This is a genomic window from Amycolatopsis sp. NPDC000009 (assembly GCF_055563465.1).
Window position 1 is genome coordinate 726347 of sequence record NZ_JBVHDI010000003.1, and the last position, 56629, is coordinate 782975.

Here is a 56629-nt window from a genome sequence, read left to right on the forward strand (position 1 = left end):
CCCACACCGCGTTCGGCGACTACTCCCCCTTTGTTCATGCAAACTATGACCTTTAGGGCGGATAGGGGGGTGTTCCGTTGCTCCCGGCCCTCGGCGCGGGCCACCACGGCACGGGCGGGGTTACGGTCCCGTGTGGTGCATCGTGCCGATGAATCCACACAGGATCTTGTCGCTGTCGGTCACGACGTCGATCGCGAGGATGAACCGGCACCGGTCGGGGCGCAGGCGCTCGGCCCGGTTGTAGTGACTCGCCAGTTCGAACACGCTCCGGATCGTGTCCCGGATGACGTCGTGATCGACCGCGATGGACTCCGACGGCATCGTCAGCCCGGACACGATGACGCGCAGGACGCCGACCGGGCCGGATTCGTCGGCCCGGACCTCGAACACGGCCTCGCGGGCGATCATGCCGTCGCCCTGAACATCGACCACGTCCCGGCTCAGCAACGCGGCTACGTCGGCGAGCGACCGGTCGGCGGTGGTGTCGTAGTTGTCGCCGATCAGGTATTCGACATCCGGTACGTCGGTTGCGGGCGGGGTTTCTGTGTGCGCCATGGTTGCGGTTTCCTTTCATTGGTGGATGTGTGGCCGTTCGGCCGGTCACCCGGCGGCGGCCACCCCGCCGTTCGCGGGGTCCACATCAACGCTCGACTCGTGCCGGAATGTCAAGTCCCCCAACGGAAACACGGCACCAACAAAAAGACGTGCGTCTTGTTTGGACACATTGGTTGACTTCGCCGGGCGATCGAGGGTTGATGGACGTCGTAGCCCGCACTACCCGGTAGCGCACCGGAGGGCTACCGCCCCCGGGGGCATGACCATCCACCAACCCGACAACCACGGGAGTGACTGTCATGCCACGCACAACCAAGACCACCACGACGAAAACCACCGCGGCCCCGACGAAGGCGAAGGCCGCCACGAACGGCACCAACGGCCCCTCGTCCGCGGACAAGCTGCGTACCGCGCTGCGCCGCCACCCCGAATCCACCGCCCGCGAACTCGCTGAGTTTGCCGGCATCGGCGCCTCGACCGCGACCAAAATCCTCGCCGCCTGGGCCGACAGCGGCGACGCGGTGCGGCTGCCCGGTGAAGACACCGGCGGCGGCAAGCCCGCGGCCCGCTGGGCGCCGCCGGAACCGGCCGAGCCCGCCCCGGCGGCCCCCAAACGTGCCAAGGGCGCACCCCGGCGCACTAAGGCCACCACCGCCAACACCACGGCGACCACCGCGACCGTCACGCCGCCGAACGGTCGGCTGCCCAAGGGTGCGCTGCACGGCCTGGTCGAGGACTTCCTGTCCGAGCCGGACCGGCGCGGCAATGCCTACACCGCAGGCGAAATCGGCCGCAAGCTGGTCCGTTCCGCCGGAGCGGTACGCAACGCGCTCGACAAGCTCACCGACCAGGGCGCGGTCGTGCTGACCCAGGAAGAGCCGCGCCGCTACCAGCTCACCGACGACTGACCCACGCAACCGGGCCGGGGCGCCGTCGCAATGTCGACGGCGCCCCGGCCCGGTCCCACAATCACGACCACCACCGCAGAAGGACCGTTTCCCCTGTCGTTCACCCCGCCGTATCCACTGTGCCTGCTGCGCGCGGCCCCATCGGGGCGCCGCCCGCGGTGACGTCCTCACCGCGGCCGCCACGGTTCCCACACCCCACCGCGCCGCCGACATTCCGCCGCAGGTGTGCGGACCGGTCGCCGGAACCGGGTCGCGCATCACCGTGCACAACCGCGACACCGGCCGTCTGGTCGAAGACATCCGCGACACGTGGGTCACCCGCGCCACCGTCGAGTTGAGGTGGTACCCGACTCGGGTGACACCTCCTTGAAATGGGCTGTGGGCGCCCGTTACGACCACCGCAAGCTGCCCGCAGCCGCGTGGGGTGCGACCAGCCCCGGGACCGTCGCCATCACCCCAACCGAGGACGGCGACTGGCCCGCCAGCTTCACCTGGACCGCGCAATCGGCCGCACCGCTACCTCGACGGCCGACTCACACAGCATGCGCGGCTATATCTGGAGTCCACCATCCATTGTGGACTCCAGATATAGCCGCGTTGACCGGTACGAGGCCATGGCGCGTCAGCCTCCGAGCACGAGGCGCCGTGGCGAAGGAGTCGGCCAGCTCACCGATCAGCGACTTGTTCTATCGAACGTCTTCAAGACCAAGGATGCCGCACGGGCTCAGCTCTTCCGCATGCCCGTCCTTGCAGACGCGAACCCGGCCGTAGCCGGGCGGGGCCACCTGGGCAACCACGGTGGGGCGTGCGCACTGTCGGCACGTCGGGCCGTCGTACCGGAGGCGCGCATGGTCCTCGGAACCAGCGCGGAAGGTCAGTTCCGGATCGAGGGTGCGCGCCGGTTCCCACGGGTCGGCGCGGGTGCGGCGGGTCCATACCCGGCCGTCGTCGAAGGCGTACGCGAGGTTAGCCAGCTCGCCGTAGGCGGTCGAGTCGGACTCATCGGGCACGTAAGCGTGGTCGACCCACTCCTCCCACACCCGCAGGAACGCCGCGACCGCGGCACGGTAGGCGGCCTCGGTGGTGGCGTCGAGGGGCTGGTGCCCGGCCTCCGCGGCGGCCAGCCCGCCGGGCACCCCGGCGCCCCGCACGGTGCCGATCCACTCGGCGTTCGCGCCCCGGCCGACGTAGAAGGCGGCATAGTTCCTCATGACACATAGCTCCTTAAGTCCACTATGGACATACATGGAGTCACAGAGGCTCACCTGCTCGGCGCCGCGCGGTGCGGTGCGCTAGCGACAGCTTCTTCGCCGAGCAGGGCGCACAGCCTGGGTGACGGCATTGGCAGTGTCGGTCGCCGGTCACAGGTGCGCCGCCGGTTTCCGTGGTAGTCATCAGCGCCACCCTTTCGATGTGTCCACAATGGCCCCCTTGTCTAGTTGTCGCCGTCGACGTCGCAGCAGGGGCACGAATCCGTGAGGTAGTAGCCGTGCCCGCAATCGGTCCGGCTGGCAATGTCACGACCCGGCCCCCAGATGAAGTAGACGTCGTACTGCTGGACGTCGCGCCGGGTGATCGGGCGGGCGAGCACATCATCCGGGGGCACGGGTGCCCGTTCGACCTCGCGGGCCATGTGCTCGCGGAGCGCTTTCATACCGGCCTTGAACACCTCGTTCATAGTCACTACACCTCATTTCGTCCACTGTGGACCTACATGTTCAGATGCCGTGAGCTGAAATCTGTCCGGTTGGGCCCGCGGGCGGACTGGGGCGCGAACCCGGGTACTTACGGTCGGCAATTCGTGTCAGCGCCGCCGCGATTTCTCGATTTCCCCAGTGCCGCCCGGGGCGCGCGGGTGCCGTCGCCGACTGTTGTCCACTGTGGACATAGGTGGCCAGCTCGGGTTCGGCCGCACGCACGGTGGCGTCGAGCACCTCGGCGGGCGCGCCCCTGATCAGGGTTGTCCAGCGGATCAGGCGGGCGCGGTCGCCGGTGAGGGCCGTCACGGTGAGCGAGCCTTCGGGGTCGGTGATAGTCACCGACACCAGGCCACCGGGGCTGCGGAATGTCTCGCCGTTGTCATCAGGCTCGAATTCGTAGCCCTCGAGCACGCGGAAGTAGTCAAACATGATCTTCGTCACGATGCCTCCTCATTGTCCACTGTGGACTCATTGGTACCGGGCGCGGCCTTGGCGTCGGGGTGGTCGACCACCGGCAGCCAGGTGTCGCCCCGTTGTTTCACCCAGACCTGCTTGTCGTAGTAGCTGTAGACGTAGTCGGGCAGGGGTGCCCTCGTGGACGTCAGGGACTCCGGCCGGGTGACAAGGCCGCCACTTTGGCGTTCGCAGGCCGAGAGGATGGCCTCGACGCCGTCGCGGTATTGGTCTGCATGAGTCGCGCCGAGGAGGGTGCGACCGCGTTCCGATTGGGCTAGTTCCGCCGGGGACCCGCCAGGCGCGGCGCCCAGCCATTCGACCCGGCTTCCGTCGATGAATTCACTTCGTGTCATGACATCTCTCCTATAGTCCATTGCGGACTCATGTGCGGCCGGACGGAGCCTTGACATCGGGGCCGACGGCCAGGCGTGATCGGGTCGCCGGTTCGGCGACCGGTTGGTCACCAGTCCCCGAAGGTGCAGACCGGGCCGCATGCGCCGGTGTCGTGCCGCCCTCCGGGCGCAAAGTGCGCCTGGGTCTCCGCGATACGCTGACGTTCGCGGTCGTGACGTCGTCGCGTGCCCGCCCATTCGATCGGAGCGGCACCGGCGAGCAGCTGGTCGCACCGGGGGCATCCGGGGGTCTTGCGCCCGAACACCGGACCGCCGCAGGTGTGTTTCGCTACGGTTTCCATAACGACACTCTCTTTGCGCAGAATGAATTGACGTGCGGGATTTGCCGGAACGTTGGGTTTCGCGGTTTCCGTTCCCGCTGACATTTCCACGCTAGCTCGATGCGATAGGGTGCGCAATAGCCGGGCGCGTTTTTTCGGGAATTTTCCCTAGTCACGGCGCGCGCGTGGCGTGCGCGAATGCGCGCCCGCGCGCGCGTGGGAACTGGCCGATAGCGGGAGTTGCGGCGTCGTTCCGCCGTTTCTCGGCGGAATTGTTTTGTGTCGCATTGTGCGACACAAAACAGCGGCGGAAGCCGTGGAGAGGTGAGCAGCATGTGAGGTAAGAGGCCCGTACGGAGTGGTTATCGTGACCAGTCCGGCTCGTCGGCCGCGTTGCGCAAGCCGCTCTGAGCTGCGGTGTTAAGGAGTGCAAGGGGGTCAGTGAGGGGTCATCCTTAAGACGACGTGGCTTCGACGCCCAGGACGACGTCCCGGATGACCCCCCACTGACACCGTCCGTCCTTGGCGGCCGCACTGCCCCCGAATGGGTTTCTGCCGGTGCGGCCGGTCGCCGGGAAACCCGCTCTGGTTGCGGCGAGATGGATCGCGAGGACGCGAGCTCTTTCTGTGCGCCGACGCGGTGTGATGTGGCTGCGCTGACAGAACGTGTGCTTACTCATTGCTGGGCCTGGTTGCCGGTGTTGGGTATTTCGTGATGGTCTGGAGCGGAGTGGAGCACACCTTTATGTAGAGCGGAAGCGGGATTTACCGCTGCGGGACGGGTGCTTTATCGAGCAGTGCAGTGGTGTCGGGGTCGGGTTCGAGGTCGATGTCGCGCAGGTTGATTTGCAGGCGCCGGTAGGTGGTGTGGGCGGCGTCAAGGCGGCCGAGGTCGCGTTGCAGCCCGATGGTGCGCCGGTAGAGGGCTTCGGTGTAGGGATCCCAGGTGATGGCGAGAGCGAGTGCGTCGAGTGCCTCGTCGGGGTTGTCGTCGCGAACTTCCTCGGCGAGGGCGACGAGCGCGTCGATGGCCTGGCTGCGCCAGTGCTCGGCCACCGGTTCGGCCCACGAGTACGGTGCGCCGTCCAGCGGCGGCCCGGCCCGGCACAGGCGGGCGAGCTGGCGCAGCGCGTCCAGGCGGACATCGGAGTCGCTGGTGGTGCGGGCACGGGTGAGGGTGTCGTCCAGTTCCCACACGTCGGTGGTGAGGGTGTCGGGGTCGAGGCGGTAGCGGCCAGACTCGGCGAGCACGAACGCCCCGTCGTTGTCGCCGGTGGCTGTGCGCAGCGCCGAGCGGGCGAAGGAGATCGCCTCGTGCAAGCGTGCGGCGGGCTGGTCGGGCAGGACTGCCTCGCGGAGCCTGTCCGCGGTGGTGCCGTGCTGGTGGGCGGCGAGGTAGGCCAGGACTTCGCGGGCGCGGGTGCGCAATCCGCGAACGTGGTCGCCCTGGGCGTGCACGCGCACTCCGCCGAGCAGCTGCACCACAACAGCCGGTTCTTCCTCGCCCGGCGAGCTGATCGACTGCTGGTCGTGCCGGACGCGGATGCTCGGGCCGCGGTTGTCGTGGGCGGCGGTATCGGCCTTCGACTGCGCGTCCACGGCGGCGTTGTCCTGGGGTTGGCGAGGCGCGGGGGCGCGGGCGGCGGCCAGCAGGTGCCAGATCTCGTCGGCGTCGGCCGGGCTGAGGGTTTCGGCGCGTGTTCCGGTCACGGAGTCAGTGCCGGGGCCGTGCGCTGTGGTGATGGTGCCGTCGGTGTCGAGGGTCAGCTGTGTGAAGTCGCCGGCCTCGTGAAGGTGGTCTTCGTCCAGGAGCAGGAGGTGGATGCCGACCGCGCGGCCTTGGGCGCCGATTGCGGCCCATTCCCGCCGGTACGGCGGTGACAAGCGGGCTGTCACCAGCAGCAGCGGCACCGGCTCGGCGACCTCGCCGGGCCGCTCGTCGGTGGCGTCTTCGGGGTGCAGGTCGGCGTCGAGCTGGTCGTCGTCGCGGAGTCGGATGCGTCGGGCGAGCTCGGTGTGTAGCCGCGCCAGCGCGGCGGTTTCCTCGTCGGTCACGTCGACCCCCGGAGCGTGCCGCAGCGCGAGGTCGTCGCCTCCGGCGACCAGCGCGGCTGTGGTGGGGTCGGCCAGCAGCGCCTGGGCCGGGTAGCGCGCGTCGACTGCCAGCACGGTGGCCAGCACGGCGCGGGCGGCGGATGCGGCACCGGGACCGGCCAGCGCGACCCCGACCGTGGTCGAGAGGTCCAGCTTGTGGGCGCTGGTGTCGGCGTGGACCGTCAGCACCGGCGCGGGAAGCGGCCAGCCCCGTCGCCGCCCGGCCACGAGGGAGCCGGGCCCGCCACCGTCTCCGGAAGCCTGCTCGTCCTCGCCCCATGAGTCATCGTCCATCGCGGACTCGTCAGGGCGGGTCACGCGCTGGGCGGCATGTGCGAGGGTGCCGATCACGGAGCCGGGTGGGGCGGGATCGGGCGGCCCGAGCCGTTCCTCGGCTGGGGCGAGCTGGCCGGTCGGGTTGCGGCGAGCGCGGCGCCGTCGTCGCGCCAGGACGAGCAGGACGGCGACGCTGAGCGCGAGTCCGAGCCCGACCAGTCCGCCGCCGGGAAGCTGCACCGGCGCCTCCTTGTCCGTCCGTGTGCCGTTTTCGTGGCCCGGGTTCGGGGTGGTGCTGGGCGGCGCGGGCGGATTGTTTGGCGGAGCAGGTGCTGCTGCGCCTGGACCGGGTTGCGGCATGGCAGGCGGTCCTGGCGCTGGGTGCGGGGTAACCGGTGGTGACGCGGCGGTGGTGGCGGGGAGGTGGAGCTGCCAGCCGGGCAGGAGCTGGTCGGGGTGGCGCAGGACGCGCCCGTCGGGTTGCGGAAGCCCGCGGTTGGCTCCGAAGAGGGCGGGCCAGGCGTGGGCGTCGCCGAGTTCGCGTTCGGCGATGGCGGTGAGAGTGTCGCCGGGTTCGACCCGCACGGTCCGCGTGCTGCCTCCGGTGGGCGGCGTGTCCGCGGGCAGGTTCACCGCGTCCGGCGGCAGCAGCAGCACATCGTGCGGATACAGCTCGTGCGGGTTCGGGATACGGTCGGCGTTGAGGCTGGCGATCTCGTGGTAGCGCCGTCCGTCGGCAAGGTGATACTCGGCCAGCGCCCAGACCGTGTCTCCCGTGCCGACCGTGATGCGGGGGCACTCGGGCCGCACGGAGGGATGCGCCCAGGTCCGGCTCGGCACTCGCTGCGCCGGCGACTCGGTCTCCTTCTTCGGCGTCGGCTCGACGGTGGCGTGCATCTGCTGTGGAAGCCGGTGCGGGGCGGTAGCCACGATGGGGCTGCCGGTGGTGGGAAGCGCGGTGGCGGTGCCGGAGGAGATCAGCACGAGGATCGCGGCGACGAGACCGGCGATCCACCGGCCACGGGGTATCCGGGCCAGTACACCGCGGGCGGCGCGGACGCCGTGGCGGGTCTGGCGGATCACTTCGGCAGCGATGGAGACGGTGAGCAGTAGCCAGCCCGCCCACGCCACGGCGACCATGAGAACGACGACAAGGTCGCCGGTCAGCCACGCCCACCGGAGGGTGCTCCAGATGCGTTCGGGCCACTGGCTGATCGGAGCCGCCTCCGGCCAGCGATCGGGAATCAGGCGGGCAGGATCGGCACCAAGTGCAAGGAGTCCGCAAGGTATCCCGACGACGAAGGCGAGCAGGGCCAGCGCGGCAAGCAGACCGCGCAGCCGCTGCACTGCGGGCGAGGTCATGGCAGGCCGCCGTCGCGGGTACCGACCCCGAGCTGGGCCAGCGCGGTGCCGGTCGCCTGCGCGCTGCCGCCGAGTAGTCCGATGGTGGGCTCGGTCACCGTGACAGTCACGCGCACCGCGCGGGGGCCGGTGATGGTGACCTGGCCGGGGTGCCCGGCGCGGGCGAGGTAGTCGGCGGCGGTGCGGACAGCGCTCGCGGTGTCGACCCCGACGTTCGGGCTGCGGGTGTCCACGGCGGTGTTGGCCGCCCGCGCTGCTTCGGCAGCCAGCGCGTCGGCGCGGGAGATCGCCCGCAACCGCGCGGAACCGTCGACCACCAACGCGAGCACCAGCAGCAGCGCGGGCACCAGGACCGCGACCATCACGCTCACCGACCCGGCATCCCGCGACGTGGTTCGGGACGTCGTTGCTCGGGCGATCATGGGATGCCTCGGTACGGGTCCGCGGGGCTGGCGAAGTCGCCAGTAATCGTGCGGGTGCCACCAGGGACCGGGAGCGCAAGATCACCGAGCGGAACGCGGCACGTCACAGTGACCCGGATCTGCCCAACGCGACCGACCGCGATCTGGCTGGCATCGACCCACACGCTGAACTCGCGGCAGGTGATGCCCTCACGCCCGAGCCGTTCGCGGGCGACCTGAGTCCCGGACAGTTGCGCTGCGGTGGGACTGCGGGCGATCGAGGCGGCCCTCGCTGCGGCGGTGGCAGCATTGTCGACCGCCTGCTGTGCCGAGCTGACGCGGGCACCGGCGACAATGAGCAGCCCGACGAAGATCACGGCAGGCACGAGCACGGCGGCTTCGACGCTGACGGAACCGGCGTCACTCCGGCGTGGTGCCCCGACGCGATGCGCGTGCGCTGTGCCGGTCACGAGCCACCTCCGGCTGTCTCAACACTGACGAGTTCCTCGCGGACAACGAAGCCCTGGTCGCGGCGTGGCGCAAGGAGCCGTGGGTTCGAGAGATCCCGAAGGAAAGTTGCCGGTTGGCCGGGATTTGTGAACTCGTAAGCAGCTGTTGTCCATCGTTCCTTGACTCCCTGCGCGGCCACCTCGACACGGATGTCCAGGCCAGGGATAGGCAACAGGCGGACGGCGGTGCCGGACACCGCGACATGGACAGTGTCCGCGGTGACGGTGGCACGGATTTCGGGACTGGTGAGTACGCCGCGGCCCGCGCGGTCGGCGAACGACCGTGCCGCGGCGGCCGCTGTGATGTGGGTGGCGCCGACCGGGCGTCCGGCGTCCACGCCGGTCTGGGCAGCTTGGGCGGCCACTGAGTGCGCGTGCCACCAGAGCCCGCCTTGCACGGCTGCGATGATCAGTAGCAGTACCAAGGGGAACAATACGGCCAGGCTGACTGACTCTGCTCCGCCGTCGTCGCGCATCCATCTCCGGCAGAACGCTCGACAACGTGTCCACGTAGGTCGTTGTTCCGCCCGACCGGGACGTGCGGGCGTCATCACGGCACCACCGCGGGCGTGTTCACGATGCCGCTGCGTGCGAGGGGAATGTCCTGCGACGGGGAGGGTGTCGGTTTCGCAGGCCCGTGGGGAGCTGCCGTCTTCTGGCCTTGGGTGTTCTTCATGTGTGTCGAGCCACCGGCTGGTTTCTTCCGCCTGGTGCGGCTGGGTTTCCCATTGTTGAGCCATAGGGTGAGTTCGGCGGCTGGTACGTCGGTGAACGCGGCGAGCTCGTCGATCTCGATGACGTCGCCGGATGCTGCAAGCACATCACCAAGTTCTCGTTCGACGTCACCGAGTTGCTCGGCGATCTCGGCGTGACGCGCCGCGAGCTCGCCGACTGATCGTGCCGCGGCAGACCTCTTCGCGCTCCGGGCGGCATCGACCTGGCCGACACGTTGTTCGATCTCCTCAGCTGTAGCCATCGTGTGCTGCCTCCTTTGCTGTTAAGGACTTCCGGGCGGCCGTGCAGGTCTACTTGATCTGGTTCTGATAGGACTGGACAGCGGCGCGAATCGCGAAGCCGAGCCCGATCGCCACGGCAAGGCCGATAGCGACGAGCACGGCCTTCTCCACGGACTCCGATCCGCGGTCACCCGACGCACGTGCTCGTTCCCAGCGCGTCTCGGCAGTGGTGACCAGGGCAAGTACCCACCTGGTCAGGATCAGGCCGATCCAGGCACAGTGTCGTCGGGCGGCAATGATGTAGCGGTCCAGGTTGCTGAGCATAGGTATCGAACTCCTTCACCTTGAGTCGAAAGTATTTGCTTGTATGAATCTTCGGTCTCTCCAGCTGGCAATTGATCATGATCGTCCCTGGTGGGGTGAAGGGTGAGGTGAGGCCATGCGGATGGCGACTGCTCCCACGGGAACGTCCCGGCCTGTGTGACGTCGCGGGCGGCCGTGACGTGGGCGAACACGTTCTGCGGCAACGCTTCCGAGTCCCGGGACAGGCCGTGGACGTGGTCCCGCCCGGGAAGCGAGGCCAGCGTGCGACTTGTCCGGACAGTGAGGTCTTGTCGTCGCAGCTTCTCCTCCCACGCGCGAAAGAGCACCAGACAACCGCGCATGTGCCGGGCCACCTCGTGCAGGCTGGTATCGACGTCGTCGACAGCCCGTCGCGTCGCGGCGGCCAGGTCGTCGCCGGCATCCAGCTCTGAGGTGAGCTCGTCGAGGAGAGCACGTGCGTCACGGCTGCGGTCCAGGCAGCACAAGGCTCGCCACACCACGCTGTGGATCTCACCCGGCAGAGCGGGATCGAGCCAGGCGCGCGCCGGACTGTGGTGCAGCTCCTGTACCCCTGTAAGTAACTCGGCTACCAGTTCACGGGAATCTGCACCAAGGTCATCGAAATCACGGCGCCGAAAGAACTCCCCTCGGCGAAGCCGCGGCCGCGGTGCTCCTTCGCGCTCGAACGGGTTCTCACCGGCTGGACGGCCAAGGACGCGCAATACACCCAGTACCAGGATTAGGGTGACCAGGCCGATGCCGAGTTTCTCGCCGAATCCGTGACCTGCGCCGGAAATCTGCACAGCTAGGCCAGCGGAGAAGAGTCCTTTGAGGATGGTCGAGGGGCGGACGAGACCGAGGGCTTGCCTGTGCCGCCGCTGACGCTTGGTAATCTCAGGATTGAGCAGCACGGTGTCGTAGCCGTCAGGGAACACGCAGTCGTGCACCGGCGATACCGTTGCAGGCCAATCATGGTTGCGCATCGGGCTTCTCCTTACACGGGGCCGGTTTCGCGGCCTGGGGCAGGGCCGTAATCGGGTGCTGGTCGGATCGGTTGAGCGCACGTCGCATCGGCTAGCCACCGCCCGTGGCAAGGCGAATCATCGCCGGGTACATCACCAGCAGGAGGAACGCAACCAGCAGTAGTGCCACTGGGAGCGCGAGCCGTTGGGAGCGAGCGTTGGCGTCGGCTTTGTCGGCGGCCAGCGCGGCGGCGCGCAGCGAGCTCGACTTGGCGATCAGGGTGGTGTAGATGGCAGCGCCGTCGGCCGCGGTGGCAAGGATGTCGGCCAGGTCGCCGAGTTCGACTACTCCCATGCGTTTTCCCAATCGGGACAAGGCTTCCCACGGAGTGTGTCCGGCACGGGTCGCGCGGCCGAGTGTGCGGCTGATCCGGGCGAACACCCACGAGTCCCCGACCGCGGCGGCCTCGCCCAGCGCCTGGCTCGGGGCTCGGCCGGTGGCGCGTTCCTGCGCGACGAGGTCGAGATACGGTGCGGTGGCACGACGGAATTCCTCCCGCGCCTGAGCAGCGTCCTCCCGCACCGCAAGGACCGGCACGACCGACCCGGCCGCCGCGCCGACGATCACGGCCAGCGCCACCACTGTGACGGAGAAGGTGATTCCGCCGAACCATCCCAGCCCGGCCACCGCGAGCACGACGCCAGCAGCGCCACCGGCCCAGACCAGACGGCGGGCAAGGTAGCGGTCGGCGGTCTGATCGAGCATGTCGAGATCGGCTGCGGGGATGCCCCACCAGCGGTTCGACGACCGCTCGGAGAACCCGGCCAGGCGTTCGACCCGGGTTGACCAGCGGCGGCGTGGCGGCGCCCCGTCTGCACGGCGGGCGAGACGGTCGTCCAGCTCGGCGACCGCGGCGGCCACGTTGACCGGCGCCGGGCGAACCAACGCCAGCAGCACGCAGACCAGAGCCAGCCCGCCCAGCACACCAAGGACGACAGCGGCGATCCCGGGGTTCATCGCGGCACCTCCACCTCGAGGCGGGCGGCAGCGATCAGGGTGCGCCCTTTCTTCGGTGTCCCAGGCTGAATCCTCGAGGACGCGCCGAGCAGGCGGGCAGGGCGACTGGTTCGGGTCAGCAGATGCATCCACCATCCGGCCGCGCCCAGCAGACCCCCGATCCCGGCCATCACGAGCTGACCGAGCAGGCTGTTGAACGGAACGAGGAACTCACCCGCGAAGACCACCAGTCCTGCCAGCAAGAGCGCGGTGATACCGAGGATGGCGCGCACGTCGGTGCGCGGTTTCGCGCGGTCAGCCTCAACATCGCGGCGGGCGACGACCTCACGTTCCAGGGCCATGGCCTTGCTGTCGAGAATGTCGACCAGCCCGCGTCCACCCGCGCGGGCGCGCAGGATCAACGCCAGCACAACTTCGTCGGCGGCTTCGTCACCCACATCCTCGGCGAAGGCGCGGAGCGCGGCCTCCAGACCGCGTGTCCGCAGACGGACCGCCAGGGTTTCAACCTCACTGGCCAACGCATCAGGCGCAGTCCGGGCTGAGCTGGCGATCGCCTGCTCCAGCCCACCCGCTCCGGACGCCAGCACATCGGCGAGACGCCGTACCCAACTCGCCAACGCGTCCAACCGCGCGATCACCCGCCGCGCGTCGTGTCCGCGGGCCAGGATCGGCACCGTAACTACCGCGGCAGCAGCCAAGCCCGCGGCCACCGGCCAGTCAGTCACCCACCACACCACCCCGCCCGCGGCGACCGCCACGGCAACTCGCCGCAGCGGAATCCGCGCTATGAGGTGGCGCCAGCCTTCTTCCCGCCGCAGTGTGGCTCCTCGAGCGGACCCGCCCACCGCTGGCGCCGTGAGCGGCAGGAATGCCGCGACCGCGCAAGCGATCGCCAGCACCGCAGCCACGCCGAGCACACCCGCCCACACGCCCGTCATCGCCTGCCTCCGTCCGGGAAGCCGGTGGATGGCCATGTGGCTACACCGGCGGTGTCGAGCTGGGTGTGGTCGAAGCCGTGGCGCTCCAGGCGCTCCAACAGGTCACGGCTCGGCGCGTACGCCGGGACGGCGCGGCCGTCTTCCGGGCGTGGGGCGAAGATCCTCGTGGTGTCCGGGCGGCCGGAATCGCCGACCGGGCCGACCTCGATGATCTCGGTGACGAACCGTTCCCGGCGGCGCCCGCCAGGTGTGTCGTGGTCGGCGCGGGCGACGTGCACGACGAGGTCGATCGCCGAGGCGGTCCACTGATGAGCGGCATCGATCGCCAGCGGCGGATCAGCGAGCTGTCCGAGCGCGCCGATCCGGTCGAACACCGCCGAGGCGCTCGTGGCGTGCAGGGTGCACATGCCTCCCATGGCGCCGTTCCCGAGAGCGCGCAGCATCGCGGTGACTTCCCCTGCCCGGACTTCCCCGACGATCACCCTGCTCGGCGAGTGCCGCAGCGTCTGCTTGAGGAGGTCGTCCAAGGAGATCTCGCCAACCCCCTCCGAGTTCGCCGGCCGCGCCTCCAACGGGGTGACCAAGGTCCGGGGACCGACGTGCAGACCGAGCTCGTATTCCTCCTCGACGGTGACCACATGCTCGAAGTCCGGGATTTCGGTGCACAAGGCGCGTAGCAGGGTGGTCTTCCCCGCGGCCGGACCACCGGAGACGATCAGGTTGCAGCCCGCACGCACCGCCGAGCGCAAGAACGAGGCGAGCAGCTGGTCGAGCGTGCCATTCGCCACGAGATCGTCCAGGCCGACGTCAACCAGGCGGTGGCGACGGATCGCCACTCGCGGCCGGTCGGAGACCTCCATCACCGCGGCCACCCGAGCACCCAGCGGGCCACCGGCAGGAATCCGCAAGTTCCCCAACGGGCGACCGGCATTGAACTCGCGCGAGGTCTGGCCCTGGCGGGCGAACATCGCCGCGAGCATCTCCACTAACTCGGCGTCAGTGTCGGCTACCGGGTGCGGCCACTGCTCGACCGAGCCGTCCGCCAGCTCCAGGAACACACGGTCGCAGCCGTGCACGTGGATGTTCTCCACATCCTCGCGCTCCAACAGTTCCTCCAGTGCGCCCAGCCCGGACAGTGCGGCCACCACAGCTCGCGTCAACCGGAATTCCTCCTCGGCCGGTAACGGCGCCCGTCCGGCGGTGGCGCGGCGCTGTACCCAGGCCGCGACCTCCTCGGCGACATAGGCACGCATCCGGGCCTGTTGCTCCTCGGCCGACAGCGGCGCGTCCAGATGTGTCTCTCCGGCGGAAACACGCTCCAGCCGGGCTGCGACCGATTCCCGGATCGCCTGGACCACCTGCGGATCGAGGCTTCCTCCCCGCGGGCCGCCCTGTGGCGGGCCTGATGCCCGCGGTGCCGCTGTGACGGCCGCGATCGCGGTGCTGTGCGGTGGCACGCTGGCCGGACGCGGGTAGTCAGTGGGTCCGCTGATAGCGCGGTATCCGTTGTGCGGGAACGTCATCGTGTACCTCCGGTGAGCAGGCGTGCCAACGCCGGTGGAGCCGGAGCGCGCAGCTCGGCGGGCGTGTAGTGGTGGTAGGTGCCGTGCAATCGGCGTGCAGCGCGGCGCGCAGTGCGCAGCAACGGCGACCGACGCGGCGAGGCGCCTCCGTCCACGCCGTCCGAGAGCACCGCCGCCGTTCGCGCGTCCGTGGGGATTTCGACGGCGACCTCCCGGCCCAGTGCCGCGCGGACTTCACGAGTGCCTGCAGGCGTCGAGGCACACACGGCCAACCCCAGCCGCTCCGGCACAATCCGCTCGGCGAGTTCGGCCAGCACCGGGCGCGCGGCCAGCACATGCCGCTGGGTCGGGCGCACCGCGACCAGCACCACATCCGCTGCCAGCAGCAACGGCCACGGAGTAGCTGCGTTGTAACGACCGACGTCGACCAGCGTGTCGGCCGGATAGCCGGTCGCGGTCTTGAACGCGGCCAACGCTGAGGTCAGACGCGTCCAGCCCGTAGTGCCGACGGCGGTGTGCTGGCCCGGCGCAGTCAGCCCGGCCAGCAATCCGACGTGCCGAGCCGGAGGCACCGACTGCACGTATTCGATCAGCGTGGCCGGGTCGCCTGCTGTCGCGTGCCGGGTCGCGGTGGCGTGCGACAACACCCCGACGTCGGTGCGGATCGTGCCGTCCACGGTCCATTGGCCCAGCCATCCCGGGGCCAAGTCGCCCCCGGCCGGATCGCAGTCAGCCAGCAGCACCGGGACCGGCCAGGCCACGGCCAGCGCTGCCAGCGTCGTGGTCGCGCCGGGCGCGCCCTTGCCAGAGACGATCGTGATCATTGCCAACACCCTCACCGCCTTTCCGGACAGCAGTTGCTCTTTATGCGCCTGGACCGAGCTGGACCATGACGACCTGGCCCGCTGCGGCGCTGGTGGCCGCTTGTGCGGCGTCCGCGCCGACGACGACATCGACCGTGACCGCGCCGGTCGAGTCCGGCAGGCCAACGCCCAGAACCCGCGCCCGAAACGGTCCGGCCGTGCTCGCCGGGACCTGTCCAGCGTCGGTTCCCGTGCCGCTCGCTACTGGGCTGACCTGCACCAGATCCCCGGCCGACAAGCCGCGTGCGGGCAGGTGCCCCGGCTTCACCGGCAGTCCGACCAGTCGCTCGCCCGGTCCGGGAACCGGCTGCGCGGACAGCTGTCCGGGCGCCAACACGGTTCCTGCGGGCAGCATCGAGCGCGCAACGTGGCCGACAACCCCTGCCCGGTCGCTAGCGGGGATGGCGGCCAGCGGCTGGTCAGGAACCGCTTTGGCGACCCCGAGATCGCCCTCGCCGATCGGCTGGCCCCAGCCCATGTCCCGGGTCAGCACCAGGACATCGACCCGTTCGTCCTGGCCCGCGATCAGGGCATAGTTGCCGAAGGCGACCACCGCGGCCAGCGCCACTGCGACGCCCAATAGCCACCACCTTCGTCGACGTGGCACGCGCGGACCATCACCGTCCTCGGGTTGCTCGGTGACGGCCGAGTTGCCGCTACGTGGTTGTGGCGGCCGGGAAAAAGACACAGCAGTACCCACAGGGGTAACTCCTCCCCATTCCAGAAATGCGGTTTTCTTATGTCCGCAGAATGCGAAAACTGCTGCGTCGCAGAATGCGGTATGTCAGTTCTAGTTCGCGCGCAGGGCCTGCACCTCGGCGACCGCGAACGTGGCCCTGGCCCGCGAGAGCATTTGCGGGAAATCGCCACCAACGTCGGCGGCTCCATCCGACCCGACCCAGCTCACCGACCACTGGATCGCCCACTCCGCGCTCGTCTGATCGTTCGGCTGCCCGACCGAACTGCGGGTGTAGACGAACCCACAATCCGGGCTGGCGGCATGCACTCCGTACGCACGGTCATACGGCGTGCCCGGCCCCGAACACGTCACCGAGCCGCCCGTGCCCGAGTTGAACACCATGCCGACAGGGGTCGCGGTCACCTCGGCCCACACCGGACCGACCTGCACCCGCTGCACCGCCGGACGCCACACACCGCGATCGGTCCATATCCAGGTGTTCTCGCCGACGATCGTCGCGTCCCGCCCATCGGGCAACCGGACATCCGGTGAATGCCGGGGCACGGGCAGTGGTAGGCGCAACTGCCCGAATGCCTGCGCCGCAAGCTCCGCCGGAGTCGGCAACTGCGGAGCGGGCACACCTGGTGGCTGCGGCGCGTTGTCCGCTGGCAGTGGCGGAAGGCACCGCAGCCCGAAGGCGCTGCCACCGGGACGACCAGCACCCGGGGCGCCACCAGCGCCGAACCCACCGAGGAAACAGCCGGGTGGAATCCCGCTCGGCGAATCCGTAGCGGCACTCGAACCGGCCGCGGCCCGACGGTCTTGACCAGTGCCGGCCGACTTCTTTCCCGGGCCGCCAGGCCGGACAGGCGCCTGGCCTCGCTGCTGCAGCGCCCGCATATCGATGTGCGGTGGGGCGATCAAGCCCGATAAGTCGCCTGGAACGACGATGACCTGACCGTCATCATTGCTTGGCGGCAAAGGGTCAGCCTGTGCCGGTGACGGTAAGCCCGCCACTGATACCCCGGCCAGGCAGAGACCACCTGTCAAAACGGCGTGTGCGATTCGTCTGCGGGCCATCAGCATGTCCCGCCGGAAAACGTGACCTGAGCGACCTTCCACTGGCCATCGGCGCCGTCGCGCTTGAGGTCCGCATTGACCGGGTTCCGCGGTACACCGACAGTCTTTCGGTCGCCGGTCTTGGCATCCGCTTGGCCTGCTCGCGAACCGTCCTGACAGTCGACTACCTTCGCGGAGGCACCGGCAATCTGAATCGACACAATGCGAGCGGTGACGTCGCCGTAGACCTTGATACCGGCCTGTTTCTGAGACTGCATCGCGTTCAGGGTGGTGGTGAGCTGGGGATCGACTGCTACCACGGCCAATTCATCATGCCAGGTACCTTCCGGCTTGTCGCTGGCGTGAAAGGAGCGGAGCCAAAACTGAGTGTAGGCGGCTTCGACCGCTGCCCGTTCGTCCTTGCCCGCCGAACTCGACGCCGGTGCCGGAGCCGACAAGTTCGGCGAGGACGCCGGAGCCGGATCGTTGCCTCCGCTGCACCCCGCCAGCAGCGCAGCCACCCCGCTCATCGAGACGACGAGCAGCGGCCAACGACGAGTACCGAAAGTCCTCACGAGGTCCTCCCCAGTGCTTCCAGTACCGATGGTGAGCGAAACGGCGCCAACACGGCCATCCACCTGTCTATGCCAAGAGGATGCTCACCAGCGCTCCGGCGAGCAGCGACGGTCCGGCAGGGAATCGCGAATTCATGCTCTTGGACGACACCGCTACCACGAGCGCGACTGCGGCGGTGAGCACGCTGGCGATCAGCAGCCCGCGCAGCAAGCCGTCCCACCCGAACCAACCCAGGTACAAGGCGAGTGCGCCTAGAAGCGCAGTATCGCCTCCGCCTGTATGTTCCGGTGCCCACACCTGAACCAGCGACGCAAGGCCGAACACGGCCACGGCCGCGGCGCAGGCGAAGCCGAACCGGGACCAGGTTCCGTCGAGCAGCGTCGCGCTGAGCAAAAGTACAGCACCGCCACTCGCCAGGGCCGCCACCAGTGGAAACGGGAGTCGCCGGCAACTCAAATCCGTGAGGATGAGACCGCATCCCAGCGCGCCCGCCCAGCACCACGCCAGCCAGACCGGAGTCGTGCCCAGGTGGAGCCATCCGGCCCAGCACAGCGCCGCCGTAGTCGCCGACACCGCCGCGGCAACTGCGAAGCGCGTCCGTGCCCTGGCTACCAACACCATGCCGGTCGTTCGCTCCGCTGCCGCAAGTAGCGCTGGTCCCGCGACGAGACTTCCCATTCCAACCGCGAGCATCAAGATCAAAACCACGAACGCCTCTCGAGTGAACATGAAGACGAAGGCGGTGACCGATTGGTGCGAGAACCGTGTCTTCGGTGTGGTCGGCCAGATCGTCCGGTAACCGCTCAGAGCGGTCTTTTCGCCCTCGCTGGCCTCCGCGGGTCTGGACCGTCCGAGTTTCAGGCTGCTCGGCGGCCGCTGAATGTGGCACAGCCGCCTCGCCGATGGTCATGATGAGACCTCGACTACGTCGACGTGCAGGTCGTCGGAGTCCAAACGCTCGATGACCTGGCATTCGGTCTGGCACCTGCCACACATGACCACTCCGGATACCTGCCGACGATCGACCTGCAGCATGTCGCTCGTCACCGGCAGAGACGCCACAGAACCACAGGCCAGAATGTAATCGGCCATTGTCGTGTTGTCCCTCGTGCTATCGGCGATCATTGATCTCCCCTCTCGCCGCCTGACTACCTGCGAAGTGAGGACCGTCCATACTGGCGCTCTTCGCACGCACCGCCACTGGCTGAAGCCGGGCAAGGGCGAACCATCTCCCGAGTCTGTTGAACGGCGGCCAACTGGACGAGCGAACCCCTGGTGCATTGCGCCCTTGGTGGGACTACCGCGCCAGTTGGCCGACCGCGCTCCTCTTGCGTCACCAGGCAATCCGTTTCCTGGCTGAGATCAACACGTACACCCACAGGGCCGACTGAGTGCAAGGTAAGTACCCAGGTGAGTGTGGGCTCAGTAGGTCACTTTTCACCCATTTGGGGGCCCGTGTATGGGCCTGGACCGGCTGGAGCGACGGTTCATGCACGCAGCCGCCAGATCGTGTTAGCTGACGGCTATGGGTGGGGAGAACGTTTCGTACCAGCAGAGGGTGAACGACGCCGTCAAGGTTCTCCGCGGGAAGTGGGTGATCTCCGTCCTTGCCGTGCTCGCGCTCGGAGACCTGCCGTACAAGGAGCTGTTGGCGGCGGTCAACACAGCCTTGCAACGCCCAGGAGGCCATCGGCGTGCCCCATTGTCTGATCGAGTCTTCACCGACACGTTGAAGCGAGCGCTGGAACATGGGTTGATGGCCAAGCGCTCGGATCCGCAATCGTCGTATGAGCTGACTCCCAAGGGACGAGCCCTCTTGCGGGCAGTCCGCCCTCTGGTCGAGTGGGCTCAGGAGTACGAGGATCAGGACGATTACGACCCCGTCCGGATCGATTGAACTCAGTGAGGATCGACCTGCGGGATCCGAGGCGAAGACGGCGACCCTTTGACCACACATACGCGGTCACGCCCTGACTGCTTGGCGGCGAACATCGCGTTATCGGCAGCGAGAAGAAGTTCTTCGAGGTCCTGTCCTATTTCGGGATACTGTGCGACACCGATCGAGACGCTGACTCGGAGATCGGCCAGCTGATCGCCCGCCTCGTCGAAGCCGAGCGCTCGAACAGCCGCGCAGATCCGTTTGGCGACACTGACGGCGTCGTCGACCGCCGCGTCCGGCACGAGAATCACGAACTCTTCCCCGCCGAAACGTCCGGTCAAATCGTAAGCTCGAACCTGGCGCCGGAGGGTGTCAGCAACAGCTTGAAGTACCCGGTCACCGACAAGGTGACCATAGGTGTCGTTGATCCGCTTGAAGTTGTCGAGATCGATCATCAGCACCGCTACCGATGTTTGATAACGCGTAGCCCTGGCGAACGCACGTTCAGAAAGGCTTCGCCAGCTGGTCGCGTTGAGCAGGCCAGTCTTTCGATCCGTGGTCGCTGCTTGCTCGAGGTGCTTGACGAGCACGCTGCGGTGCAGCACGTAGACGGTAGGCAGCACGAACGCGATCATCCATGGACGCCAGATCATCAAGGCCGCGGTCAGGACGCCGATGCATAGGGTGACGGTCTCCAAGGCGTTGTCACTCCAACTGCCCAGCACCCGCACACATGATCGTTCGCCGGTCTCGAGCGCGATCACTGCGCCGACGAGCAGGGAGTTCACTGTCCAGAATGTCGCGATGACCAGCAGCGGACCGAGCAGGCCCTCGGGTCGAACGATGTTCAGAACCTGGCTCTCGGGAAACACGTTGACTACGGCTGACGCGGCGTAAACGGACAAGATCATCACGCTGGTGTTGAACACTGCCCGGTACACCGGCACACCGGGCGTCCATCGCCACGTCCTGCACCACAAGTGCAGATACAGGAGTACGACTGTAGCCGCCCCGAGACCTGGACCAGCCAACATCGTGACCGCCAGGATCGATACAGAACTCATGTTGACGTGCGGCGTGTCCGAAAGCTGCCGGCGAAGTCGTTCGATATACCGCGTCGCCTCGGCGACCAGCAGCCCCGCGCCAAGCAGAACCCCGAACTCGATCAACGCCACCGAGGTGACGACGCTGTTCAAGGTCACAAAAGCGGTGAGACCGACGGTCACCAGCTCGACGCCGAGCACAAAAGCAACCACCCGGGATGATAAGGCGAACAGCCTTGAAGCAGTCGCTCTTCGGTTGCGCCCGAATACGCTGCGCACCCGGCCTCCCATCCTGTGATCCTCTGCCTTCATACTGGCTGCGCTTGCGTCCCTGGACGGCCTAGCCGCGGTTGGCGTTGCTCCCGCCTCCGCCGCTGCCCCGTCCGAGCAATCCGCTTCCTGGGAGGAGGTGCTCTTCGTGGCCGGAAAGGAATGGTGAGGTGAACCAGCACTCGACTCGGACCGGTTCCGGCGTCCGCGCCTGGAACCGGTCCATTTCCACACACCGAGAAGCATCAACGCCAGGACGACAGCCAGCAGTCCTGCGCCTGCCACTGCGCGGAATGAGCCGACCGACTCGGCGGCAAGACCACCGAGAACCACGGCGATGCCCTGCGAGCAGTACATACAGGTCGCCATTCGGCCCATCACGCGCCCGAGATGCCGGTCCGGGACAACAGCGACGACCATCGTCTGCGTCTGGATGAGGTAAGCGGCAGTGAGCGCGCCCGAAATCGCCCACAGCACTGCCGATACCGTGAGTCCTGGGCCAAACCCACAGAGCACGAGCGCGAGACCCGCCCCGGCCGCCAACAGGATGGCGGCGAACGGTGACGTCGGAATCTGTATGCGAGTCGTGAGCCATGCCCCGATCGCGCTCCCGACAGGATCGGCCGCCAGAAGCAGGCCGATACCCCAGGCGGCTACTCCCAGCTCGCTGGCGTACGGCACGGCAAGCCCCTCAGGCACGATGTACAGGCCGAGAATGCACACCAGCCCATACATGATGGCGAGCTTGCCGCGGTGACTAATTTCGCCTGAACGTCCTTCGCCGACAGTCGATTGACCTCGGACAGCCGGTCGTGCACGGACTCCAGTAAGCACCAGAACCGCGCTGCCCACGAAAGTCGCTGCGTTAATCAGCATGCCGACGTGCGGTTCAACGACGACCAGCAGCAAGCCGCCACCCGCGAAACCAGCAAGCTGAGCCGCTTGAGTTGTGAACTGCCGAAGTGCGACACCTGCCGCGTACTCGTCGTCGCGTTCGAGGATCTGCGGGAGAAGTGACATGTGGGCTGCCTTGAAGGGACCGGACGCGATACTCAGCAGACCGACGCACACCCACAACACAGGCAGCGACAATTGGGGAATCGCCATGAGCGCAGCCAGGATCGCGCGCACGATATCCGTCACGACAACCACTGTCCGCCGCGGAAAACGATCGGCCAGGCCGGAGAGGAGAAACCCTCCGAGTACGGACGGCACGAAAGTCAAGCCGTACGTCAACGCGGTCAAGACTGCGGAAGACGTCTGAGCGAACACCAACAGCGACAGTGCTACGCGAGCAACCTGATCGCCAGCGGTCGAAACCAGCTCGGCAACCCACAGCGAGCGAAACTCGCGAACGCGTAACGGCGCTGAAAAGCCAGCTCTGCCCTGAATAGCCATTCCCTCCCCGCAACCCTCATAGCAGCGGTTCCCCGTACCGCTGCCACAGCGAGTATCCCGACCGCTACGGTAGGTGCGAACTGAGAGGAGATCGCCCCTCGCAACCGATATTCACTCGGACGTAGTAATGTGCCTACTGATAGTTACATCGAATCGCTGACCAAGCACCCTTGCTGGAGATACTCGCGCATTGCGATTCCTCGAACCAGCGGACGGTACGGGCGGCGCCGACGCGAGAGCCACATCGGACAATGACCCGCGCTACTTCGGGGGCCGCCCCGTTGCGGCTGGGACGAGCCGTTCCCGGCCCGCGTCCGAGGCGGAGTGGATCACAGAGAAGACCCCCGGCTCGTGTTCCTGCGTCTCTTTGGTTGTCCACTGTTTGCTGTGTAGCGCGGCCAGCAGCCGATACGTTTGGCGCACGTCGACACCGGACTTTTCCGAGGCTTCGTGACAGCTCAGCCCGTTCACGTCGTCAGCGAGGACGGCGAGCATCTTGCGTTCATCGGCTGTGATCGGGGTACGGGCAGCCTGGACCTTCGCCGCCATCAGAGATCCCACTCCGTACGCGATTCAGTCAATTCGATCGTCCTTTCCTTTTGTACCAACGATCTTGTCTTCCGGCGTGTTCACAATGCGGTCTCGTCGAGCTCAACCAGGACGGGACAGTGGTCGGTGCACTGCTCGACGTCAGCCGGATCGACGACGCGAAATCCGGCGACGGCGGCCCGCGGGAAGTCGTGCGTGACGTAGATGCGGTCGATTCGACGGGGCTCGTTGGTGTCCGTCTCGTGGTGGCCGGTGGTTGCCTTCCACTTCGCGCCGGACAGCGTCGCGCAGTCGCGGAACCGGCCATGGCGTTCGAGCCGGACGGCGGCGTGCCGGTCGACTTTGCCGTGCAGGTCGTAGTGATAGGCGTGGGACATGTCCCACGGCTTCCCCTCGTAGGGATCCGGGTCGTAGGTTTCGTCAGCTCCGATTCCCTGCCAGTCACCGCCGACGATGCCGGGTATGCCGTCGTTGCGATTGAACGCCCGCATGACGCATCCGGCGTCCCGCCAGCCGCCGGAGAGGCCGGGATCATGATGGCTCAGGTGCGTCGATCCGACACGTAACTTCTTGCCGCCCAGGTCGAACAGGGCGACCGTCATCCCATGGGAGATGCCGTAGATGTGGCTGTCGTAGCGCACGAGTCCGCCGGGCACGACGTCGATGCCTTCGTGCCACAACAGGCCAGTGTGATGGCGGGTAGGGCTGGTTGACACTGCCGGAGTGAGGCCCGCAACTCCTGCCCGGCATTCCATCCCGAGATCGCTGGCCAGCGTGAGGAGCGCGGCCTCCGCCGACTTGCGTCTGGTGTGGTGCTCGTCGATGTTGGTGTCGGGTCCGGAGGAGATGAGTTCCTGTACGGCGAGGATGTCCGGGTTCAGGCCGCGCAGCAACGTAGCGAGCTGTTCGTACCGATCGGCGTGGAGAGGGTCCAGGCCGTCGTAGTTGAGCAAGTTGGCCGTGGCGATCGTGATGATGGTGATGCTCCTCCGCGCGATTGTGGCTTCGCTACAAGGGATTAGGTGGCACCGTCTCCGTACCTCTACGGGTAGCTGTCGGATGCCCGCCGGATTGCTTCTGCCGCCTTCAAAGCTCCATTCGCGACATGTTCGATTGCCGCATTCGTCTCTTGAACCCAGCCAGCGGCCGCGCCGACCTCCGCGGCATTGCTGGCCGCCGGGGTGATCCGCGACCACAGCAAGATGGCCTGCTCCGCGAACCCGTGCACGGTCATAAGCTGCTGGTAAACCTCCTCGTAAGCCTCCGCCGAAGCATTCAGATTTGCCTTCATCTCAAGCCATGCGCTCACTGACAAGACCTCACGTATTCGAACTGAGCATGCCTACCACCGCTCTCGCCGTCGTCGTCCGGCTTGCGTGGTGGGGGATTTCTTGTGTGTGCGGCCAATTGGGTGCCGACCGGCGACGGCCGCCCGACCCGGACCGCCGAGGAACGCCTGCCTGCTTGAACCAGTGGAATACGGTGCAGGGGTACACGTTGACCGCATCTCCGACCTCCCGCAGGCTCCAACCCCAGGAGTAGTACTCCACTGCCTCCCAAACCCTCAGGGAGTTCACGTGGCCACGCGGGATGTAGCCGCCGATTTCTTCACCGCGCAGAGCCTTCCCCAGCCAATCCACGTCAACCCGCTCTCCGCGCAGGGTAGCCAGCACGGCGGCCTCCTCGCCGACGGTCGGCCACAGGGCCGACACCAGGCGGCGATGTCGAACCTGGCTGCGCGGTCGTCGTTGCCATGCCACGACTACGGCACCCCGACCATGATCTGGCGCAACGCAATCCACGCCAGAACAACGAAACTGCAGCCGACCACCGCCAGGCCAAGCAAGATCCAGAGGTGGCCATAGCCGCATGGTCGCCTGCGCGTCATTGTCCGGCCCACGACTGGACGACCGGCACAGCGTCGAGCAGATCGAACACGGTGAGCACCTTGTCCCCGCTGCCCTTCGGGTAGAGCGTCGCCTCGGCGGCGTTGCGCAGGTGCACCACGCGTGCCCCGGCCCACAGGGCGCCGTACACGTCAGCAGCGAGCTGGTCGCCGATGTGGACCACGTTCTCGATGTCGGCGCCATGCTTTCCTGCGACGGCCTGCCACAGCCACGGCTCCGGCTTCGCACCACCGAGGGTGAAGCTCGTATACACCTCGGCCAGTACGCTGCTGTGCGCGCGCCTTACCGCGCTGACCCGCTGCGGCCCGCCGGTGACGGCCATGTTGGACAGTGCGACCACGGGCGCGATCTCGGCCAGTTCCTCCAGCGCGCGATGTGCGTGTGGGTAGGGCAGGTACCCGCGATCCCACCTTGTGGGGAACTCGCTGAACGGGATCAGCAGTCGCTGACATACTTGGCTGGCCAGGTCGCTGGTCAGTTCCGGTGCCCGGTGCAGCAGGCAGCGCACGGTCTCGGCGGTGCGTTCCGGCGCGATGTCGGCCAGTGGTGACAGTTCGTTCAGGCGGTCCTTTGTGGAACGTCCGGTGAACGTGCCAAGGGTTCGGCTGATGTCGACCGTGATCAGATCGATTGTGTTCGCCATCAGGAGTCCTTCTCCGAACCCAGCTCGTGCAGAACCTCCACCAGTTCAGGAATCTGTTCGGCGGGGAAATGTAAGTCGGCGATGGTCACGTCGAACCGCCCATCCTTGGTATGCGTGAGACGTGCCGTGGTCCGCCACGACTGCTCGCGCTCGTTGCCGGTCACCCGATCCCGCAAGGACGTCAGCGTCAGGGCGTCGAGCAGACCGCGCGCGTCGTCGACCGGCATCTTGATCCACGCGAGCCCTCGATGGTTCTCGATGTAGCCCGGTCCGAAGTAGGCTGGTGGTGATGACTGGTCCCGCTGCCATTCGAGGAACCGCCCGATGTCCTGGCAGCACATCCGGGTCTCATAGCCCAGACGCCAGATCCCCTCAATGACGGGCACCATGTCCTCGTCGATGTCGACTGCGTCGCCGTCGGGGGTGACGAGGGAAACGGACTGATGTATCTGTGGTGGAACGTAACCACTCAACGGCTTACTCCTGTTCGTGTACGGATATGTTTGCCAGTGGGGCGTCCTGGTCCACGATCGGAACTGGACAGTCGGCTCAGTCGCCGCCTCCCGCGGAACCGGATGGTCTCCGCGGACGGCCGGAACCAGTTGCTCATCGCCACCGGCTCCTTCTGTTCGGGGACGGGTCGACCTCGGCAATCCTGGGTCACTACAGCCACTGGAAGCCTGCCGGGAAACACGTGGCGCACCACGACATGTCGGCCCCTTCCGGGAGCGCCTGCCGCGGGAAACACATGACACCGCAGTCGCTCACTCCGATCCACATGCGACCCCAGCGCAGCAGTCGCATCAGCCGCTGCGGGACCCTGTGCATGACGACCTCGCGCCGGAGGAAGAACGGCACAAATGCTGGACACGGCTGAAAGTTCTGCGCGTGACGCCCCTCCTCGCCGGACATGTCAGGCCGCGCTCAGGATCTCGAGGAGCTGACGTCGGTCGAAGCCACACAACGCGGCCAGCGTGTCCTGGGCGTGGCGGGCAAGTGCCAGCAATCCGTTGGCAGACGCAGGAAGTTCCACCAGCCGCAGCTCCGCCCAACGGGCAAGGTTCGGGTGCTCGGACCTGGCCAGCTTGTCCAAGTCCACTGTGACCTCGGCGTCGTCCGGCGCACCGAAGACCTCCCCATACACCCGGTCGAACATCAGGCCAGGCCGTACGTCCAGCACCCGGCAGTACTCGGCGAACTGGCAGACCGACATCACCCTGGTCCCTAGCTCGTGCGTCCCGAGAGTCTGCAGTGTCCGATCGGTGCCCATCTCGTGCCGCATGTCCTTGCGGGTCCACCCGCGGCCGGTCCGCTCAGACCGGATCGCCTCACCGAGACTCTTCGCGAACCGCTCCAGGGTTTCCTCAGACACGTGCACGGCGGTCAGCTCCTCGGCCGGGGCTTCCTCAGGCGTGGCGATGGGATCAGGTACGAGTTGTTCTGACTTGGGTTCGGGGCTCGAGGTGAGAGCGCCGCCCCTGCGCAGAATCCGGCGGACACCGGCGAGGGGAAAGCCGAACCGCTCGGCGAGGGCCAGTTGCGACATCTTCGCGCGGAAGCGCTTCACCAGAAGTTGTTCAAGCAGCGGGCCGTAGATCGGGTGGTGCTCGATGTCGCGGAACTTGAGGTTCTCCAGCGCCCAGTCGAGATCGGGGAGTGCGTCAGCCACGGGGCCACTCCAGGACTTCCCGGATGACATCGACGATGCCACCCGGCTTCGCGTGGTCAACCGGCGGCAGGGGCACCTCACCGGATGCCTCCTCGAAGTTCCTGGAGTTGATGACCATCGGGTACCGGACCGCCATCGAGTAGGTGCCTTCGTCCAGTGCCAGGTAGACAAAGTCGGTGTGCTCGCCGAAAGACCGCGCATAGGTGAGCTGGTCCGGGGCGCTCTCGGGGCCGGAAGCGTGCACCATTTGGAAGCCCGCCTGGGCGAGGTCTTCCATGGCTTCGGCTTCGGCCGCGTAGTCCGGCGGGGCTGCGGCCTCCGCCGGCCTCGACTCGTCAGCGCTCATCGTGACGCCCTCCCTGCGTATTCGCTGCGGAGATGAAAGAGGGACCGACGGGGCGTGCGGGTCCGCCGATGCCGTGGTGCTCGTCCACGCTGGACGGGCACCTGCACGAGCTGCTGAACATTCCGCTGTTGGTCGCGGGACCGCCGAACGATCAGCAGACAGAGACGGCATGCAGAGCCGGGCGGGGTGGTGGCGGGCGACCACTGGACCTCATGGCCGCACACCGCGACCACGGGAACGCCTAGCTCGCGGGCGGCTTGAAGCGCCTCGTCGGTGACTTCGTGCTGGCGGCCGTCGTCGCCCCCATCGGTGTAGGGGGACGTCCACAAGCGATCGGCCTGATTGGTCATGTCGGACACCTCGCAGGGGTTGGACAGCGGCGGAGATGACTCGTCGGGGGAGGAAGCCATCTCCGCCGCCGCTTGGAGGCGGCGAGCGGGCGGGGGTGCCTGAGCGTGCATCTCAGGGAGGCGGGATGTGCACGCCGTCGGGCTCGACCCCGCCCGCCCGCCGCCAATGTCCCCGAAGGCGCTTCCGCGCCGCGCTTCGTACGCCCTCGGGGTGGCTGGATGATCAGGCGGGCTCGGGCGGCTTACTAGACGGCTGTTTGCTCGCACGAATCGCGTGCTGTATCAGCGCCTGTCCTGCCGCCTGGGCATCGTGGACAGTGAACTCCGCGGACTCTCCGGGCGGAGCGGTGAGTACAACCTTGCCGTGTTCGCTGTAAATCTTTACGGAACTGACCTTGCCTGCCACACTGCGGCACGTGATAGTCGTCGTGCCCTCGGGCAAAGCACCGGATAGGGCTTCGACCACGGGGGATCTCCCTTCAGACGGGCCAGCGCTGGTCAGCCCCGGCTTAGCGTCACCTACACAGAGCCCCAGGGGCGGTCTACTACCCTGTGTCCTCCGCGTTGATGCATTGCAGGGGTAAATATTTACATCTCGCATCCGTAAAGGGTAAGCTTCAGTAAATATTTCACTCAGACGGGTTAGTGACAGCCGTGTCGCCGCGCGCCGTTCGCTGGTCAGCGGCACAGGGAAGGTGGAGGTCCACGTTGGTCGACGAGAAGTCCGGAGCGAAGAAGGTCAACGTTCGCCAGCGCCGAGTCGCGCGCGAACTGCGGGGATGGCTGGACAACGCCAAGCCGAGAACCAGTCAGGCTGCGCTCGCCAAGCAGCTGGACTGGTCGGCGACCAAGCTCAACTTCTACCTCACGGCGGCGAAGCCCACGCCAATTGCCGAGATCATCGCGATCGCCACGATGCTGCACGTTGACGAGGTCGAACGAGACCGCGTGGTCACCTATGCCCGCAAAGGCGAGCAACAGGAAGCATGGTGGCGGTCATACAGCGGCGACGCACTTCGCGGCGACGTCGCCGATTTCGTTGAGACGGAGGCTGAAGCATCATCGCTTCGCAACGTCCAGATGAGCTTGATTCCGGACCTGTTGCAGACAGCGGACTACGCCACTGCACTGCTCCGGTCCTGGCTTGCTGAACCGAACGAGACCCTGGTCGAAGAACGCAGCAGGCTGCGCCAGCAACGTCAATCCCGGCTCACAGACAAGGCCAACCCGATCAAGCTGCACGCGCTGGTCCACGAGTCGGCATTCGAGCAGAACATCGGCGGAGTGGACACGATGCTCCAACAGCTCGATCACCTGGTGGCCGCCGCCGCGTTCCCCACGGTCACAGTCCAAGTCATCCCCAAGTCGATCGGCGAGTACCCGGGCTTCGGCTCGGCCTACCACCTGATTCAGTTCGACGAAGGCGATGCGGCAGCCGTGTACCTGGACAATCTGAACTCGGGGCTGTACATCGAGGATGAGGCCGAGGTCAAGGCGTATACCCTGAACTTCAAGCGCGTGTTGACGCTCGCGTTGGACCCGGAACCGTCCGTCGAGTGGATCAAGAAGATCCGGGCAAGGCGGACGGTTGAACGCAAGGAGTAGTAACCATGTCCGGCCCTGATTTCACCCAAGTGCCTGACGAACAGCTGCACGAGCAGCTGCACTGGCGAACGAGTTCGTACAGCAACGGCGGCGGCGAGTGCGTTGAAGTAGCAGAACTTCCTGACGACGGCGGCGTTGTGGTCAGGGATTCGAAGCTCGGGAAGCGCAGTCCTATCCTGCGGCTGAGTAAGTCCGGGTGGACGGCGCTGACCGCGGCCGTGAGCGACGAGCGCTTCGGCTTGCACTAACTCCCGACCGATCAAGGAAGAACGGCCCCCTCGCACTGGCTACGGACCTGGAGCGAGGGGGCCGCTTTCGTTGTACCGCCGGACCCGTTGGCGGTCATCGTCGAGCGTACGGGATGGCCCCCCGCGCTAGTCCATGTTGGTTACAACGGGTACACGGATCGCGACTCTCGCAGTACGTTGGTGGCACCGTAAATATTTACGGTGCCACCAACGAGAGGAAGATCCCTTGTCCGCTACAACCGATCTTTTCCCGGCCGTATCCCCGGTCGAGCAGGCCGACATCTCCGAGCTGGCCAGTCTGGTCACTAGGGCCCTTCCGGAGGCAGGAGCGCTGGACCGGATGACGCCTTGCCGCCTTGAGGAGTTCATGACCCCGGTCGCGCTAACCGCACACCTGTAACCGATCCGGCCGCGAGCCAGCTATGGAGGACGAGTTGACTGACTGGAAGCGTGTCACCCTGGAATTCACCGCTGGCTCGCGGTTGATCAGGCCGCCCGAGGAGCTGTCGTTGGCGGAGATCTTGCTCGCCAACCGGCTCCCGCCGAGCATGTTTCAAGCCTACGAGGCACGGTCCGAAACCGATCTCGTGGCAATTCCCATAACCACCCTCCTGACCGACGTACCGGCGAGGCACAACGTAGTCCTGCGGTGTATCCGCAACACCGACATCGATACCCTGCGCAGCCCCAACATCGAGGTCGTCGAACGGGACGAAGCACCCGTGGCAGGGCTGCTGGACATCGAGTACGGCCGTCGCGAGCCGCTGAGCCGAGTCCACCTCGTAGACGACAGAACCCTGCGAGAAGTGGTCTCCGACCAGATCGTCGCCTTCCTGCAGGCACACCAAGTCACCACGCCGATCATGGCGGGCATCTCCGGCGGAGGCGACAGCAACACACTGGTCTATGGGCTCACCAAGTTCGTTCAGGCGTCAGAGTTGCCGGCCTCGGGGATCACGTGCTTCACATTGGCGATGGAGCCGCTGTGGCCGGAGTCCGCAGTCAACCGAGCCCGCGCGCTGTGCGATCGGGCCGGGTTCGAGCACCGCGTCTTATACGCCAGGGACATGACCGACCTCCTCGGCATGAGCAGTTCCCCGGCCGAGCTATGGGAGGCCTTTCGGCGCGACTACGGCCCAGACACCGTGCATTTCTTCGGCACGTTCTTCGTCAACCTGGTCGGCCGACGTCTCTGCCGGGAGCTGGGAGCCAATAACCTCGCGGTCGGGTACAACCGGGAAGACCTGCTCGCCGAGCTGCTGTTCTGCCTGATGAATGGCCGCAAGCCCTTGCCATACCCGGTCCGACGGATGGGCGACGTGAACTGTCTCTTCCCGCTCTGGGAGATCCCGAAGCACCTGCTCGACGCCTGCTACCCGCGCTATAGCGCGAGCAACTACCGGGAACGGGTGGACTCAACGACCCCGCAGCGGTCGGCTATCTATTTCCTGGCGCATTGCTTGGACGCCCTCGGCCCCGAGATCGGGCTGTCCCTGATGAAGGGGGTACGCGGACTCATGGACGAGATCGGCGGGTGGGAGCAGCTGGCACCCGTGGACGGCACGCCGCTGATGCGGACCGGAATGAGTGAACCTGGAGCCGAACAGCAGGTGCTCGGCCTCCTTCGCAAGTTCTTCCCGGACTGGGCGAAACCAGCCTGAGCTGGCGCCGACCTGCGTCTTGGCCCTTGACACGGTCCAGGGGCCCAGCCAGCGCCCCACGGTGCGGGGTCAGTCAGAATGGACGCCCAACCCACTATGCGGACGAAGGACAGTTCATGGCGAAGGTCGAGCCACCGTCAGGCACCCGCGATTTCCTTGGCGATGACGTACGTCGCCGCAGGATCGCGTTCGAGCGGGTCAGCACGGTGTTCGAGCATTATGGCTTCGACCCGCTGGAGACTCCCGCGTTCGAGCGGCTGGAAACATTCGCGGGCAAGCTCGGTGAGGAAGCCAGCAGCCTCATCTTCAAGATCATGAAGCGGGGCGCGAAGGAAGCCTCAGGTGAAGCAGACTTCGCGCTCCGCTACGACCACACCGTTCCGGCGGTTCGGGCAGTGGTCACCCATGGAAGCCGCCTGCCGTCGCCGTTCAAGCGGTACGTCATCGGCAACGTGTGGCGCGCCGACCGGGCCGCTCGCGGTCGTTTCCGCGAGTTCGTCCAGTGCGACATCGACACCTTCGGATCGGCGTCACCGCTGGCCGACGCCGAGATCGTCTGGGCTCTCAACGGTGGATTAGAGGCGTTGGGCATCAAGGAGTTCACGTTCCAGATCAACTCACGGCAGGCGCTTCACGGGCTCCTTGAGGCGTACCACGTTGCCCCAGAGCTGGGCGCGAAGGTGCTCGGCTCACTGGACAAGTTGGACAAGCTGGCACCGGACACCGTGGTCACCGAACTGGTCGATCGCGGCCTGCCCACAGAGGCCGCCGAAGGTCTGGTAGCCGACGTCACCGCTCCGGAGACCGATCGAGTTCGCAAGCAACTCGACACCACCGAGCGCGGGCGGCGCGGTCTTGCCGAAGTGGACCGCCTGCTCACGCTCACCGAGGGGTTGCCAGCGGGCAGGGTCGCGTTCACCCCGCGCATGGTCCGAGGGCTGGACTACTACACGGGGCCGATCTTCGAGGTCACCGCTGCAGGATTCCCTGGGTCCATTGCCTCTGGTGGCCGGTACGACGAGCTGGTGGCCAAGCTGGGAGGGCCGGACATGCCCGCCTGCGGTGGCTCAATCGGAATCGAACGCATCCTCGCGATCCAGGAAGCCGAACGGCCGGTGGAGCACGGCCTAGACGTCGCCCTCACTGTCCTGGGGGCCGAGGACGAGGTTATGCGCCTGGCGAACCAGCTCCGTACCAACGGGCTCCGGACAGCCGTTTACCTCGGCAGCTCGGGCAAGTTGGGCAAGCAAATGAAGTGGGCCAACGACCAGAACGCACGTTGGGTTCTGCTGTACGGGCCGGAAGAGCAGAAGACAGGCAACGTGACAGTCCGGGACATGGAAACCGGAGACCAGAATGTGGTTCCCTTCGGTGAGGTAGCGCGATTCTTCGACACCTTGGACGACTAGCCGGAACAGTAAGGGCCCTCGGCGCCGCGGCGCCGAGGGCCCTTACGCTCTTGTCATGGACGACAAGGCAGATATCCGTGACAAACTGGACTTAAGTGACGCCCACTGGGAATCCGCTGGTTCCGAGGCTGAGATTGCCTTCGTGCCTCACACCGACGGCATGACCTACACCGTGATGCGCAAATTCGGCCACGCCGCCGTCCTGATCTTCACTCCCTCCGAGTGGAACGCCTTTCGCAGCGGGGTCCGCGATGGCGAGTTCAATTAGTACGGCAGCAGCCGTTGCTCCCAGTGATCAGGAGGCGATCGTCTAGCGGTCTTGAGGTGATCCGAAGCGGTGTGACGAGGTGGAGTTCCCTGGAATCGCTCTTGCGTCAATCGGTGGAGAACAAGTCTGGTTCGCCACTCGGCTTCGGGATCCTCCGGGCGGCGGCGGGCACAGGCAGAACCGCTGCGGCGATGAGCTCGTCAATCGTAATCAACGGACCAACTGTTATCCGATCGAGTAGCGAATCCTGCCGCGGTTCGAGCGCGACACAGCGGCCGAGCACATTGAGCAGGTCTAGCAGTTCCGTAGTCATAGCCGGTGTCCATGTCGTGGCGATGGTGCTGTCGAGTGGCGACGTGCGTTTGCCGGCCGGGTTCTTCTTTCGGTAGCCGAACCAGTGCTTGAGCACGGGCATGCCGGAAACCTTGTACGCAACCACGTCGGGAGCGACCGGGGCGATCTGGCCGCCGCCCACGTGCAAGGTTCGGGTGGGTTCGTCGTAGGTCATTTTCTCGGGCATTCCGTCGTCGGTGTCAGGGATTTCCACTAGTACCTTGGGACGGCCCTCAGTCATCCGTGGAACGTCGGCTCGGCGACCCGATGCAGGATCAGCGCAGCGTTCACCGTAGGTGTGCAACCAGAGCACTTCCTTGCCGACTTGTATGGCCTCGTTCCACAGGGAGCGTTCCCTGGTAATTGGGATCCGGACTCCTGGAGTCTTCAGCTCTGTCGCGAAGCGCCGGGTGAAACCCGGGTGCGCGGCGACCGCTGCCAGGTAGGCGACCAGGTCGACTGGTGTGGCCGCGCAGTTGAGCTGCTCCGCGAGAAAGCCGAGCAACTTGGACGTGACGTTTGCGATCGTCGCTTCGGCGTTCCGGTATAGCGGCATCGCGCGGCCACCGTGGTGCCCCATGAAGAAATGCATATCTGGGATCAAGGCGGAGAAGACAAGAGCCGGGCCATCGCTGATCGGATGTGCATGCTGTTCGACGACGAAGATCTGCTTCCGCGAGTCCGTAAGCCACAGTGAAGGGCTTGGCCTGTGATGCAGCCTGGCATCGGGAATGGTCCACTTTCGATCGAACGACCTGTGGCCAATTCTTCTCGGCTCTGGACAGGGCGAACTTTCCAAAGCGAGGGTGCCCGCATGGTCGATCATCCCTGGGAGGAGCGACATCTGGGAGTTCACCTTGGTGTCGGTGGTTTCTTTGAGCAGGGCCGGTTTTGCCTCGACCGGAGCGCGAACGAGTTCGGCCCAACGTTTCCGTAGCGTCTCTGGTTCTGGCGCATAGACCCACGTACGATTTGGCTTGACGCCAGGGACGGCCCAGGGCATGAGGTCGACTACCGACGGCATCGATGTCCATGATCCCGGCCCGGCAGGCTGGAACGGGTCGGCCCAACCGTCAGCGCAGGCTTCCCACCGGGAATCGTTCAGCCGTAGAGCATCCAGAGACGCCGCCTTCTCTTCGACCGTTCCGGTTACCACGGTGCGGTAGATACGTGCCGGACTAGTGGGTGACGGCTCGCCTCGGCGGATAAATACAGCGATGCAGATCGGTTGCTGGTTGCCGCGGAAGAATCGGCTGTCCATCGGTGGCTGGTGTCCTTCCGGGGTCAGGTCAATGACCCACCCCTCGTCGGTCGTCCGGCGAAGGTACTCGCGCATTCCGGCGAACCCCGGACCTGCCAGGAAACCCGCCGAGCATACGAAAGCGGCGATTCCTGAAGGGTGCTCGGGATGGGCATCGAATGTCTTCCAGGTCGCCCATCGCCAGAAGTAGACATACTTGTTGGACAGCACATACTCAAGGCGTCCGTTCCCCAACTTGCGGAATGCGCGCAAGCTTGGTGCTTGCCGGGTAGAACTAGGAGTCTCGATCCATTCCGCAGTGCCTTTCGCCTTGTCCGCGTAGGGCGGGTTCCCGATTACCACCATAACCGGCTCTTCCCGTTTAACCTTGTTGGCCCCGCGTCGCGACTGCTCAATCGCCTCGTACATTCTCCCCAGAGGAAGCAGCTGCATATCAGGATTATCCAGGGCGTCGGCGAGGAACCGGCGCTCCTTTTGCGGCACCTCCGCCCGGTGGCGCTTCTTCAGCAGGCCGTGGATACGCAACTCGGCGACCGCGTACGGAGCAGCTTGGTTCTCGAATCCAATCAACCGGTTGGACAACTCACGGAGATGCGGAGCCACCGCGCCCGGACCCTCTTCCGCAGCGATGGTCGCCGCAACGACGTTGATCACCTCGGCGAGAAAGCTGCCTGTCCCCATAGCGGGGTCGACCACGAGCACATCCTTCTCGGCGAAACCGAGCGGGCGTCCCAATCGTTGCCGCAGCACATCGTCCACGAAACGAGTGAGAAACGACACCAGCGGGGCTGGTGTGTAGTACACTCCGCTCTTCCGGCGCAGAACCGGATCGTATTTCGTCAGGAAGTTTTCGTACAGCATGGCGTAGGAGTCTTCGGGAAAGTCTGCCCAGTCCACCACGCTCAGCACTCTGACCATCGTTGTGAGCGCGACACTGTGTTCTTCCTCGGGCTGGTCCGTGAGGACGGTCAACGCTCGACCCATTAGCGAGTGTTTCTTGCCGAGCAAGCGGGCAATCTCGCTGATCGAGCGCCCCTGAAAGCTCACTCCTTCAACCCGGGCCAGCAGCAACCCGAACGTGATCGTCTGAGCGTACTGGTCAGCGAACTCGGTATCGGTCAGATTCGGAAAAAGAACCCGACGCCAGTCCGCCACCAGCTCGCTGAACGTCCGCAACTCCGACGACCCTGCTCGTTCCCGTGCAACTTCGGCGGCCACGTCGTCGCGCAACAACCGGCAAAGGTTCGATACGAGCCGCACGAGCTCGTCTAGTGTCCTGGGCCGTTCGGGCTCCCACAGCAGGAAGTCGGTCATGAGCCGAGCGAAGCCGGTGCCGACCGCGCGCAGCTTCTCGCCTGCATGGTTCAAGCCTGGCGCTAAACGGGCGACCTCACCCTGCAGCCTTCCGAAGCTGTAACGAGCGAACTGTTCACCATCGGAGTAGAGCACATTTGGCAGTAGCTGAAACTTTTCCCATTGCTCGCGATCGTGCAGGCTCGGGCGGGACCAGGTTCCCGGCACGCCGTGGCCAGGTTTCTTCAGTTCCACATATCCAGCACGAGCGCCTCCCACGTCGACCGCGTAGTCAGGCCGGATCGCGAGGCTTGGCAGGCGGGTCTCACCAATCGTCGTGATCGACAATCCTAGACTTCTGGCCATCGCCGCCAGCATCCTCTCAAATGGCCCGCGCAGGTGATCTTCCTGCGAACCTTGGCCGGTGAGCAGCTTCGGGGTGACTGCACGGCCGAAGTCGGAGATGACGATATCGATGGCGTTGACACTGGTCGCGAGGCTAACCGAACGCTTTCGGATCATCTCAATCTCCCACGGCCAGACACTTTCGATCTCTCAAAGAAACCGGGTTTCTTGCGATCCGTCTGCCGCCTCCCAGGTGAGCTACGCAACTACGTTGCGCCACTTTTGACTCCCGGGTTCCGCCATGTGCACGAAGTCGTGCGCCATTCGCGTTAACCGTGATCTTTGTCGACACGGACAGCTAGGGTGCTAGGGCTTCATCGTTAGGCGGAGCTACGGTCTATCGCATGAATACGCATCCTTAAGCATGGATGCAACGAACATGTGTTCGATCCCCTTCCCAGAAAGCGGCACGACATGACGGCAGGTACGTCTTTGCGCCGGTGAGAGCTATCTGTCACATGCGATCGATAGTTGTCACCAGGCAGGAACTGGGTGTTCACCGGGCTGGCCACAGGCACTGTACATGGCGGCCTCGACGCTTCTGCACCGCAGCTGCTGGCCCGCGCACGCGGCAGACTTAGCCTGCGTCCTGCATGACGAGAGGCTTCAGTTTGGAGACTAACGTTTGTTCGGTGACGCCTTGCGCTACAGCGACCCGGCCCTCGCCAGGCCCGACATGCACCGTGGGCGGGCACGACGCATCGGCGGAGGCGCTGCTCGCGATCGGGAAGGTTGCCAGACTGCGACCAGTCTTCGCCTCGTACACCTCGAACGTGTACGTCGCCGGGTACACATCACCCTCCGCGATATCCCATTCGCACGTGCCGATCGGCATGGCGTCCCGCTTCCGTACTCCGCCCAGGCACACGACCAGTTGGGCTTGGGACGCATCGGCCCGCCACTCCAAAGGGAGCGAGTAGAGACTGAATGATGCGATCAAGTCGGATACGCCGGTGGTCTTCTTTCCTCCCGCGACGAGGTGGGGTCCGTGACCGGCGTAAGGCGGCGCGGACGGATTCGGCACCCGCGTGTCCATTCCACAGAGGAAGGTCACGGGGCTCGGCGTAGTGGTCGACGTCACCGAAGCGGTCGTCGTGGGCGGAGGCGCTGATGACCCGCCATCCGACGTGCTGCAACCTGCCGCTCCCGCCAACGTCGCGGCAGCCAGGACAAGCGCACTTCGAGGTCTCATACGGTCGATACAACCGCACACCAGCCGCCGAAGGTAGGCGCCAGCCAGAGAACAGCTGCTCGACCTTGGCTTCGGTCGGCGGCACGCGCAGCTGCGGCTCGACCCAGCACGGACTGGATGACAACAAACGCTCACAAATGGTGACAGGCGCCTTCACCGTTCGCAGTCACCTCCAGCTCACCGGCTGGAATTCACCGAAGATGAGTTTCTTGCCTTCCACCACGGTGTGGTGAACTGCGAGTTCGACGCGTGCGCCTTCGCGGGCCGCGCGGCCGACTCGGATGGCCCTCCACCTGCGTCGAGCACCGTCATGGCCTCCCTCGGCATTGTGCAGGACACTGACCCCGCGCTGCGTCGCGTCGCTCGCCGCTTCGACCTCCCGGCCGAGGCCGAGGACGCCCGCCGCGTTGTAACCGCGCTCAACTCCGCCGCCGAACGCGTCGCCCAAGCCCACACCTTCGGCAAGGGCATGGGGATCGCCGCTCCCCAGATCGGGATAGACCGAGCCGCGGCGATCGTCCGAACGCCGGACGGCGAGGCGATCACCCTGTTCAACCCCACTATCATCGAGTCCGCCGGCGAGGTCGACGAGCAGTACGAAGGCTGTCTGAGCTTCTTCGACGTCCGCGGCCAAGTTCCCCGCTCGCACGTGATCCACGTCGAGCACATCGACATCGACGGGCAGACGAAGATCGCTGTGTTCGAGCGCGGAGTCGCCCGCCTCGTCGCGCACGAGGTCGACCACCTGCACGGCCACCTCTACACCGACCAGATGCGGATCGGGGTCGAGCCGATCCCGGTCGAGCAGTACCGCGACACCGGCACCACCTGGAAGTACTAATGGCCCGCTGGGCCTCGCCGGTGGCCGTCACAGCCAACGTTCCGTTGACCGTTGCCAGGCACGGCCGTGTCCGCACCGACATGCTGCCGAACTCGACCCGCGAGTCCCTCGAGGTCGTCGCCCGCGGCCGCGCCGAACGGGGTGCTGTTCATCCACGACAGCGCAAAACGGCCTTGGCCGCTGTACTCACTAGACTCGGACTACACCGCGATGTTCGCGCCGGTGACATCCGTAACACGAGCCCTTGTATCTGCGACATCTCACCAACGGTAAGGGCTCCCAGAGAAGTTGCAGGCTCCTGCGCCAAACTGAGGAGAGTTGGAGACTGCACGGAGCCTCGAAAGGCGGATCACTGACAATGGCGTTCCAGGGGAAGTCGAAGCGTGTCCAGCAGCATTTCTCCTCTCCTGAGGAGCTCTATCTCAGCGGCACGCTGCCCCGTACCACTGAGGCGGTCGACGGCCTTTGGCTCCACCAGGGCGATGTCATCCGTGCATATGCCGAGCGCCACCGAGATGCGCCGGATCTCGCGCTTGAACTTCCTACCGGATCCGGCAAGACCCTCCCGGGTCTCCTTATCGCCGAGTGGATACGCCGGATGGGCGAAGGTCCGGTCCTCTACGCCACGCCGACCAAGCAGCTGGCCCGCCAGGTTCTAGCGGCATCGCAACGCGAGGGTGTGCCCGGCGCACTCCTGATCGGCAACCACAAAACTTGGGACGTCGGGGACCAGAGTGCTATCGAAGGTGGAGAAGCGGTCGGTGTCACAACCTACAGTGCCGTCTTTAATAGCAGCCCGAAGCTTCCGGAGCCTCGACTTCTCATCTTCGATGACGCGCACGCCGGTGAGCAGTTCGTTGGCGGGGAATACGGCGTCACGATCCGGCGCGATAAGGACATAGGGACATACCTCGAGGTACTAGCAGCTCTGTCGCCGTTCCTGTCCGGGCTCCTCCTCCAGCGGCTCCAGGGTCCACCGGACCCCGGAGCTCATCACCAGGTGCGCCTGATCCTGCCTGCTGTCGACCCAACTGCCCTCGCGAAGCTCGACATCGCCCTAGCGCAGTTGCCGGAACCGTATATGTTTCAGTTCGCGATGATCCGTTCGGGGCTCGCGTCGTGCTGCGTCTACCTTTCGTACGGCGGGATCGAGATCCGCCCGATGATTCCTCCAACCTTCGAGAATCGGGTCTTCTCGCGTGCCAGGCAGCGGATCTACCTTTCGGCCACGCTGGGATCGGGCGGTGAGCTTGAGCGAGCTTTCGGTCGGGCCGAGATCGTCCGAATGCCGCTTCCCACGAAAACCTCACCGCGTTCGGGGCGGCGACTTTTCGTATTTCCGGATCTCACGCCCGGCGGGGATGCTGCCGGGTTGACCAAGCGCATCGTCGGAACCACGAACAAGGCCCTCATACTCTCTCAGGAGACGATTGCGCGGACTGCGCAGACAGCGGCTGGACTGGCGGGCAAGGGCATACCGGTCATGGGCCGCGCCGACGTCGAGCACGGACTCGATGTGTTCGCGAACTCGCCGTCCGGCGTTCTCGGCCTGACGAACCGCTACGACGGGCTCGACCTTCCTGGGAAGGCGTGCCGCATCGTCGTCCTCGGCGGCAAGCCGGACGCGGTCAGTTTGCAAGAGAAGTTCCTCAGTGAACGTGCCGATGCCAGCGTCGCTCTTGCCGAGCGTCTCCGGACTCGCATCGTGCAGGGCGCCGGGCGGTGCACTCGCGGACCGAACGACTATGCCGTCGTCGTCGTGATCGGGTCGGACATCACCCGGTACTTCAGCCGCCCCGACAACCGCCTGGCGCTCGAGCCAGACCTGCAGGCCGAGGTGGACTTCGGCTGGAAGAACAGCAACGGAACAGATCCCGATGACGTCATCGGTAACGTCGAGATGTTCCTCGCCCATGATACTGACTGGCGTGAGCTGGGCGAACCGATGATGGCCGAGTTCCGGCAGGACGCTGTCAAGGTCGCCTCACCTGCCGCCGCAGCGCTCGGAAACTCAGCGGCGCTGGAGGTTGAAGCCTGGGCGCTCGCCTTCCGCGAGGACTGGCTCGGCGCCAGCGAACAGCTGCAGGAAGCAGCCCGTCAGGTCGGAAGCGGCGGCGACACGACCCGCGGATACCGCGGGCTGCTGCTGTACATCGCCGCCATGTGGCTCCACCTTGGCGCGGAGTCCGAAGCACAACGTGGCCGCGCCCGTGAACTCGTGCGCCAAGCCGTCGCAGCATCTCATCGCGGAACCTGGCTGAAGGAGATGCGAGAGCTACCAGGAACAGAGGAGGCTCCGCTCGTTGCGATGGACGTCGTCGCTGTCAACGCCATCGCGGCACGTCTCCGCGGCCAACTGCGGCCCAAGCAAATCACCGACGATCTCGCCGCAATGCGTGAGGCGCTTGCCCAGGATAGGTCGTCGACCTATGAGACAGGACTGACAAAGCTGGGATCGTTCCTCGGTGCCGAGGCATCCAAACCGAAGGGACAAGGACGCTGTGATTCGGCGTGGCTCTGGGACACAGCCATGTGGATGACAGTTGAGGCGAAGTCCGAACAGCATCCCGACGGCCTGCTGCCTCTTAAGGATCTCCGCCAGGCCAACACCCAGCTTGATCAGCTGGCACACGACCGCAGCATGGATCATCCGCCAGCGGGTAGCCCGGCGATCATTCTGTCGGACCGACTCACGGTCGCCCCCGAGCACGCGCCAGTAGCCAATCCCAACGTCTACCTGGCGTCGACAGAGGAGATCAATCAGATCGCGGGCGACATCTCCGCCGTGTGGCGCAACGTCCTGACCAGTGCAGTGGGCATTCAAACCGAGCACCAGCTCCGGCAACACGTCAGATCGGTAATGATCGAGCACGGCTGTCTGCCGAGCCAAATCATTGACCGGCTCACACGAACCCGGATTCGGCCAGGTGACTAACCAACCGGTCTGCTCATCACGGGCGCCCGTCACACGCTGGCGCTTCGTCGTTAGGCGGAGCTATGGTCGTCGCATGAGCACGCATCCTGCGCATGGATGCAACGAACAGGTGTTCGAGTCCCCCCTCGGACACATATTCATGGTGGATCTCCCACAGCACAGAGTAACTGGCCCGCTACGGCGGGCCTTTCTGGCGTTCGCCGCACAGTCAGTTCGTCTAGACTGATCCTGGTCGCGCCCTCCCCGTGTGCACTTCGGGGAGGTGTGTCGTGACGCGTCCGATCTCGTCGGTGTCCTTGCCCGGCACAGTCCCTCGTCTGCCCGTGGTCGGGCGCCCATGTCAGCGCCGGCCCCGCTGGAACTTCCGTCCCTGCGTTCCCTGGGCACAGCCGGTGGGCCGCGGTTATCGATCGCGGTGATGGACGCGGGCGGACGTCTGCAAGACCAGGGCGCGGTCACCGCTCTCGGATGGAGCGCGGGTGACCGGCTGCTGATCACGCTTGTCAGGACGTCGGTGGTGATCCACCGGCGCACCGACGGCGTGTTCGTCATGCCCCGCAAGCCCTACGTCTGCTTGCCCGCGACGGTCCGCAGGGCCTGCGGCGTCGACGCGGGAGCCCGCTTGCTCCTGGTCGCCGACGCCGAGCAGGACATTCTCGTCGCCCACCCCGAACCCGCCGTGCAGGCGATGCTCCGCACCTTCCACGCCACGCTCGCTACCACTGAGGAGGCGTCATGACCACCTCCGCCAGCCCGCAGGACCTCGAGACTGCCCGCCTGCTGCTGAACCGGCTCGGCGTCGATCCCGCCGAACTCCTCGCCGCCGGCCCGCCGCCCGAGGACGACCCGTCGCGGCGCAAACCCATGCCGACGATCCGGGAATGGATACCCGTCGTCGCCGCGCTCCTGTCCCCCCAGCACCGCGGCCTCCTACGGCTCGTACTGGGCGAAAGCCGAAGCCGCATGGGGTGACCGGCCGATGGACACGATCACAGCCACCGAGATCAAAGCCCAGTCCGAGATCGCACGCTCCACAGCCGTGGTCCGCCGCAACTCCCGCGGCGGCCGCAACGCGGCCGAGAACTTCATCGCCGCCGTCCGCTGCCTCTACAAGCATCTGGAGAACGACGGCCGGCTCGACCAGCATCGCAACCCGGCCCGAAAGGTCACCAAACCCCGGCGCAACCCCTCCACCCGGCGCGCCCTGCCCAACGCCCAACTAACCGAACTCAACGACGTGGTCGCCAGCACCGGCGATGACCCCGAACTTGACGCCCTCCTGTGCCGCCTGCACGCGGAGACCGCCTGCCGCCGCGGCGGCGCCCTCGCGCTCCGGGCGCGGGACCTCGACCGCCGGCAATGCGCCATCCGGCTCCGGGAGAAAGGTGGTACCGAACGCTGGCAGCCCGTCTCCCCCACTCTGATGCGCCACCTCATCGCCCACGGCGAGGAGCGTGGCTGTGGCGACCCGGACGAGCTGCTCCTGCGCTACGCCAACGGCAACCCCCTCACCAAACGCCGCTACGACTACATCTTCCGGCGCGTCCGTGCCGAACTCGAATGGGCCCGCACCCTCCAGGTCACGGCCCACTGGCTACGGCACACCACCGTGACCTGGGTCGAACGCAACTTCGGCATCGGTGTCGCCCGCGCCTACGCCGGACACGCCGACACCGGCAGCGACCTCACCACCACCAGCTACGTCAAAGCCGACATCACCGAAGTCGCCGCCGCACTCGCGGCACTCACCGGCGAACCACACCCACTCGCCACCTGACCCCAACGCGTCCGAGCAGCCTTGCTGCCGGAGGTGGTGCTCGCCTCAGACTCGCGATCACGAGCACCACCTCCGGGACCTGTCAGCCGCCCTGCGGATCACGGCTACGAAGCAGCGATGCGTGAAACCCGGTAACCATCGCATGCAGAACATGCTGGGGATACACCACGAGCAGATCATGCTCGATCAGCGATGCCAGCAACACCTGCTCACCCGCTTGCATCCGGCACCGCGCCCGCAAGCGCGCGGGCAGCACCACCCCCATCTTCGACGGTATCCGCGCGCTCACGCGTTCCCCCGCCCGTCCCACCACGAGAAGACCAGCCGACAAATCGAACCGAATCGACTGCCCCGCACACCAAGCCAGCTGAGACAGAGCGACCTTGGCGGCCACCGTGCCGGTTTCGTCGATCCGCACAAGACTGAAACCAACCGAACCACTCTCGACCAACGCACCGAGCTCAGCCAACGGCGGAGCAACCACGCCTCTAGCCACCGCACCACTGACAGGCATCAGCAACGACGCGACGATTCTGTCAGCCACCGGAACAGACTCAGCCTCACGCCCGAGCCGAACCGACGAACGTCCGTCGGCAACACCATCATCCCACTGACCACCGGAGTTGAATGACCAAGTTGTAGTCATGGCACGTCCCCGATCCTTCGCACAGGGAGGGCGCGACTAACCACACCAAGACTGCCGAAACCTGACAGCAATCGCAAATCAGTGTCCAAGATCGTTCCTACGCATCACGGCACAGCGGGTCTTTGCGCGCGTCGCGCTCTGCCCACCCAACAGACCAGACCAATGTCCGCAATACCGCCGATCACGACGCAAACAATGAGCCGACCACGCCACGCTCCGCTCAGCCCTTCCTCGTGACCGCCGACACCGCGCGCTGCGCCCATCGACCGTGCAGTCGAACCCGCCGCGGATGTGCGGGGTCCGTCGCCCGTTTGAACAGGCAGATCGCAGACGCCCCGCTGCAATCACCCCGTACTGCTATACGGGTGGTACGGCCGATCCTTCGACGGGCTGGACTACCGGTTCATCGAACCGCTCAGCCGTCACGCGCCCGAGGACTACGCCCGAGTCCTGGCCTGGTTCCCCCTCGCCGAACTGGAGTTGCTGCGCCATGACCTCACCCGCCGACGACCCCAATGTCGCGCTGCTCGCGCAGCTCCAAATGTCGTCGTCCGTGTCCGGCATGAAGTCCAACGATGACGTGCTGGCCCTGCTCACGGCCGAGCCGGACCCCGATCCGCTCGCCGGCGTCGAGTACACGGGCGACGAAGAGGACGACGCGCGTGCCGAGCTCGACGCGCTGCACCGCGGCTTCCGCGAACGCACCGCCCGCGAGCTGGAACGGATGCAGCTCGCGACCGAAAGCGAGTACTGGTTCTGCGTCTGCTTCAAGAGCCAGGACGACAAGGACGCCTTCCTCGCCGCCGCCGGTCTCGTCGTCATCGGGGACAAGTACCTCGACGGCTACGCCACCGCGGAACTACTCGGCGTCACCATGCCCGAACCCGACCACGCCGAGAGGGGGTGAACTGAATGCCTCCGCGCATACGACAGACCGCCGCCGCAGCCAAGCGACGCGACGCCGCCCGCAAAAAGGCCACCACCGCCCCCAAAGCCAAGGGGCGCAGCAAGTCATCCAACGGCTCCAGCTAGTCGACGCAGCTTGGACCAAGCGTCGTATGCGGAACGTTTCACCTGCCTGGCAGCCGCTCGGCCAGGCAGGTGAAACACCGCTCTTTCCCTTGACGTGTACAGCTGCGACGCGAATACAGTGATCATCGGCGATCGACACTGGGGAGGTGTCATCGAGCGGGACTATGTCTATTCGCCGCCCGCATCAACTACGTCACCAATGCCTCACCTCTTGGGGAAGAGCAATGCGTAGAACCATGAGATCGACAGCGATACTACTCTGCACGTTTCTAGTCGCATCACTTGCAACCGTCAGTGTCGCGAACGCCGCGACAGTCGAAAGCTCCTGCCTGCAAGCCGCTAAAGCGGTAAAACTTCAGACCCGTACCAACTTTATCTGCTTTGGCGGTATTGCCGACGTCTCCGCGACCACAGAAGGAGAGAAGAAGACATTTGTGGTCAACGAGGCAACACATGAATATCGTGAAACCACCGGCAGAAGCAAAGAAGAAAGACAGTTGCTGGTCTCAGAAATCAAGAAGGATTATCAGGCGCTGATAAAGTATGGGACTTACGTCGACTCTCCCTATCGTGGGCGCGCGGAGTACCCAGCTCACTATGGCCAGTCAGGCGGCGGCATCCCGGACTGGTCGACCAGCATGTTCATACGTGAGATCATCAGCCTTCAGTCGAATAACCACTGGTTTGAATACTATTGGACGCAGAACGATAATAGACTGGTAGCCTTAAGTGCAGTTATCCAGCTGAAGCGCTACATTTACTGGCCTGGCACTGATGTTGTCGCCGATACTGTCCCCATGGGAAATAGCGTCTTCGCAACCAACGACAAGAAATCCACTTATCTGCAAACCGAATATTCGGATCGGCAGTTCTTCTACTTCAACATGACCAACTTCAAGATCAACGATTTGGACGCTGGAGTGGTATTTGAACTCGGCGGCGATGCACCTGGACCGATATTCGAGTGCAAGCCAGTCAGCGGCTGCATCTATCCCAACGGGGAAGAAGCCAAGCCCTAATTACTAGTCGGCAATATCAAAAGTGTCCGAATTGGGCAGCCAGGCGGATGACCAATCGACAACTTCAATGTTGATCCATCCCAAATCCATCTCCCTGATGATCTTATCTGACAGATCAACGGTCAGCGTTCCCGTAGTCTCGGGTTGATCTATCTTTTCGATCGTCACCACGACAAATGAATTTCCCGTCTTGCGGGCGTTAATGGGACGCCAATCGTCAGTCGACCTGCCTAGAATCGGGGCTTTTTCTGGCAAGATCGGGTAGAGCGGAAAGGGAACAAGGAGGCTCGTCTCGGAAGGACGTGAACTCTGACTGCCATGCACGGGTAGCGTCCACTCGGTAACGCCATCGTTCACCCGGATCCCTTGGGTATTTTCTACCCTCCACCGAGCTGGGAAGGGTCGTCGCGTGATGGCAACAGCACTGGTGACCTCAGCTCCGGTCCGCTCCTTGTAAACCACAGTCCCTGCTCCGGCAGTTGGTTCGTGGTCTAGCAACGCTCCAAATGCTTCACCCAGTGCGCGCACTCTGTCTCCTCATCTTGTTCATCCACTTGTCAAGGTGAGGGTACCGGAACTGGCGGCAGGTAAGCGAATTGGCAGGATGCGGTCACTTCACCCGAAGTGGCCACATCCTGCCTTTCTCTGACTCGCTTGGAGTCCTGGTTGCGATTGGAGGTCCGCCACGAGCGAGCGGAAGCTACATTGAGACGGTGACGATCTGACGGCGCATTCTCCGCAAGTTACCTATTGGGGTTACCTGAAGCAGGGCTTTACAGGCATCTGGTAACTCAGATCGGTCTCGAAGGTCAGGTGATCGTCATGGGCAAACGTGGCCCTGCGGGGAAACCGACGTCACTGCGGATCTTGCACGGTGACCGTAAAGGACCGGATCAACGACGCCGAGCCGGTGCCGCCTGAGGTGGAGGTCGTGCCGCCGGAGTGGCTGTCGGAGAAGGGGCGGGCGATCTGGGTCGACCTTGCGTTCCTACGGCAATGACCTGCTGCGGTGGTTGCGGTTTCTGTCTGCGGTGGACGTGGCCTGGAACCATGCGACCCAGATCGAGGCCCGGGACTTCATGCGGTGGATGGAGCTGGCCAGCAAACCCAGCCGGCCCCACTGGGGCGTCGAGCAGGCAGCTGCGCCTGTTCCCGCCCCACAGTCGAGCGCCACACCTCGGTCGAGCGCGAGATACGCGGCGTCGACCAGGGCGCACGCCGAGACAGTGCTGCGTTCGTTCTACGACTTCCACCTGGAAGCCGGAACCGTGCCGATCGTCAACCCGTTCCCGCTGGACCGGTCGCGACGGGCAGGCAGGGCACACGCCCACCACAACCCCCTCCAGCCGTTCGAGAAGGCCCGGACGGGCCGGTATCGGCCGGTGGTGCCTCAGCGCCTGCCGAAACGGATCCCGACCATCGCGAGCGGTTCGCCACCGAGGTCACGGCACTGCACGTCGCCGGCAACCACCAGTTGCCCGCGGCCAGGCTGATCGCCACAGATCTCGACGGTTCCGCAGCAGGCGCCCTAGCAGTGCTGACCACCGTCCTACCTGGGCACAGCCGGATCCCATCGGTCGCCTCCACCGAGCGGCTCCATGGCTTCGGGGCCACAGCCGCCGCTTTGCAGGCGGTTCCGTTGACGGCCCGGGCTGCTCTGCCGCTGCGGACCCGCTCGATCGCGGACGTCGACTTCGCGGCCCAACGCCGGGAAAAGGGCACCACCGCGCTGCTGACGGCCGCAGAAGAACGCCTCGAACAGTTGCCCGCGCCCGGCGGCACGACAGTCTTCGTGCATGGCGATCTGTGGTTCGGGAACACCCTCTGGTCCGGTGACCACTGCACAGGCCTGGTCGACTGGGACTGCGCCAGCGCCGGATCGCCGGGAATCGACCTCAGCGGTGCACGCTTCGACGCGGCCCTGATGTTCGGACTACCCGCCGCCGAGCAGGTCCTGAAGGGGTGGCAGCGCGCCGCCGGCCGACGGGCAGAACAGCTCGCCTACTTGGACGTCGTCGCGGCGCTAGGCACCCTGGCCGACATGGCGTTCCGCGTTCCGGCGCTCCACGACCAGGGCAGAACAGACCTCGACGCCGACCTTCTCAGACAACGGCGGGACGCATTCCCTCACCACCGCACTGAGCCGACTCGACGCCGACGATCAGTAGTCAGCACATCGCTGGCCCATGCAAAGTTGACCAGCAGAAACACGCGAACGAGGTGGGGCCAAATCAGAGTGCCGACCGCGCCTCGACACCACAACAAGATGCCGACCGATCCTGCAACCCAGCCTCCGGGGCCAGATCAGAGTGCCGAACCGGGGCCACTTCGACTTGCCGAAATCACCCCATGGTGCGGGTTAGAACGAGCATGTGTGTTCGTTCACGCCGGTGAGGTTCCAGGACTCAGTATCGCGGGGATCGCTGCCCGCGTCGGTCCGCCGCGCTGGTGCCCACGCGACAAACCGCTGCTCGGCAGGAGGCGTGGCGACAAGTACCCGTGCGGCGGGCCCTAGTTCAGGCGCCGGTCCTTGGTCCTGCCAGGTCGCCTCCGGATGGCCGATGAGGACCTCTGGTGTCGGGACCTGCGCCGCGCCGACACCGAGACTGGTGGGTTCGATCTTGATCCAGTCCGGCGCCATGCCCGTAGGTACCGGCATCGGTGGCAAAGCACGGTCCCACTCAACGCTTCGGCCCTGCCAGAGCAGGCGAGTCTGTCGTAGCCTGACGCGCTGAAACTCAGGGATTCGCTCGGGAATCGGGCCGACGGCACGGTCCGTGAGGTCTTCGATCGCCAGGACATCTTCCAAAGATTCGATCAGATGTTGAAGCTGATCGACCGCGTCTGGCGCCGGCGGCTCCGCCTGACACGAGACGAACGCTTTGTCTCTGACGAGGAATGTTATGGTCCGCGCTTGCTGCATTCGCCGCAGCAACCGAGCCGCCGCCAAACGGACTCGATGTTCACCGCCGACCATAGAAATGTCGACGGCCACAGGAGCGGCGCGGTCGCCCTGCACCCGAAGCTGGATGTGCGCGACCACGGCATCCGCTATCAGCGCACGCCAATGCAGGACGTCATCTTGTTGATCACGTTCCAACACCGCAGCGTCATAGGAATCGAAGACCTCACCGACGCTGTCCACCAGGTCGACCTGCACTCGGTTGGCCGGGTCACGACGAAGCTGACCAGACAGCGTGACCTGCTCCCATTGCTCACTAAGCTCCCCCAGGGGCTCATCCCAGCCGGGCGCCGTGTCCACCGGCCCGACGTAAGCGGCCACCGACGTGTAAACGATCTCGCTCGCGCCCACAACCACCGCCGTATCCCACACCTGCTCATCGAGCATCAACAAGTGCGAGTCATGCAACTGCTTGACGAACTCGAGCGTGTTCGCGATCAGCGAGGTGAGCCGGGCGACGACACTGACAGCCGCCGCGTAGCGCTCCTCCATCGAGAAAGCCAACGCCTGCCGCTTCCAGCCTTGAGCATCGGCATGCACCAGGTCGGCATAGATCCACCCTGCCGCCAACTGGTTGTCCGTCACCGGCCCGGTCGTCTCCGAGCGATCAGCGTTGCCCGCCCACATCTCGTAGGTCTGGAGGTTCGGCCCCAACGCCATCCTCGCCCACGCCGCACTCAGATCACTCAGCTCCGCCAGCTGATCCTCGACGGGCTCGGACAGATCGCGGAGCCTACGTTCCAAGGCAGCGAGGACGGTCTTGTAAAAGATTGGCTCCCGTTCAAGAGTCAACGGACGCACACGAGCAGCGAGAGACTCGAACACCTCCTGGTCCGCTGGCAGGGGGCGGCTGACCGTGGTGCTGCCGTCGATTGACAGACGCAGAGTGAACGTATCCTGCATGAGCTTCGCGAAGGTGTCGCGATCCTTCATCAGCGAGTGGGAAGTAACTCTGCGTGCTCGAATTACGAACCGCTCGAGCGTCTCCATATCCGAGATGGCCATAGCAGTATCGTGCCCCAACCGGCGCAATATGGACCAAACGTGGCTACGGCGTGTCCGCAGGCCCATGATCACTCAGAGTTACCAACCGCCGCCCTTTGCCCGGCTGGGAACGCATCGACGCCAGCACCACCTAAGCCGAACGCAGGCTTTCCCGACGGAGCAGAGCCGCCTCGTCGGACAAGTGCAATGTCCTGGCCTCGATCGGGCACGGTGCCACAGAGTTTGACCTCGCTACGACGACCATCGTCAGCCCCCGGAAAAGCGCTAGGGCTAATCAACACCTTGCCAGGTTCCCATGACTGGCCGCCCCGCCGTTGTGTGCACATTCAGTCACCGCCCTACCTTGCCTACTAGAGGTAGGTAAGCCCGCGTCCAACGCCTACATGGAACCCACATCGGCCGAGGCCGGCTGGTAAACCCTGCTGGCGGAGACCGTTACTGCGTCGGATGTCGGATGTGAGCAGCGACGACTGCGCAAAGCCAGCGGGGAACCACAGGCGGAGACCGCCAAGATCATCGGGGCACCAAGGCGAACCCGACCCAGTGCGAGACGGCGTCGCCGCACCACGCCCGTCGGCTCGACGACCGTTCCCTGCCACCAACCCGCTCTTCGCTTCGGCGGAGAGCGGGATCGTTCACCCTAGGAGCACCTGCGCCCACCGCCGGTGACGCCGGCATCGTCGACACCTCGCGGTCACTGCTGCAAGGTTTTGCACACCGTCGTCGCCACACTTGCCACGTGCTTGATTCGCGACGAAAGATGGAAGCCGCTGGACTGGCGGCCGAACCTGCACCAGAACTCCGCCGACTGTGCTGAGCACTGCGTACGGAATCAGCCCGATACAGCTGGTTGGCGAACCCTACATCGACCCACATCCGCTGATCGAGCACGGCTGGCGGAGCTGCGGGCGGGAAATGAACGGAGACGACCGCGTCAGTGTGGACACGCTCTTCTGCACCAGCACCACGTCCGCCGACGAAGGGCTGGACCAGCTCGAGGGATCGCTCGACCCGTACAGCAGGACCCGCCCCTACCTGTTGTACGCCGTGCTGCACACGGCGGTCCGGCTCCCGCCGGACGCGCGTTCGGTCATCGCTCTGCGGGAAGTCCTGCGCAGCCGTGAAGATGGCAACGACGTCCGTCAGGCGGCCGACGAAGCCACACAATGGCTCATCGACCGGTCGCATTCGGACGATGGCGTGGCCGAGGATCTCGAAAGGCCTCGGGAGCGCTACGACGCCGAACAGGGACTGTGGGCCTGGGGAAGCGGCGACCTACCCATCTGGCAGACGTTGGACGCCGTCACCGCGCTCCGCGCGGCCGCCTTGGCCGCCGCCGGGCCCCCGCTCAGCCCTCCAGGAATCCCAGGTACGACTGCATGACTGCTAGCTCATATCTGGCAACGACCGCCACGCCGACCTGTGTATCCATGGATGTCGACGACGCGACAAACAAACGGGCCGCCAAAGTGCGGTTCGACAACGTCCACGCGCATTCGAGCCACACCCTCTTCGAGCTCACCCACACGCCTCGGCGATGTCGTGCTGACCGCGGATACCGCGGCCCGCCGCACCGACCCCGACATGCCCTCTGTGATTCCCGACGTTCCCCGCGAATCCTCGCCCCGCCGCTCGTCAGCGGAACGGCTACACCAGGAAGGACACGATGATGAGGCCCGAAAAGTGGATCGTCGCACCGCCCGCGCCGTGCACGTGCGAGGTCGTACCGCACAGGTTCCGCCTCATGGCGACAACCGTGCTGGCCGCCGCTGTGCTCGTTCTCGGCGCGGTGCTGCTGCTGGCGGGACACCCCGTCGAGGAGATTCTGCGGCTGTTCGCCGGCCTCGGCGTGGTCGCGGCCGGAATCGGCTGGGCGGCGACGACCGGCCGTAGGCCTGTGCTTCAGCTGATCGATCCAGGGGCGTAGTACGGCCTGGACCGCGATCACTGGGTGTGCATGACCCGGATCGTGCCCACCCAGTGATCGCGGCGTTCAGAACAGCGACGACCGTGGCTATCGTTGTGTCGCGCCGTCAGTAGGGTGCGCTCTGGTCGAGTTGCTCTAGTTGCAACGCAAACTGACGGGCGTCCTGCTCGGCCGCTAGCCGGGTGCCCTCGATGATGATGGGCAAGATCTGCCGTTAGACCCATAGCTCAGCTACCCGCTCCGTACCGGTCAGGAGCAACAGCCAGCGGGCTGAGTGGCCTTGTCGGCCTGATCGACGCGTGAGGTGCAGCAGCCAGCCGGGGTACTGACAGCCGCTCGCATGCCCGTCCAGGGTGCGCCTCAACAGCACCCGAGCGACTGACCACCGGTCTTCCTGCTTCGCCGGGCGCGGCCAGGCGACAGAGACGGGCGGCTCCGGAACGCCCGGTTGCCGCGCTGGCCTACGTGGCTCGGATCGGTGACAGGCGGCTCGGCTTCGGTGGCAGGCGGGGCTCGAGCGTGGAGGATTCGGGACGTTGAATGTCGCGAATCCTCCATGCTCATCCCACGCACCCCCGCAGGATCTGCGGATCCGGTCCGCTCGGCGCCACGTGGCTCAGCGGTAGATATCTCCGCCGGTACCGTTTTGACCGTTCTGGTCGGTGAGGGCGAGCCTGACGCGGTTGGCTCCGCCGCGCACGTCCGCCTTGAGGGGAAGATGTTCCACAGTGGTGGAGTTGCAGTGGGTGCTGGTGCTTCTGATGTCGAGTTGGGTTGAGCCTGCGTGGGCCGAGGCGTAGACACGTCGGCACCCGACGGCACGGAAGGTTCCGTCGACGGAGACTGATCGGTTGTTGAACGTGACCCTGCCGCTGAAGTAGCTTCCGGACGGGTGGGCGAGGTGGAAGTTCTTGACCGAGGACGGAGCGGGTGCGGCGTCAGCAGCGGGAGCCCCCGCGACGATCAGCCCGGCGGTCGCCGCGACCGCTGCCACAGCCGCGCGAAGTGTCTGCGTGTGATTCTTCACCGTCGTAACTCCTTGTTGCTTGGACATGAATACGTTTCTCCAATCTGGTATTCCCAGCTTCTGGCCGGGAGCCGGGTTCGCCCCGAGCATGGAGCCGTCAACTCTTGCCTGGGACGACGAACACATGGCTCATGTCGGCGTTGTGGGTCGTGGTCGACCCGCGTGAGTCGGTCAGGCCTTCCGCGGTTCCCTGCACCCCGCCGTCCATGCCGTCTTTCCACTTCACCAGGACGTAGGCGTTGAACCGCTGTTCACAGTCGGCCCGGACTGGAAAGTCGGGCAGGTGCAGCGGCACGTAATGATGGTGCACCGAGTAGGACATCCGGCGGGTCGTCGTGGTGGCGTTGCTGGTCTGGCAGAGTTTGTCGCCGTTCCACTGGTTGACGAAGAGCGTGAAGGTGGCCGTCGAGGCCGGTGGGATGTTGCAGTCCTTGTCCTTCACCGGGTAGCACGTCTTGTACTCGGTGTCGGCGAAGACGCTGAGTTTCGTGAATCCCGGCGCGAGGGTGAAGTACGGCAACGCGGGCTCGCGTGCCACGACCTCGGAGTCGGGCCCGACCCGCACGAGGCCACGGGGCGTGGCGCGCTGGGCGGGCAGACCGGCCGTGGTGTTGGCCACGGACGTGTCCGCGAACTCGAGGAATCCGTCGTGCAACTGGAACCGGGCGTCGAGTTCCTTGCGCATCGTGGCGGCACGGACGTACGCGGTGCAGGTGACCGTCGTGTCGACACCGGGGTGGACCAGGAAGCGGGTGGTGAGCTGGACGTCCTCCTTGTCCGGCTCCAGGGACGCGTCCTTCTGGAGGATGTTCTGCCCCGTTACGTAGCTCTGTTCGCCGCCTGGCCAGGTGCACCGCACCTCGTTGTCGAACAGCGAGCGGTAGGTGGCGGAGTTCGCGCGCATCACCGATCTGACGTAGGCGGTTTGCGTCGCCGACATCTCCAGGTCCACGCTGCCCAGCTTCTTGACCTCCTGGTCGAACTTCACCGGCTCACCCGGCTTTGTCTCGGGCACCTTCGGCGCGAGCACCTGTTGCGGCGTGAACTTGACATAGGTCGCATCGCTCGCGATCGCCGCCGGCGCGAGCACGACCAGCACCACGGCACCGAGAATGAAGGACAGTATTCGCCTCACCCGCGGTCTCCTTTCATCAGTGAGAATTTAGGGTGACGAACTATTCCCGCTATAAAACATGCACGCCTTCATGGGGCGTGGTGTCGAGTTTTCTGTGTCTGCGAATGATCCTGACGTGAATTTGTTTCACGGCCCACGAGGGGTGCGGAACAACCATGTCGGGCGACGGGCAGTGGCGGCAAGGGCTGCCGGGACGTGTGTCGTCCCGGCATGCGTGAAATGGGCGTGAGCAGGGGGTTCTCGGGGGTGTGGGACGGTGTCATACTGGCTCGCGGCACCGGAGACTTGGGGAGGGTCGATGGATGTGTCGAGCACGCGCAGCGAGCTTGCGCAACTTCTCGCTGCACTCAAGGAGCGCAGCGAGCTGAGCTATTCAGAGCTTGGCCGAAAGTCACATGTCAGTAGTTCCACCCTGCATCGATACTGCTCTGGAGTAACAGTTCCACCCGATTACCGGACGATTGCCGCAATCGCCACCGCATGTGAGGCGACCGACCAAGAACTCGTCGATTTACTACGGCACTGGCATGTGGCCAACGGCAAGATCACCATGGAGACACCAGTTTCCTCGGTGGAAACTCCCGACCTGGCCTCCGGCTCTGGCCGGCGGCGCCCGCGATCACTCGCGGCCGCCGCTGCGGTCCTCGTGGCGATCGTGATCCCGTCGAGCACGGCATTCCTTGATGCAGACCCCTCCACTTCCGTGCCCGCCGACGCCGCCATCCGATACGACTTCGCGCCACGTCGCATACTCGCGCCGCGAACGCCCAAGGCCGTGCCTGGCGGATCCTGGAAGCCCGATCATGAGGTGGTGGCGCTGGGCAGCGTCGAGCTCGAGATGTCGACGACCCAGACCGCGCACGTGGTGTCGGTGATGCATGCGAGCTCGGCGACCCACCGCTCGCTGTTCGACAACGAGGTGCGGTGCAGGTGGCCTGGCGGTGAGCAGAATTTCGTGACCGGACAGAACATCCTGCCGGAAGGCACGTCGTCGGAGCGGGAGAAGGAAGAGGTCCAGCTGACCACACGCTTCCTGCTGCATCCCGGTGTGGCCACGAAAGTCGCCTGCACCGCCTATGTCCGCGCCGCGGCGCTCAGGGAAGACCTCGACGCGCAGTTCCGGCTGGACAGCGGGAGGATCGAGGTCGCCGACACGTCCGTGGACAACACGACCACAGGCGCGCCCGCACAAAGTGCGGTGCCACGTGGCCTCCTGCACGTGGGACCGGCTCCCCGCATGATCGCCCGGGAGCCGGTACTCAGGTCCGTCACCTTCGCGCCGGGATTCACCCACCTCAGCGTCATCGCCGACACCCAATTCCAGGTCTGCTACCCGCAGAACGACAAGCACTGCGACACGCCCGCCCCGACCACGTCGACGGCCACCTTCACCCTGTACGTCACCCAGTGGAAGGGCAACGAGGTCTGCCATAAGGACCGGGCTACCGGGGAACTCCGCGAGATGTCGTACGCGGTGCACCGCCATCACGTACCACTGCACCTGCCCAACTTCACCGTCCGCGCCGACTGTGACCCGCGGTTCAGCGCCTACGTCATGGTGAAGTGGGTAGACGGGTTGGACGGCGGGGTACAGGGCGCCGTGGAAGACCTGGCCGACTCACGCGGATCCACCTCAACGCACAACGCCAACATGAGCCACATCTTCATGATCCCCCACAAAGGCTGAACAGGCCATCTGCGGACCGGGACGTTGTTCAACGACCACGCGCACCCTGCCCGCGAGTCCGCTCGCCGCCCAAACGCCGCCAGGACGCGAGCGAGGTCCGGGCTCAGGGCGACCTTCAGCGGGGACGTCCGCCTTCGAGGTCGCCTGAATGCGACTGGCCGTGTCCAGACCTCGTCAATGTCTGCTGATTCCTTGATATGCACGGCTATGTCAAAGTCGTGAACCTCGCTGGCCTAACCGTCGCGCTTCACTGGTTCTGTCGGTGCGGGCTGGCAGCATCGGCTGAGTGGGTGCTGATTCGTCGGGGGTTGACCGAGCAGAAGCTGATCCGGGGCTGGCCCAGCGGCACGGCGGCGAGCACGGCCAGCCGGGTTCTCTCGATTGGCTGGCCGCGCATGACCTGACGCTTGCCACCTGCGCGCAGCCCGATCTCGATCTCTGGCTCACCGATGACAACGCCACACATCGGGACGAGGCCGGGCATTCGTCCGATGGGCCAAGAAACAGAAGCTGCGTCGCGGGAGCCTGCCCGGTAGCGCAGTTCGCTGCCGGGTGTCCTCGACGCGCCTGACCGGGCCTATGCCCGTGTCGACGACGGACGTGGTGTTTAGCGATGCTCCGCAACACGGCTGGCACGCGCCCACTACGGCCGGTGTACGTGACTGTACGCGGTGTGGGGGCCTGTCGGAGCCGCAGCGAACCGGGGCGTCGTCTTCCTCAAGGCCGCTCAGCGCGTGAAGGGCCGCCCGACGCACGCTGACCCTGGACACAGCTCGATGACCGATGCGGACTCCGCGCCTCGATCACGACGTCGCGCAAAAACGGCATCGACCGAGCAACTGCCTCCCCGCTGTCGCGCCGATTCCGCCTGACCGGGAGCTGGCAACTGCCGCAATGTGTCGGCGGTCGATGTCATGATCGACCCACGCGAGATGTCCTCAGGATGGATGGGTACCCAGCTGAGCAGCGTCGCCCAGCCGCCCACCTCGCACCGGTGCCGAGGAGGTCTCCCATCTCAGCCGGCTGAACCGACCTGCCATCATGGGGCAATGGCAGTCCCTGGTGACATCGACGA

At 65.6% G+C, this 56629-nt stretch carries 56 protein-coding genes and 1 pseudogene (1 of these 57 only partly in view); 21 read left to right on the forward strand and 36 right to left on the reverse strand.

Going from position 1 to position 56629, the window contains the following annotated elements:
• Positions 1-120: 120 nt before the first annotated feature.
• On the reverse strand, positions 121-555 hold the full coding sequence (locus ACZ3HL_RS13110; protein WP_465530923.1) for a hypothetical protein: 435 nt from the start codon (positions 553-555) through the stop codon (positions 121-123).
• A gap of 299 nt (positions 556-854) precedes the next feature.
• On the opposite strand from ACZ3HL_RS13110, the gene ACZ3HL_RS13115 reads away from it, so the two are divergent.
• Positions 855-1463, forward strand: coding sequence for a hypothetical protein (locus ACZ3HL_RS13115; protein ID WP_465530924.1), 609 nt, complete (start codon positions 855-857; stop codon positions 1461-1463).
• A 686-nt stretch (positions 1464-2149) separates the two neighbouring features.
• Here ACZ3HL_RS13115 and ACZ3HL_RS13120 read toward each other — a convergent pair.
• From ACZ3HL_RS13120 to ACZ3HL_RS13210, 19 genes are all read right to left on the reverse strand, one after another.
• Positions 2150-2674 (reverse strand): hypothetical protein, encoded by a 525-nt coding sequence (locus ACZ3HL_RS13120; protein ID WP_465530926.1) that lies wholly within the window; start codon positions 2672-2674, stop codon positions 2150-2152.
• A gap of 224 nt (positions 2675-2898) precedes the next feature.
• Positions 2899-3141: a hypothetical protein gene (locus ACZ3HL_RS13125; protein ID WP_465530928.1), complete on the reverse strand. Its 243-nt coding sequence runs from the start codon at positions 3139-3141 to the stop codon at positions 2899-2901.
• Between the two features lie 40 nt (positions 3142-3181).
• Positions 3182-3604 carry a hypothetical protein gene (locus tag ACZ3HL_RS13130; RefSeq protein WP_465530930.1) on the reverse strand — a complete coding sequence of 141 codons (423 nt, stop codon included), beginning with the start codon at positions 3602-3604 and terminating at the stop codon, positions 3182-3184.
• Positions 3601-3972 (reverse strand): hypothetical protein, encoded by a 372-nt coding sequence (locus ACZ3HL_RS13135; RefSeq protein ID WP_465530932.1) that lies wholly within the window; start codon positions 3970-3972, stop codon positions 3601-3603. Before ACZ3HL_RS13135 ends, ACZ3HL_RS13130 begins: the two co-directional genes overlap by 4 nt.
• Positions 3973-5057: 1085 nt before the next feature.
• Positions 5058-8024: a BTAD domain-containing putative transcriptional regulator gene (locus ACZ3HL_RS13140; RefSeq protein WP_465530934.1), complete on the reverse strand. Its 2967-nt coding sequence runs from the start codon at positions 8022-8024 to the stop codon at positions 5058-5060.
• The gene (locus tag ACZ3HL_RS13145; RefSeq protein WP_465530936.1) at positions 8021-8446 is read right to left on the reverse strand and encodes a hypothetical protein; all 426 of its coding nucleotides are present in this window, start codon (positions 8444-8446) and stop codon (positions 8021-8023) included. Before ACZ3HL_RS13145 ends, ACZ3HL_RS13140 begins: the two co-directional genes overlap by 4 nt.
• Positions 8443-8895, reverse strand: coding sequence for a TadE/TadG family type IV pilus assembly protein (locus tag ACZ3HL_RS13150; protein ID WP_465530938.1), 453 nt, complete (start codon positions 8893-8895; stop codon positions 8443-8445). Before ACZ3HL_RS13150 ends, ACZ3HL_RS13145 begins: the two co-directional genes overlap by 4 nt.
• Positions 8892-9410, reverse strand: a complete 519-nt coding sequence (locus tag ACZ3HL_RS13155; RefSeq protein WP_465530940.1) for a TadE family protein — start codon at positions 9408-9410, stop codon at positions 8892-8894. Before ACZ3HL_RS13155 ends, ACZ3HL_RS13150 begins: the two co-directional genes overlap by 4 nt.
• 74 nt (positions 9411-9484) lie before the next feature.
• On the reverse strand, positions 9485-9910 hold the full coding sequence (locus ACZ3HL_RS13160) for a hypothetical protein (RefSeq protein ID WP_465530941.1): 426 nt from the start codon (positions 9908-9910) through the stop codon (positions 9485-9487).
• 49 nt (positions 9911-9959) lie between these two features.
• Entirely contained in the window at positions 9960-10214 is a 255-nt protein-coding gene (locus tag ACZ3HL_RS13165; protein ID WP_465530943.1) for a hypothetical protein, read from the reverse strand.
• Positions 10151-11197, reverse strand: a complete 1047-nt coding sequence (locus ACZ3HL_RS13170; RefSeq protein ID WP_465530945.1) for a hypothetical protein — start codon at positions 11195-11197, stop codon at positions 10151-10153. Before ACZ3HL_RS13170 ends, ACZ3HL_RS13165 begins: the two co-directional genes overlap by 64 nt.
• 91 nt (positions 11198-11288) lie before the next feature.
• Positions 11289-12194, reverse strand: coding sequence for a type II secretion system F family protein (locus ACZ3HL_RS13175; RefSeq protein WP_465530947.1), 906 nt, complete (start codon positions 12192-12194; stop codon positions 11289-11291).
• The gene (locus ACZ3HL_RS13180) at positions 12191-13132 is read right to left on the reverse strand and encodes a type II secretion system F family protein (RefSeq protein ID WP_465530949.1); all 942 of its coding nucleotides are present in this window, start codon (positions 13130-13132) and stop codon (positions 12191-12193) included. Before ACZ3HL_RS13180 ends, ACZ3HL_RS13175 begins: the two co-directional genes overlap by 4 nt.
• On the reverse strand, positions 13129-14655 hold the full coding sequence (locus tag ACZ3HL_RS13185) for a CpaF family protein (RefSeq protein ID WP_465530951.1): 1527 nt from the start codon (positions 14653-14655) through the stop codon (positions 13129-13131). The genes ACZ3HL_RS13180 and ACZ3HL_RS13185 overlap by 4 nt, the downstream gene beginning before the upstream one ends.
• Positions 14652-15479, reverse strand: coding sequence for a hypothetical protein (locus ACZ3HL_RS13190; RefSeq protein WP_465531069.1), 828 nt, complete (start codon positions 15477-15479; stop codon positions 14652-14654). The genes ACZ3HL_RS13185 and ACZ3HL_RS13190 overlap by 4 nt, the downstream gene beginning before the upstream one ends.
• A 40-nt stretch (positions 15480-15519) precedes the next feature.
• A complete protein-coding gene (locus tag ACZ3HL_RS13195; protein WP_465530953.1) occupies positions 15520-16098 on the reverse strand; it encodes an SAF domain-containing protein in 579 nt (192 codons plus the stop codon).
• Between the two features lie 210 nt (positions 16099-16308).
• Positions 16309-16836 (reverse strand): hypothetical protein, encoded by a 528-nt coding sequence (locus ACZ3HL_RS13200; protein ID WP_465530955.1) that lies wholly within the window; start codon positions 16834-16836, stop codon positions 16309-16311.
• Between the two features lie 440 nt (positions 16837-17276).
• On the reverse strand, positions 17277-17831 hold the full coding sequence (locus ACZ3HL_RS13205; RefSeq protein WP_465530957.1) for a hypothetical protein: 555 nt from the start codon (positions 17829-17831) through the stop codon (positions 17277-17279).
• Between the two features lie 67 nt (positions 17832-17898).
• Positions 17899-18453, reverse strand: a complete 555-nt coding sequence (locus ACZ3HL_RS13210) for a prepilin peptidase (protein ID WP_465530959.1) — start codon at positions 18451-18453, stop codon at positions 17899-17901.
• A gap of 937 nt (positions 18454-19390) precedes the next feature.
• On the opposite strand from ACZ3HL_RS13210, the gene ACZ3HL_RS13215 reads away from it, so the two are divergent.
• Positions 19391-19729, forward strand: a complete 339-nt coding sequence (locus ACZ3HL_RS13215; protein WP_465530961.1) for a winged helix-turn-helix transcriptional regulator — start codon at positions 19391-19393, stop codon at positions 19727-19729.
• Positions 19730-19731: 2 nt separating this feature from the next.
• Here ACZ3HL_RS13215 and ACZ3HL_RS13220 read toward each other — a convergent pair whose 3' ends face one another.
• The 8 genes from ACZ3HL_RS13220 to ACZ3HL_RS13255 form a co-directional block, all read right to left on the reverse strand.
• Positions 19732-22422 carry an MFS transporter gene (locus ACZ3HL_RS13220; protein ID WP_465530963.1) on the reverse strand — a complete coding sequence of 897 codons (2691 nt, stop codon included), beginning with the start codon at positions 22420-22422 and terminating at the stop codon, positions 19732-19734.
• Between the two features lie 261 nt (positions 22423-22683).
• Positions 22684-22971, reverse strand: coding sequence for a hypothetical protein (locus tag ACZ3HL_RS13225; protein WP_465530965.1), 288 nt, complete (start codon positions 22969-22971; stop codon positions 22684-22686).
• 80 nt (positions 22972-23051) lie between these two features.
• Positions 23052-23924 carry a hypothetical protein gene (locus ACZ3HL_RS13230; protein ID WP_465530967.1) on the reverse strand — a complete coding sequence of 291 codons (873 nt, stop codon included), beginning with the start codon at positions 23922-23924 and terminating at the stop codon, positions 23052-23054.
• A gap of 89 nt (positions 23925-24013) precedes the next feature.
• Entirely contained in the window at positions 24014-24280 is a 267-nt protein-coding gene (locus ACZ3HL_RS13235) for a hypothetical protein (protein ID WP_465530969.1), read from the reverse strand.
• A gap of 575 nt (positions 24281-24855) precedes the next feature.
• Positions 24856-25521, reverse strand: a complete 666-nt coding sequence (locus ACZ3HL_RS13240) for an HAD family hydrolase (protein WP_465530971.1) — start codon at positions 25519-25521, stop codon at positions 24856-24858.
• Complete coding sequence (locus tag ACZ3HL_RS13245) at positions 25521-25994, reverse strand: hypothetical protein (protein WP_465530973.1); 474 nt, start codon at positions 25992-25994, stop codon at positions 25521-25523. Before ACZ3HL_RS13245 ends, ACZ3HL_RS13240 begins: the two co-directional genes overlap by 1 nt.
• 440 nt (positions 25995-26434) lie before the next feature.
• Entirely contained in the window at positions 26435-27190 is a 756-nt protein-coding gene (locus ACZ3HL_RS13250) for a hypothetical protein (RefSeq protein ID WP_465530975.1), read from the reverse strand.
• A complete protein-coding gene (locus ACZ3HL_RS13255) occupies positions 27183-27536 on the reverse strand; it encodes a hypothetical protein (protein WP_465530977.1) in 354 nt (117 codons plus the stop codon). The genes ACZ3HL_RS13250 and ACZ3HL_RS13255 overlap by 8 nt, the downstream gene beginning before the upstream one ends.
• A gap of 1058 nt (positions 27537-28594) precedes the next feature.
• Here ACZ3HL_RS13255 and ACZ3HL_RS13260 point away from each other — a divergent pair.
• From ACZ3HL_RS13260 to ACZ3HL_RS13280, 5 genes are all read left to right on the forward strand, one after another.
• Positions 28595-29491 carry a DUF5753 domain-containing protein gene (locus ACZ3HL_RS13260; RefSeq protein WP_465530979.1) on the forward strand — a complete coding sequence of 299 codons (897 nt, stop codon included), beginning with the start codon at positions 28595-28597 and terminating at the stop codon, positions 29489-29491.
• A 5-nt stretch (positions 29492-29496) separates the two neighbouring features.
• Positions 29497-29739: a DUF397 domain-containing protein gene (locus ACZ3HL_RS13265; protein ID WP_465530981.1), complete on the forward strand. Its 243-nt coding sequence runs from the start codon at positions 29497-29499 to the stop codon at positions 29737-29739.
• Between the two features lie 422 nt (positions 29740-30161).
• Positions 30162-31400, forward strand: coding sequence for a tRNA lysidine(34) synthetase (locus ACZ3HL_RS13270; RefSeq protein ID WP_465530983.1), 1239 nt, complete (start codon positions 30162-30164; stop codon positions 31398-31400).
• A 116-nt stretch (positions 31401-31516) separates the two neighbouring features.
• Complete coding sequence (gene hisS, locus ACZ3HL_RS13275) at positions 31517-32809, forward strand: histidine--tRNA ligase (RefSeq protein ID WP_465530985.1); 1293 nt, start codon at positions 31517-31519, stop codon at positions 32807-32809.
• A 55-nt stretch (positions 32810-32864) separates the two neighbouring features.
• A complete protein-coding gene (locus ACZ3HL_RS13280; protein WP_465530987.1) occupies positions 32865-33077 on the forward strand; it encodes a DUF397 domain-containing protein in 213 nt (70 codons plus the stop codon).
• Positions 33078-33183: 106 nt separating this feature from the next.
• On the opposite strand, the gene ACZ3HL_RS13285 is transcribed toward ACZ3HL_RS13280, so the two are convergent.
• The gene (locus ACZ3HL_RS13285; RefSeq protein ID WP_465530988.1) at positions 33184-36486 is read right to left on the reverse strand and encodes a type ISP restriction/modification enzyme; all 3303 of its coding nucleotides are present in this window, start codon (positions 36484-36486) and stop codon (positions 33184-33186) included.
• Positions 36487-36946: 460 nt separating this feature from the next.
• Positions 36947-37405, reverse strand: coding sequence for a hypothetical protein (locus ACZ3HL_RS13290; protein ID WP_465530990.1), 459 nt, complete (start codon positions 37403-37405; stop codon positions 36947-36949).
• A gap of 484 nt (positions 37406-37889) precedes the next feature.
• Here ACZ3HL_RS13290 and ACZ3HL_RS13295 point away from each other — a divergent pair, with 484 nt between their 5' ends.
• The 5 genes from ACZ3HL_RS13295 to ACZ3HL_RS13315 all read left to right on the forward strand — a co-directional run bounded on the left by ACZ3HL_RS13295 (position 37890) and on the right by ACZ3HL_RS13315 (position 43114).
• The gene (locus tag ACZ3HL_RS13295) at positions 37890-38402 is read left to right on the forward strand and encodes a peptide deformylase (RefSeq protein WP_465530992.1); all 513 of its coding nucleotides are present in this window, start codon (positions 37890-37892) and stop codon (positions 38400-38402) included.
• A 358-nt stretch (positions 38403-38760) separates the two neighbouring features.
• Positions 38761-41337, forward strand: coding sequence for a DEAD/DEAH box helicase (locus ACZ3HL_RS13300; RefSeq protein ID WP_465530994.1), 2577 nt, complete (start codon positions 38761-38763; stop codon positions 41335-41337).
• A 418-nt stretch (positions 41338-41755) separates the two neighbouring features.
• On the forward strand, positions 41756-42076 hold the full coding sequence (locus tag ACZ3HL_RS13305) for a hypothetical protein (RefSeq protein WP_465530996.1): 321 nt from the start codon (positions 41756-41758) through the stop codon (positions 42074-42076).
• Positions 42073-42309, forward strand: coding sequence for a hypothetical protein (locus ACZ3HL_RS13310; RefSeq protein ID WP_465530998.1), 237 nt, complete (start codon positions 42073-42075; stop codon positions 42307-42309). Before ACZ3HL_RS13305 ends, ACZ3HL_RS13310 begins: the two co-directional genes overlap by 4 nt.
• Positions 42310-42316: 7 nt before the next feature.
• Positions 42317-43114, forward strand: a complete 798-nt coding sequence (locus ACZ3HL_RS13315; RefSeq protein WP_465531000.1) for a tyrosine-type recombinase/integrase — start codon at positions 42317-42319, stop codon at positions 43112-43114.
• An 82-nt stretch (positions 43115-43196) separates the two neighbouring features.
• Here the strand turns inward: ACZ3HL_RS13315 and ACZ3HL_RS13320 are convergent, their stop codons facing one another.
• Positions 43197-43658 (reverse strand): hypothetical protein, encoded by a 462-nt coding sequence (locus tag ACZ3HL_RS13320; RefSeq protein ID WP_465531002.1) that lies wholly within the window; start codon positions 43656-43658, stop codon positions 43197-43199.
• Positions 43659-44250: 592 nt separating this feature from the next.
• Here ACZ3HL_RS13320 and ACZ3HL_RS13325 point away from each other — a divergent pair.
• Both ACZ3HL_RS13325 and ACZ3HL_RS13330 read left to right on the forward strand, forming a co-directional pair.
• On the forward strand, positions 44251-44667 hold the full coding sequence (locus ACZ3HL_RS13325; protein WP_465531004.1) for a hypothetical protein: 417 nt from the start codon (positions 44251-44253) through the stop codon (positions 44665-44667).
• A 349-nt stretch (positions 44668-45016) separates the two neighbouring features.
• Positions 45017-45811, forward strand: a complete 795-nt coding sequence (locus ACZ3HL_RS13330) for a hypothetical protein (RefSeq protein ID WP_465531006.1) — start codon at positions 45017-45019, stop codon at positions 45809-45811.
• A gap of 3 nt (positions 45812-45814) precedes the next feature.
• On the opposite strand, the gene ACZ3HL_RS13335 is transcribed toward ACZ3HL_RS13330, so the two are convergent.
• The gene (locus ACZ3HL_RS13335; RefSeq protein WP_465531008.1) at positions 45815-46339 is read right to left on the reverse strand and encodes a hypothetical protein; all 525 of its coding nucleotides are present in this window, start codon (positions 46337-46339) and stop codon (positions 45815-45817) included.
• Positions 46340-46685: 346 nt separating this feature from the next.
• Here ACZ3HL_RS13335 and ACZ3HL_RS13340 point away from each other — a divergent pair, with 346 nt between their 5' ends.
• The 3 genes and pseudogenes from ACZ3HL_RS13340 to ACZ3HL_RS13350 all read left to right on the forward strand — a co-directional run.
• Complete coding sequence (locus ACZ3HL_RS13340; protein WP_465531010.1) at positions 46686-46811, forward strand: hypothetical protein; 126 nt, start codon at positions 46686-46688, stop codon at positions 46809-46811.
• A 37-nt stretch (positions 46812-46848) separates the two neighbouring features.
• Positions 46849-47304 carry a hypothetical protein gene (locus ACZ3HL_RS13345; RefSeq protein ID WP_465531073.1) on the forward strand — a complete coding sequence of 152 codons (456 nt, stop codon included), beginning with the start codon at positions 46849-46851 and terminating at the stop codon, positions 47302-47304.
• Positions 47286-47732: pseudogene (locus ACZ3HL_RS13350) on the forward strand (aminoglycoside phosphotransferase family protein); the annotation flags it as partial. The gene ACZ3HL_RS13345 and the pseudogene ACZ3HL_RS13350, both read left to right, overlap by 19 nt.
• Positions 47733-48170: 438 nt before the next feature.
• Here ACZ3HL_RS13350 and ACZ3HL_RS13355 read toward each other — a convergent pair.
• The gene (locus tag ACZ3HL_RS13355; RefSeq protein ID WP_465531012.1) at positions 48171-49778 is read right to left on the reverse strand and encodes a hypothetical protein; all 1608 of its coding nucleotides are present in this window, start codon (positions 49776-49778) and stop codon (positions 48171-48173) included.
• Positions 49779-50693: 915 nt separating this feature from the next.
• Here ACZ3HL_RS13355 and ACZ3HL_RS13360 point away from each other — a divergent pair.
• The gene (locus ACZ3HL_RS13360; protein WP_465531014.1) at positions 50694-51161 is read left to right on the forward strand and encodes a hypothetical protein; all 468 of its coding nucleotides are present in this window, start codon (positions 50694-50696) and stop codon (positions 51159-51161) included.
• Between the two features lie 361 nt (positions 51162-51522).
• Complete coding sequence (locus ACZ3HL_RS13365) at positions 51523-51705, forward strand: hypothetical protein (protein WP_465531016.1); 183 nt, start codon at positions 51523-51525, stop codon at positions 51703-51705.
• A 616-nt stretch (positions 51706-52321) separates the two neighbouring features.
• Here the strand turns inward: ACZ3HL_RS13365 and ACZ3HL_RS13370 are convergent.
• Both ACZ3HL_RS13370 and ACZ3HL_RS13375 read right to left on the reverse strand, forming a co-directional pair.
• Entirely contained in the window at positions 52322-52732 is a 411-nt protein-coding gene (locus ACZ3HL_RS13370; protein ID WP_465531018.1) for a hypothetical protein, read from the reverse strand.
• 97 nt (positions 52733-52829) lie between these two features.
• Entirely contained in the window at positions 52830-53867 is a 1038-nt protein-coding gene (locus tag ACZ3HL_RS13375; protein ID WP_465531020.1) for a hypothetical protein, read from the reverse strand.
• Between the two features lie 298 nt (positions 53868-54165).
• Here ACZ3HL_RS13375 and ACZ3HL_RS13380 point away from each other — a divergent pair, with 298 nt between their 5' ends.
• Positions 54166-55554, forward strand: coding sequence for a helix-turn-helix domain-containing protein (locus ACZ3HL_RS13380; RefSeq protein ID WP_465531022.1), 1389 nt, complete (start codon positions 54166-54168; stop codon positions 55552-55554).
• Between the two features lie 247 nt (positions 55555-55801).
• On the opposite strand, the gene ACZ3HL_RS13385 is transcribed toward ACZ3HL_RS13380, so the two are convergent.
• Positions 55802-56038, reverse strand: coding sequence for a hypothetical protein (locus tag ACZ3HL_RS13385; RefSeq protein WP_465531024.1), 237 nt, complete (start codon positions 56036-56038; stop codon positions 55802-55804).
• Between the two features lie 565 nt (positions 56039-56603).
• Here ACZ3HL_RS13385 and ACZ3HL_RS13390 point away from each other — a divergent pair.
• On the forward strand, positions 56604-56629 hold the start of the coding sequence (locus tag ACZ3HL_RS13390) for a DUF7660 family protein (protein ID WP_465531026.1). It continues 277 nt past the right edge of the window; the window shows 26 of its 303 coding nt (coding positions 1-26); it begins with the start codon at positions 56604-56606; its stop codon lies beyond the right edge, outside the window.

Bases quoted from the DNA above. Each gene is read 5' to 3' on its own strand.
- ACZ3HL_RS13110 (WP_465530923.1), bottom strand. From the start codon at position 555: ATGGCGCACACAGAAACCCCGCCCGCAACCGACGTACCGGATGTCGAA.
- ACZ3HL_RS13115 (WP_465530924.1), top strand. From the start codon at position 855: ATGCCACGCACAACCAAGACCACCACGACGAAAACCACCGCGGCCCCG.
- ACZ3HL_RS13120 (WP_465530926.1), bottom strand. From the start codon at position 2,674: ATGAGGAACTATGCCGCCTTCTACGTCGGCCGGGGCGCGAACGCCGAG.
- ACZ3HL_RS13125 (WP_465530928.1), bottom strand. From the start codon at position 3,141: ATGAACGAGGTGTTCAAGGCCGGTATGAAAGCGCTCCGCGAGCACATG.
- ACZ3HL_RS13135 (WP_465530932.1), bottom strand. From the start codon at position 3,972: ATGACACGAAGTGAATTCATCGACGGAAGCCGGGTCGAATGGCTGGGC.
- ACZ3HL_RS13140 (WP_465530934.1), bottom strand. From the start codon at position 8,024: ATGACCTCGCCCGCAGTGCAGCGGCTGCGCGGTCTGCTTGCCGCGCTG.
- ACZ3HL_RS13145 (WP_465530936.1), bottom strand. From the start codon at position 8,446: ATGATCGCCCGAGCAACGACGTCCCGAACCACGTCGCGGGATGCCGGG.
- ACZ3HL_RS13155 (WP_465530940.1), bottom strand. From the start codon at position 9,410: ATGCGCGACGACGGCGGAGCAGAGTCAGTCAGCCTGGCCGTATTGTTC.
- ACZ3HL_RS13160 (WP_465530941.1), bottom strand. From the start codon at position 9,910: ATGGCTACAGCTGAGGAGATCGAACAACGTGTCGGCCAGGTCGATGCC.
- ACZ3HL_RS13165 (WP_465530943.1), bottom strand. From the start codon at position 10,214: ATGCTCAGCAACCTGGACCGCTACATCATTGCCGCCCGACGACACTGT.
- ACZ3HL_RS13170 (WP_465530945.1), bottom strand. From the start codon at position 11,197: ATGCGCAACCATGATTGGCCTGCAACGGTATCGCCGGTGCACGACTGC.
- ACZ3HL_RS13175 (WP_465530947.1), bottom strand. From the start codon at position 12,194: ATGAACCCCGGGATCGCCGCTGTCGTCCTTGGTGTGCTGGGCGGGCTG.
- ACZ3HL_RS13180 (WP_465530949.1), bottom strand. From the start codon at position 13,132: ATGACGGGCGTGTGGGCGGGTGTGCTCGGCGTGGCTGCGGTGCTGGCG.
- ACZ3HL_RS13185 (WP_465530951.1), bottom strand. From the start codon at position 14,655: ATGACGTTCCCGCACAACGGATACCGCGCTATCAGCGGACCCACTGAC.
- ACZ3HL_RS13190 (WP_465531069.1), bottom strand. From the start codon at position 15,479: ATGATCACGATCGTCTCTGGCAAGGGCGCGCCCGGCGCGACCACGACG.
- ACZ3HL_RS13210 (WP_465530959.1), bottom strand. From the start codon at position 18,453: ATGGTGTTGGTAGCCAGGGCACGGACGCGCTTCGCAGTTGCCGCGGCG.
- ACZ3HL_RS13220 (WP_465530963.1), bottom strand. From the start codon at position 22,422: ATGGCTATTCAGGGCAGAGCTGGCTTTTCAGCGCCGTTACGCGTTCGC.
- ACZ3HL_RS13225 (WP_465530965.1), bottom strand. From the start codon at position 22,971: ATGGCGGCGAAGGTCCAGGCTGCCCGTACCCCGATCACAGCCGATGAA.
- ACZ3HL_RS13240 (WP_465530971.1), bottom strand. From the start codon at position 25,521: ATGGCGAACACAATCGATCTGATCACGGTCGACATCAGCCGAACCCTT.
- ACZ3HL_RS13255 (WP_465530977.1), bottom strand. From the start codon at position 27,536: ATGAGCGCTGACGAGTCGAGGCCGGCGGAGGCCGCAGCCCCGCCGGAC.
- ACZ3HL_RS13265 (WP_465530981.1), top strand. From the start codon at position 29,497: ATGTCCGGCCCTGATTTCACCCAAGTGCCTGACGAACAGCTGCACGAG.
- ACZ3HL_RS13270 (WP_465530983.1), top strand. From the start codon at position 30,162: ATGGAGGACGAGTTGACTGACTGGAAGCGTGTCACCCTGGAATTCACC.
- hisS (WP_465530985.1), top strand. From the start codon at position 31,517: ATGGCGAAGGTCGAGCCACCGTCAGGCACCCGCGATTTCCTTGGCGAT.
- ACZ3HL_RS13280 (WP_465530987.1), top strand. From the start codon at position 32,865: ATGGACGACAAGGCAGATATCCGTGACAAACTGGACTTAAGTGACGCC.
- ACZ3HL_RS13285 (WP_465530988.1), bottom strand. From the start codon at position 36,486: ATGATCCGAAAGCGTTCGGTTAGCCTCGCGACCAGTGTCAACGCCATC.
- ACZ3HL_RS13290 (WP_465530990.1), bottom strand. From the start codon at position 37,405: ATGGACACGCGGGTGCCGAATCCGTCCGCGCCGCCTTACGCCGGTCAC.
- ACZ3HL_RS13300 (WP_465530994.1), top strand. From the start codon at position 38,761: ATGGCGTTCCAGGGGAAGTCGAAGCGTGTCCAGCAGCATTTCTCCTCT.
- ACZ3HL_RS13305 (WP_465530996.1), top strand. From the start codon at position 41,756: ATGGACGCGGGCGGACGTCTGCAAGACCAGGGCGCGGTCACCGCTCTC.
- ACZ3HL_RS13310 (WP_465530998.1), top strand. From the start codon at position 42,073: ATGACCACCTCCGCCAGCCCGCAGGACCTCGAGACTGCCCGCCTGCTG.
- ACZ3HL_RS13315 (WP_465531000.1), top strand. From the start codon at position 42,317: ATGGACACGATCACAGCCACCGAGATCAAAGCCCAGTCCGAGATCGCA.
- ACZ3HL_RS13325 (WP_465531004.1), top strand. From the start codon at position 44,251: ATGACCTCACCCGCCGACGACCCCAATGTCGCGCTGCTCGCGCAGCTC.
- ACZ3HL_RS13330 (WP_465531006.1), top strand. From the start codon at position 45,017: ATGCGTAGAACCATGAGATCGACAGCGATACTACTCTGCACGTTTCTA.
- ACZ3HL_RS13355 (WP_465531012.1), bottom strand. From the start codon at position 49,778: ATGGCCATCTCGGATATGGAGACGCTCGAGCGGTTCGTAATTCGAGCA.
- ACZ3HL_RS13360 (WP_465531014.1), top strand. From the start codon at position 50,694: ATGAACGGAGACGACCGCGTCAGTGTGGACACGCTCTTCTGCACCAGC.
- ACZ3HL_RS13365 (WP_465531016.1), top strand. From the start codon at position 51,523: ATGGCGACAACCGTGCTGGCCGCCGCTGTGCTCGTTCTCGGCGCGGTG.
- ACZ3HL_RS13380 (WP_465531022.1), top strand. From the start codon at position 54,166: ATGGATGTGTCGAGCACGCGCAGCGAGCTTGCGCAACTTCTCGCTGCA.
- ACZ3HL_RS13385 (WP_465531024.1), bottom strand. From the start codon at position 56,038: ATGCCCGGCCTCGTCCCGATGTGTGGCGTTGTCATCGGTGAGCCAGAG.